The sequence below is a fragment of the Chryseobacterium sp. C2(2020) genome, assembly GCF_014218915.1.
Taxonomy (GTDB): Bacteria; Bacteroidota; Bacteroidia; order Flavobacteriales; family Weeksellaceae; genus Chryseobacterium; species Chryseobacterium mucoviscidosis.
In genome coordinates this window covers 1-55,464 of record NZ_JACLCT010000029.1, presented here as the reverse complement: position 1 = coordinate 55,464, position 55,464 = coordinate 1, and the positions used below count along the sequence as shown (strand labels likewise).

The window sequence follows — 55,464 nt, the reverse complement described above, 5'->3', positions numbered from 1 at the left end:
GAACTGGATAAATGCATAGATGGCAAGGAAAACTAAATATAATTCAATATTTTAGCGTCGAGTTCACGTTAAATAAAGCCCTTTGTATCTTTTGTGGTTAAATTTAAAATTAGTACAGCAGAAATTATTTCCCGGTCTCCATGTTTTTTAAATCTGTTATGGATTTTATTTTGAGCTGATTTGCCTGTTTTCTTCGCATAACGAGCGCATACGCATTGTTAAATCCAATCGGTTTCAGCCAACGGACCTTGTATTTTTTGATGAATTCATTTTGTACAAACTGATAGGTAAGATCAGGGCTTTTGGTCACATTTTCAATCGTTTTATGATCCGGAGTGAGCAGAACCAGCAATCCGGTACCTGTATATTCCGGATAAAAATCCACAGCATCATTCATTAAAGCATCAAAACAGATTTTTGTTCCGCCTAATCCTGTTTTGGTTTCAACTTTATAGTTTGTGTTTCCTTCGATGAGCATTCGGTAGATTTCGGCAAGAATATATTGTTCTCCAAAAATTTTTGATCCGATCCGGACGGTTTGATTTCCCGCTTCTTTAGGTGCTTTGTACAGATTATTCCTGATTAAAAATTCTTTTGCTACTTTTTCAGGAACCTGATGAAGATAATCTGTCTGATAGTTCAGTTCGGTCATCACGGAATCATTGATTTTTCCTGAAAGAAGATTGAGCGTCTTTTCGAGATCAGGATATTTCTGCAACGTTTTTTCTTTAACAATAGGAGCGGCGAAGTAAGGCGGAAATATTTTTTTATCATCATTCAGAACCAAAAGATCATATGCTTTTATTCTTCCATCGGTAGAATATCCGCTGATAAGGTCTAGTTTGCCTTCATACAAAGCTTTGTACATGAGAGCGTCATTAACAACCGAAGGATTGACATCCAGCTGATAAATCTTTTTTAAGCCGATATCTCCATCTTTTCTTCCCATAAATTCAGGGGTAAAACCTGCTTTTAATCGGGTTGATGAGTTTTTATTCCAAAAATAAACTCCTCCTGCAACAATCAGCAGTAAAGGAATAATCCATATCATTTTTCTGATTGTACGGTATTCTGATTTCTGAACAAAAGCAATCATCTGATCTACAATAACTGCCAGTAAAGCGGCCGGAATTGCTCCTGCAAGAATCATATTGGAATTATTCAGGGAAATTCCGCCAAAGATAAATTCTCCCAAACCTCCCGCTGCAACAAAAGAAGCCAATGTTGCGACTCCAACGTTGATTACTGCGGCAGTTCTTATTCCGGCAACGATAACCGGCATTGCTAAAGGTAATTCTACTTTCAGAAGTAACTGGCTTTTTGTCATTCCCAAAGATTTTGCCGCTTCAATGATATTGTCATTTACTCCCGAAATTCCTGTATACGTATTTCGGATGATGGGTAATAAAGCGTAAATTAACAGTGCGACAATGGCGGGTTGCGGTCCGATCCCGAAAACGGGAATCATAAAACCTAGCAAGGCAATGCTTGGAATTGTTTGTAAAATTCCTGCAACCGTTAAAACCGGAGTGGCTAATTTCTTTTTCCGGCTGATGAGAATTCCCAACGGCAAACCGACAGCAATTGCCAACAACAGGGCTATAAAGGTTAATCCCAAATGCTGGATTACCTGAATATAAATCTTGTGTTGCTGCTCAACAAGAAACTGCCATAAACTTTGCTGCATCAGGTCAACTGTTTTTGTCGGTATTCATTAAAAGAAGCCGTAATTATATTGTAAAGTTCAGCATCTCCGGAATTTGTACTGAGATCCTGCAAAACATTCCAGATATTCTGATCTTCATTAAATCTTTTTTCTGAAACATTTTTAAATTGCAGATCTGAAATTTTCGTGATTTGATATTCTAATGTCAAACGGTTATTGGCAAAGAAATTTTTCACAAAATCATTTGCAGGACGGTAAATCATTTCTTTCGGGGTTCCGATCTTTATTATTTTTCCTTTATCCATAAGACATATTCTGTGTCCCAATTCGAAAGCTTCAGATACATCGTGGGTTACCAGAATGATGGTTTTATTTTTAAGCTCGTCCAGCGTTTTAAACTCATTATGAATCTCAGATTTCGTCATATTATCCAATGCTCCGAAAGGTTCGTCCATCAGTAAGACTGGAGTATTGGCGATTAAAGCTCTGGCTATTCCGACGCGTTGCTGTTGTCCGCCGCTTAATTCGTGGGGAAATCTGTTTAAAACATCACCGGATAAATGTAATTTCTGAATAAGCTCCTCCGTTCTGTCTTTAATCTGCTTTAAGTTCCATTTTTGAAGTTTCGGAACGACGGCGATATTTTCTGCAACCGTATAATGGGGAAAAAGCCCTGAATTCTGCATGACATAACCGATTCCCATTCTCAGTTGCTCAACGTTATGATCCTTGATATTTTTACCATCGATTAAAATTCTTCCCGAATCTGACTCGATAAGCCGGTTGATCATTTTTAAAGTTGTTGTTTTTCCGCAGCCGCTTGTTCCCAGCAATACCAGAATTTCCTTTTCATGAGCAGCAAAGGAAATATCGTCCACAGCGGGACGATTTTTAAAACTTTTGGAAACAGATTCTACCGTAATCATCAATGGGAATTATTTAGCCAGTCGGATTCCTGTAAACTGCCATTGCAGTGATGTGGGAAAGAAATTTCTGTATGTTTTCCGGCTGTGTCCTTTTGGTGTTGCTAATGAAGCGCCTCTTAACACCATTTGATTGACCATAAATTTTCCGTTATACTCTCCTACTGCTCCTTCTTCTTTTTTAAATCCCGGATACGGAAGATAAGCACTTCCTGTCCATTCCCAGCGTTTTCCCCAGTCAAATTTTCCGGAAGCGACTTCCCATTCCGCTTCGGTAGGTAAACGCATTCCTTTCCAAGAGGCAAAAGCCGATGCTTCAAAAAAGTTGATGTGACAAGCGGCTTCGTCGGGAGTGATTTCTTTTAAACCGTTCAACGTGTACTGCATCCATTTACCCTCAATAAAATGCCAGTATAAGGGAGCTTTTGCCTGATTTTCTTTCACCCATTCCCAACCTTCCGCATGCCAATGTCTGAAATTTTCATATCCTCCGTCATTCATAAATTCCAGATATTCTGAATTGGTTACTAATCGGTTTGAGATTTGGAAATCATTGAGATATACTTTATGTCTGTTCAGTTCATTATCAAAACAAAATCCTTCTCCTTCAAATCCTATTTCATAAATTCCTTCCTTAAAAGAAAGCATTTCAAAATTTTCAGGTTCTGATTTTTCTAACGGAAAATTTTCGTTGTAACCGGGAAATAAAGGATTGTGACCGAGAATATATTTGATATCGGTTAATAATAATTCCTGATGCTGCTGTTCGTGGTTTAAACCTAGTTCAAAGAGTTTTTTAAGATCATCGGATAAGTCGTTGTTTAAAAGAAAAGTTTCCATCTGTTCATCGACATATTTCCGATACTGAAAAATATCTGCAACCGAAGGCCGGCTTAAGTTTCCTCTGTCTGTCCGGATTACTCTTGCCCCAATGGTTTCGTAATAACTGTTGAAAACGAAATTATATTGGGGATTAAATACCTCATAACCATCAAGATTCGGGATCAAAATAAAGGTCTCAAAAAACCATGTGGTATGTCCTAAATGCCATTTTGGCGGACTTACATCTACAACAGGCTGAACTACAAAATCTTCTGTTTCAAGTGGTTCGCATATTTCAATGGATCGCGCTCTGATTCTACGGTAATTCTCAAGCAACTGTTTTTCTTTGACTAGTGTATTCTGTTCGATCATCGTTTTAGCTTTTAATTTAAATTAGACTTTCCAGATCGCATCTACAAACCAGCCTTTGGTGTCCGAAATCTGTTTTAACGGTTTAAAACCTGTTTTTCTTGCCATTATATCGACTTCTTTTTCAGAATATTTCTGAGAAATTTCCATGTAAATGGCTTCATTTGCCTTAAAGTTTATCTTTTCCTCTTCAATATGTACCGACTGATCTTCCAGACTGATCAGGTAACTTCTGCAGGCTCCGGAAAGCGGATCGTAGGTTTGGTAATGTTTGAACTGATTCGTTTTAAAATCTGCATCCAACTCTTCATTAATTCTGTCTAAAAGATTAAGGTTGAACGATGCCGTTATTCCCGCTTTATCGTTATAGGCAGCCAGAATGGTGTGTGGATTTTTCTTCAGATCAAAACCAATGAGAAGAATATCATCCGGATTGAGTCTCGATTTCAATGCATTACAGAACTGATAGGCTTCTTCAATTTCCATATTTCCAATATTTCCTCCTAAAAAAAGAATGACTTTTCTGCGGGAAGAAATTTTGTTTGCTTTATCGAGCATTTCAAAGTATTCTCCATTGAGCCCCGTCATTTTAAGCCCCGGAATTTCAGATGTAAGATTTTCCTCCAAAACAGAAATAATATTTGCCGAAATATCAATCGGCATATAGGTAAAATCTGCGTTTTGCTTTACAAGATATTCAAGCAGATGAGAGGATTTTGTAGCATCTCCTGCTCCGAGTTCCACCAAATCAAAAGGCTCGTCGAATGCTCGTATCGCGTTTGCGAGTTCCCTCTTTTTTCCGGTAAAGATTTCAAGTTCGCAATCGGTGAGATAATATTCCGGCATATTCATGATCTGCTGAAAAAGATCGTCGCCTTTTTTATCGTAGAAATATTTGGATAATAAATGTTTAGGCTCCTCTTTCAGTCCGTCTAAAATTTCACTTTTAAATTTATGATGGGGATCGTAATCAGCCAATGAAGTTGTTGCCGTAGTCGTATTTCGGTTCATATTAATCTGGATTTCGTACGCAGATTACAGCAATTATTTTGCCATTGCCTAAAATACAAAGATTAATATTCGGGCTGTTTATGAAGGGATTTTTGAGTTCAAAACACAAAAATTTTAGTTTTAATTTTTATAAAATTGTATATTTACCATTCAAAATAGACTATATGGATTTAAAAGACAGGATGATTCTCAGTATTATTCAGGAAGATTCTACACTTTCGGTGAAAGAAATTTCAGAAAAAATTGGTCTTACTTTCACTCCGACGTACGAACGCATCAAGCAACTGGAGAAACAGGGAATTATTGAGAAATATGTGGGTCTTTTAAACCGCGAAAAACTGGGCTTAAATATTGTGGTTTACTGCAATGTGCGTCTTAAAGAACAGTCTAAAAAAGTTCTGGAAACATTTGAGAAAAACATCATGCAGCATGATGAAGTTCAGGAAATCATCAGTCTTTCCGGTGAATATGATTACATGCTGAAAATTATTGCAAAAGACATTAATTCTTATAATGATTTTACGGTGAATGTGATTTCAAACATACCTAATATCGGGCAATATCACAGTTCTATTGTCTTGCACGAGGTGAAAAAGTCTACGAAGTTTAAGATTGATCTGGGTTAAATTGAACCATTAAGATTTTAATTAAGAAGTTAAGCGAATTTAAGATTTTGAAGCGAATTATATTAAAAAATCCTATATCTCTTAATTTTGTTTAACTCCTTAAATGAATCTTAATGGTTTAAAATAAATCAACCCAATAATTTATTTTTCAGTTTATTAAACTGATATTCTATTTTATCCAAACACAAATTTCCGATACTTCCCTGATGCGTATGGTTTAAATTTCCAATTTCAAAATCGAACGCATTATTTTCAATCTCCTGCCCTACTTTTACGTAAGCATCCCGGAAGGAACTTCCGTTTTTCACTTCTTCATTGATTTTCTCTACGCTGAAAAGATATTTGTATTTTTCATCTCCCAAAATGCCGTCTTTTACCTGAATGTTAGGCAACGTATAATTTAAAATTTCCAGACATTCCTTTAAGGAATCAATCGCAGGAAAAAGGATTTCTTTCGTAAGCTGCATATCTCTGTGATAGCCTGAAGGAAGGTTATTCGTCAGTAAAATAAATTCATTTGGCAAAGACTGTATTCTGTTGCAGCGCGCACGAACCAACTCAAAAATATCAGGATTTTTTTTGTGAGGCATAATGCTGCTTCCTGTAGTAAATTCCTTCGGAAAGCTTATGAAATCGAAATTCTGGCTTAAATACAGACAAACATCGTAAGAAAATTTCCCTAAAGTTCCGGCTAAAGTCGCCATTGCCATCGACAGCATTTTCTCAGACTTTCCACGCGTCATCTGAGCATACACGGAATTGTAATTCATCGACTGGAAACCTAAATTGTAGGTCGTACTTTCACGGTCAATCGGGAACGATGAACCGTAACCTGCCGCAGAACCCAATGGATTTTTATTGATGATATTTTTAACTGAAAACAACATTTCTATGTCATCCAACAATGCTTCTGCATAAGCTCCAAACCACAATCCAAACGACGAAGGCATCGCAATCTGCAAATGGGTATATCCCGGAAGCAAAACATTTTTATGCTGTTCCGCCAATTTAATTAATATCTGAAAGAATTCGTCTGTTAATGTGGTAATTTCACGGATTTCATCTAATAAATACAATTTGATATCCAGTAAAACCTGATCGTTTCTGGATCGCGCCGTGTGAATTTTCTTTCCGGTATCACCTAATTTTTCAATTAAAATTGATTCAATCTGGGAATGAATATCTTCAGCATTCTTATCGATTTCAAAGATTCCGTTTTCAATATCTTCTAAAATTTCTGCTAAAACAAACAACATTTGCTCTGATTCTTCATTGGAAATAATTCCCACTTCTGCTAACATTTTGCAATGCACCATTGAACCTTTGACATCGTATTTTGCCAAACGTTCATCAAAATCAAGATCTTTCCCGACTGTGAATGTATTGACTAATATATTGGTGGCGTTATTGTCTTTCTGCCATATTTTTTTCATAAAATTTCTTTTTTGTTGGAAGATGAAAGCTGATGACGTATGTTTATAACCAACTGTTTTATCTTCCTTTATTAATTGATTTTGTCATTCCGACGAAGGAGGAATCTATCTAAAATTAAAGATTCTTCAATCCACTTCGTTTTTTTCAGAATGACATAACTGAATATATTTCTTTTATGTTTTCTTTTGTCTTGAAATCGAAGATTCGACGTAGTCAAACAAAAGAAACAAAAATTCAAGACTGGAAACTCCGGCTAAAAATTATTTCTGTTCTCTAAAAATTCTAAACTTGCGCGAATTCAAAATTTGTTCTTCGGTTCAATATTTATCTCGCGCTTCGAACAGTAGAATTTTCTTAACGTTCACAGAATTAATTTTCTTAACGCCTCCGATTCCTAAGTCGTTACTTACAAGCCGCCCATCATCCATCCCTCTTCCTGCTTCCTACTTCCAGCCTATAAAACTTTCTCCAAAATCTTGATGTAAATCTCAATTCCTTCTGCGATTTCTTCAATGAAAATAAATTCATCTGCGGTGTGAGAGCGCCTGCTGTCTCCGGGTCCCAACTTTACGGAAGTGCACGGAATGATCGCCTGATCCGATGATGTTGGTGAACCATATGTTGTCCTTCCAATCGCTAATCCCGCCTGTACAAAAGGATGATCTATTTCGATTTTTGAAGAATTCAGCCTGAAAGATCTTGCGGTTAAAGTGGATTTCATCTGAGACTGTATGATTTCAAATGCTTCTTTATTAGAATATTCATCCGTAACTCTTACATCTAAAAGTGAAAGTACAGGATTCCGGAACGACATTATGCTGAACTCCCGCGTGGATTCCTGATAAAGTAATTTTAACTTCACCCAAATAATCCGAAACTTTTGGAAATTTGAAATTTAAAATACGCTGCAAATCTTCCATACATTTTACAATCGAATTATCATCGTTCGGATGAGCGGCGTGAGAAGGAGTGCCTTTCATTTCACCGTCAATTACCAAAAGTCCTTTTTCTGCAATCGCCAGATTCATCTGCGTGGGTTCTCCTACAATGGCGAGTTCAATATTCGGTAATTGGGGGAAAAGCGCTTCAATACCGTCAAAACCTGAAATCTCCTCCTCTGCCGTCAAAGCTATAATTAAGTTATATTGTAAATTTTCTTTTTCATAAAAATGTAGAAAAACCTGCGCCATAGAAACCAATGAGGCTCCCGCATCATTACTTCCCAATCCGAATAATTTTCCGTCTTTTTCAATAGGAACAAACGGATCCAAAGTATACGCTTTGTTCGGTTTTACGGTATCATGATGGGTATTCAGCAAAATAGATGGCTTGAAAACATCAAAATTTTTGTTAACCGCCCAAATGTTATTTTTAAAACGTTTTGTCGGAATCTGATGTTTTTTGAAAAAATTTTCAATTTCCACCGAAGTATTAAATTCATCTTTGCTGAATGACGGAATCTCAATCAGCTTTTTTAATAATTCAACAGCGTTATCCCGCAATTCTTCTTTGCTATAAACAGATTTCAGTTCCTGCATGATGGTTTTCTATATGGTTTTTTAGTTCGGTTTCTTTAATTAAGAATACCTTATTGACATTATTTTTCACTGCTCCTAAAGCATTTTCCAGTTTGGGAAGAATTCCTTTGTGAAGTTTTCCGTCCTCTTTTAAGGTTGAAAATTCGTCTTCGGAGATATTTTTAATAACCGATTCCGGATTGTTCACATCTTCTAAAACGCCTTCTTTATCAAAACAGTATAACAATTCCACATCATATTTTACAGATAAAGCCTGTGCAATTACCGAAGCGATCGTATCTGCATTGGTATTGAAAAGGTGTCCTTTTTTATCGTGGGTAATTGCCGAAAATACCGGAACCAGTTCCAGTTTCAGCAATTTTGAAATTAATTTTCTGTTCACGCTTTTCTCGGTGATATCTCCCACAAATCCAAAATCTATTTCGGCGTGTTCTCTTTTTTTGGCTTTAATTAAATTCGCATCCGCTCCCGAAAAACCAATGGCTTTACACTTTTTCTGCTGAAGTTTTGCGACGATATTTTTATTGATTCCTCCCGCGTAAACCATTGCGACAATATCCAACGTATCTTTATCGGTTATTCTCCTTCCGTTTACAAGTTTTTGCTCAATTCCGAGCTTATCTGCCAAAGTCGTTGCCAGTTTTCCTCCTCCATGCACCAAAATTTTCTTTTCCTGAATTTCTGCAAACTGCTCTAAAAACTGTTCTAACAATTCCTCGTCATCAATTAACGCTCCGCCAATTTTAATGATGTATAATTTTTCTTTCATTGTATATACTTTTTGGAAAGCCCTGTCAAAGTTTGCAAGGGGAAACCTAACAGGTTTTAAAAACCTGTTAGGTTTGATTGTATTAAGCATTCAACTCATCCAAAATTTCCGAAAACACTGCCTGCGCAGAGAAAATTCGGTTTTTTGCCTGCTGATAAATGATTGAATTTTCACCATCCATCACCTCATCACTCAACTCTACATTTCGGCGAACCGGAAGACAGTGCATTACCTTTGCCTGATTGGTATTTTCCAGTTTTTCATTCGTCAGCATCCAATTGTCTTTTACTTCAGGCATTTTAGCATAATCATCAAAAGACGACCAGTTTTTAACATAGATAAAATCGGCATCTTTCAATGCTTCTTCCTGATTATGAATAATTTTCACATCTTTTGTAAAGTTTTTATCTAAATCATACCTTTCCGGATTGGCGATAACAAAATCTACATCCATTTCCTGCATCCATTCTGCGAAAGAGTTTCCGACAGCATGAGCAATGGGCTTGATGTGAGGCGCCCAGGTTAAAACCACTTTCGGTTTACGGTTTACACTGAGCTTGTCGAAGTGCCAATTTTCGGTAATAGTGATGCAATCTGCCAGACTTTGCAAAGGATGACGTGTCGCAGATTCCAGAGAAATAACCGGAACTTTTGCATGCTGCTCAAACTGGCTTAAAATGCTTTCATTCACATCATCTTCCTTGCTTTTCATTCCTGCAAAGCAACGAACGGCGATAATATCGCAATATTGATTCAATACTTCAATAGCATCTTTGATATGTTCAACAGTATCGCCATTCATGATAGCTCCGTCTGCGAATTCCAGATTCCAGGCCTCTTGAGCTGCGTTTAACGTTAATACATTTAAGCCTAAATTCTGAGCCGCAATCTGACTGCTTAAACGGGTTCTCAAACTTGAATTTAAAAAGACAAGTCCTATTGTTTTTCCTTTTCCTTTTTCGGGTTCTGAAAGAGGATTTTCTTTAATTTGTAGAGCTTTTTTTATGATTTGCTGTAAGTTTTCAACATCGCTTACAGAGGTGAATTTTTTCATTTTGAATTGATTTTTTTACCACAAAAGTTTTAACACATAAGTCACATTAGATTTAAGTTCAAAAACTTTGAAATATTAGAACACATAAGTTGAAAATCTTTGATTTTCCCCATGCTCTTTAAATCTTTAGACTTATAGTTAGTTAATTTTAAAAATTTTATCTCCATATCATTGGAGCTTTAACGCTATGAATCGCTACGTTTTTTTTATTTAATTTGAAAATATTTTCGTTCGCAAGGGCGTTCTACTCAGCTAATGATAGTTGTGTTTGTCATTCTGAACGAAACAAAGTGTAGTGAAGAATCTCTTTTTGATAATTAATAGATTCTTCCTTCGTCAGAATGACAGACCACATAATTTTCACAGGTTAAATATTCTCCAATACTTCTTTCAAAGCATTAATGAATAGATCCGTTTCTTCTTTCTTAATGTTAAGCGCCGGAAGAATCCTCAAGACTGCTTTATCATTAGAGTTTCCTGTGAAAATATGATGATTATACAAGAGACTGTTCCTCACTTCCGAGCAATCTCTGTCGAGTTCAATCCCAATCATCAAGCCTTTCCTTCGGATGTTTTTGATATGTGGAAAATCTTTAATTTCATTTTCAATATATTTGCCCATTTTCTGAGCATTTTCGATGAGATTTTCATCTTTCATAACGTCTAAAACCGCAATTGCCGCTACACAAGCCAAATGATTCCCTCCGAAAGTCGTTCCCAATAAACCGTTGCTTGCCTGAAACTTTGGATGAATTAAAACACCACCAATCGGGAAACCATTTCCCATTCCTTTTGCAGTGGTGATGATATCTGCTTCAATCCCAAATTCCTGATATGCAAAGAAATAGCCGCTTCTTCCATATCCCGACTGAACTTCATCCAAAATCAAGACAGCATTGTATTTTTCGCACAGTTCTTTAATTTTAGTTAAAAATTCAACTGTTGGAATCATGATTCCGCCCACTCCCTGAATTCCTTCAATGATGACGGATGAAATTCCATTTCCTTGTTTTTCAAAAACTTCTTCAAGTTGTTCGATATTGTTCCATTCAGACTTAATGAATCTTTCATCATAATTTACCGGAGCTACAATTTTAGGATTGTCCGTCACCGAAACGGCCGCCGAAGTTCTTCCGTGAAATGAGCCTGAAAAATATAGCACCTTATTTTTTCCATTGTGGAAAGAAGCCAGTTTTAAAGCATTTTCGTTCGCTTCTGCTCCTGAATTGCACAAGAATAAATTGTACTCTTCCAAACCTGAAAGTTTCCCTAATTTTTCAGCCAGTTCAGTCTGCAGTTCATTATGAACCGAATTTGAATAGAAAGATATTTTATCTAATTGATTTTTTAACTGAGCTTGATAATGGGGATGGTTGTGACCGATGGAAATCACCGCATGACCTCCGTAAAAATCAAGATATTTTTCTCCCTTATCATCCCAGAGAGATGATCCCTGTGCTTTTACCGGATTGATGTTGAATAATGGATATACGTTGAATAAATTCATGTCTATTTATAAATGATAATTGATGTTTGATGAATGATTCATCTTTTTTTATCTTTTTCTTTTGCCTTGAAATCGAAGATTATCTCCTTTCAGTCGATGAATACTATTTCGACGTAGTCAAACAAAAGAAACAAAAATTCAAGCCTGGAAACTTCCGCTAAAAAACATTTTTGTTCTCTAAAAATTCTAAAACTTACGCGAAATCAGCATTTGTTCTTCAGTTCTACATTTGTTTCGCGCTTCAAACAGTAGAATTTTCTTAACACTACATTCTCCTAAGTCGGTTTTAAGGTCAATCCTAAATTTTTTCCTTTTTTTTAATTAATTTCTTTTGTCTTGAAACAAAAGAAACAAAAATTCAAGACTGGAAAATTCTGCTAAAAATTAAAACTTAATCCTAAAATTTCCAAAACTTGCGCGAATTGAAGATTTGTTTTCATTTCAAAATTTATCTCGCGCTTCGAACACTGGAAATTTTTTAACGGATTAATTTTTAATTTTCTTAACGCTCCATTTTCCTAGGTCGGTTTTGATTGAGTTGTAAAAATTCACGAGTGACCTATTGACTATTCACGTTTAAAACGCTGTCGCTTTCAAGTTTAATCCTAAATTTTCTTCCCAACCCATGGCAACATTCATATTTTGAACCGCCTGTCCAGAAGCTCCTTTCAACAAATTGTCAATCGCTGAGTGAATGACCGCAACATTCCCACATTTTTCAATCTGTATCACACAGCGATTGGTATTGACAACTTGCTTTAAATCAATTGCTTTTCCGCTTACCTGTACAAAAGGTTCATCTGCATAAAAATCTTCAAACAACTGATAAATCTCTGAAAGTTCTAAATCTGTTTTCACGGTAGAACTTGTAAAAATTCCTCTGGCAAAATCTCCTCTCCATGGAACAAAATTCAGACTGATTTCATTGGTATTAAAAGAAACTAATTGGTGTAAAATCTCATCCACATGTTGGTGTGTTAAAGTTTTATACGCCGAAATATTATCGTTCCTCCAGGTAAAATGCGTGGTTACCTGTAAAGACTGACCTGCACCTGTGGAACCCGTGATTCCTGTTGTATATACTTCATTCAACCAACCTTTTTGAGCTAAAGGAAGCAGAGCGAGTTGAATTGCTGTTGCAAAACATCCCGGATTGGCTATGCTTCTGGCTCCGAAAAGTTGCTTTTTATTGATTTCGGGCAATCCGTAGATAAAATTTCTGTTTCCGAAATTTCCATCGAGGCGAAAATCGTTCCCTAAATCAATCACCAATGTTTCATCTTTTACGGGATTCTGAATCAGCCAATTCATACTTTCTTTGTGAGGAAGACATAAAAACAAAATATCTACATCTTCATGCTGATCCGTTAAAACCATTTCACAAACCGTCGTTAAATCCGGGTACAAATCTGAAATTTTTGTTCCCGAATTTGAACGGCTGTACAAAAAACTCAATGATACATTGGGATGAAAAACCAACAGACGAACCAGTTCGCTTCCTGTGTAACCGTTGGCTCCGATGATTCCTATTTTCTTTTTCATTTTATTATTTCCATGGTTTCATCATGGATATTATTATTGAACCCTTTCGGGTTCGCTTATTTTATTGATTTTATCATCCATAGGTTTTACCTACGGCTATTCGTATTGAACCCTTCGGGTTCATTGATCTTCAAATCTCTCGCAGTCCGATTTGAGCGGAAATCCTTTTATGAGGAGGAACGACGAATAAAAGATTGGGATCCTTCGACAAACTCAGGATAAATTACAGGCGGATAAAGCTGCCCAAATTTTATTTATTAATCTGATGATATATGTTTAAAGAATTGCTAACAATCTTTGTGTATCCTTTTACATCTTCGCCTGTCCATGCCCTGTTTGCTTCTCCGTAGCTTCCGAATTTGTCTGACATCAGATCATGCTCAGATTCAATTCCATTCAAAATAAATCGGTAAGGATGAAGGGTTACAAATACTTTTCCGCTGACTGTTTTTTGAGAATCAACAAAAAAAGACTCAATATTTCTCATCACAGGATCTAAGAAAAGTGCTTCGTGAAGCCAGTTTCCGTACCAGTCGGATAATTGGGACTTCATCATCTGCTGATATTTTGAAAGCGTATGTTTTTCTAATAAATGATGCGCTTTGATAATCACTGAAGCTGCTGCCGCCTCGAAACCTACTCTTCCTTTGATTCCGACAATGGTATCTCCTACGTGAATATCACGACCGACTCCGTAAGCCGAAGCCAATTCTTCGATTTTCTGAATCGCGTAAACCGGATGTTCAAAACTTTCTCCGTTTACAGAGATAATTTCGCCATTTTTAAATTCAATTTCCAGTTCAGAGGGTTGATTTTCTTTAATTTGTGACGGAAAAGCTTCTTCAGGAAGGTAATTTCTTGAAGTCAGCGTTTCCTTTCCGCCAACTGAAGTTCCCCAAAGTCCTTTATTGACAGAATATTGCGCTTTCTGAAATTCCATTTCATAACCGTGACTTTTCAAGAATTCAATTTCTTCTTCACGAGAAAGAGCCATATCACGAATCGGCGTAATGATCTCTACATTCGGACACATTACCTGAAAAATAAGATCAAAACGAACCTGATCGTTTCCCGCTCCCGTACTTCCGTGCGCAATTGCATCCGCGCCAATTTCAATCGCATATTTTGCAATTTCCTGCGCCTGAATGGTACGCTCCGCACTTACAGACAGAGGATAGGTATTGTTTTTCAGAACATTACCGAAAATCAGATATTTTACACAAGAATTGTAATAATCTTCCTGAGCATCAACGCACCTGTATTCTTTTACCCCAAGATTCAGGGCTTTTTTATCCAGTTCTTTTTCTTCATCTTTGGAAAAACCTCCGGTGTTTACAGTAACTGCATACACATCATATCCCAGTATTTCGCTGAGATATTTGGCGCAGTAAGAGGTATCGAGACCTCCGCTAAATGCTAAAACTACTTTCTTGCTCATTATTGTATCTGTTTTCAGACTGATTATTTTCAGTGTTGTTTTTTGTATTATCGGGAACGAAAAGCATTGCTGTGCAAAGGCAGTTTTTCCGTTCTTTTTTCATTAAAATATCATAATTCACGCAGCTTTTGCAGCCGTTCCAGAATTCTTCATCCTGAGTAAGTTCAGAATAAATAACGGGTTTATATCCTAAATCGCTGTTGATCTTCATGACTGCCAAACCGGTAGTTAATCCGAAAATTTTAGCGTTTGGGTATTTTTTTCGGGATAAAGCGAATACTTTGTCCTTGATTAAGGTTGCCACTCCCAAATGCCTGAATTCGGGAGAGACAATAAGCCCGGAATTGGCAACAAACTGACCGTGAGACCATGTTTCTATATAACAGAAACCTACCCACTTTCCTTTATCGGTGGCGACTACAGCGTTTCCATCAGTAATTTTTTTACTGAGGTATTCTATGGAACGTTTGGCAATCCCCGTTCCTCTGCGCTGTGCAGAATCGTACATTTCCTGCTGTATTTCACTCACATACATCAGATGTATGGATGAGGAAATTTCTATTTCCATTTATTTATCTAAATTTTTTGGCAAATTTAAAATATAATTTCTTTTAAAACCAAATAAAAAAGATAATTTTATTGAATTAAATTAATATACAGGTAATTTTATCTTTACATGAAATTAATATTTTGCTAAATTATTATATATTTGCTAAAAAGATATAGTTATGGAAAATCGATGCCCGAAATGCAACACAGACAAAGTGGTTAAAAGCGGAATTGTAAACAACAAACAACGCTTTCTATGCAAAGACTGTAACTATTATTTCACGGTAAAAAAACTGGGAAAACAAATAGACGATTACTACGTAACCAAAGCTTTACAGCTCTATCTCGAGGGATTGAGTTTTCGTGAAATTGAAAGAATTATTGGCGTTTCTCATGTGACAATCAGTTCATGGATCAAGAAATACAATATTACACGACCTCCTCATTCTGAGTTTCATCCGGTATATAAAATCCTAAAACAAAATGAGCTGATTGAATATATGAGTAAAGAAGAAAATCTGAAAAATTCAGGATTAATTATCACTCAGTTTGCAGACAAATATATGCTGATAAAATGGGAAAGATTTAAGAAATAATTTTAAAATCAATTGAAAATAAATGAATTGAAAATTTAAAATCCTGCTCAATATCAATAAATCTTAAACTCAAAACTTAGAACTTTAAGATATATCTATATACTTACCATTAATATATATTAAATTTCTTTAAATAAATTTTTAATTACAATTTGGCTTTCACAAAAAACAACGCCAAAAATTGATAATTTATGAAGAAATTAATCACTTTTATTGGATTGGCTTTAATTAGCAATTCTTTACACGCTCAAGGTTCGCCGGATTACGGAAGCGGATTAAAAATTAATCTCAATCAGCAGGGCGATAAATATGTCAGGTTCATTTTATGGGATCAGTTCTGGTTGAGGAACACACAGATGAATCCGGGAAGTATGGTTGGCGGAGAACCCACAGACAATTCATGGAGTCTGGGAAACAGGAGATTACGTACTTTGGCGTACGCTCAGATTTCCAAAAGATATATGATCTTAGCGCATTTTGGAATTAACAATCAGACATTTATCAATGGAGGCGGTTCGGGAACTTCAGGAACAGGAGGTTATGGAAATGGTAAAAAACCGCAGCTTTTTTTTCATGATGCATGGAACGAATACGCTGTATTTTTACCCGGAGAAGCTGGAAAATTTACCTTGTCTTTAGGGGCGGGATTGCATTACTACATGGGACTTTCCCGAATGACGATGGCTTCAACTTTGAATTTCCTTACGGTTGACTCCCCTATTTTCACATGGCCATTAATCGATAATTCTGATCAGTTTGCGAGACAACTGGGAATGTTTGCTAAAGGCAAATACGGAAAACTGGAATATCGTTTCAGCTTAAACAAACCTTTTGCAACGGATTTAACTCCGGTAAATGTTACCGATCCTGCTAAAGCGGTTGCCGTGGACAACAACGGAAACCCGAATTTTTCAAAAGCCGGATATGTAGAGTATCAGTTTTTAGATGAAGAATCCAATGTATTGCCTTTCAAAGTGGGCTCTTATCTGGGAACCAAAAAAGTTTTTAATCTTGGCGCAGGATTTTACCATCAAAAAGACGGAACCCGAACTTCTGTAAATTCCACTGTTGAAAAGCACGACATCACCCTTGTTGCAGTAGATGCTTTTGCAGATATTCCTTTGGGAAATGCTAAAAATAAAATGGCAGTTTCCGCGTATGCAGGCTATTACAACTATCAGTTTGGTCCGAATTACGTGAGAAATTTAGGAATTATGAATATTGCTGCTTCTGATCCGAATTTTACGGGAAGCAAAGCGATTGCAGGAGTAGGAAACCTGCAGCCAACCATCGGAACAGGGAATATTATCTACGCACAAGCCGGATTGCTTTTACCAAGTCAGGCTGAAAAACCGAAAATCAGAATCCAGCCTTTCGCAGCGTATACTCACAAGAATTTTGAAGCGTTTGACAAATCTTCGTCACAGTTTGATGTGGGCGCAAACTGGTTCATAGACGGTCATCATGCGAAGATCACTACGCAGTATTCAACAAGACCGGTTTATACAAGTCCTACGGAAAGCCCTTCTTCAAAAGGGGAATTCATTGTACAGTTCCAGATTTACTTGTAAAAAAAATAGATTTTAAACATTAAGATTATTTAAGGAGTTAAGATAAATATCAAAGACGTTTTTAAGCGTAATTTATTTGACCTTATCAAATCTTTATTAATTTTTTAAGCAAAGTTTCCCAACTTTTTAATATAAAAATCAAAAAGAGTTAAAAAACTCAATATCAATTTAAACTAACATCAAAAATTAAAGCATATGAGCGATAACAATGAAATAAGCTACGAGAATATGACTGATAAGCAAAAGAATCGTACGATCTGGAGCGTCATTACAGCATCATCTCTCGGAACACTGATCGAATGGTATGATTTCTATATTTTCGGAAGTCTCGCCGTTGTACTGGCTACTAAATTTTTCCCGGCAGATAATCCTACCGCAGCGTTTTTATCTACACTTGCTACTTTCGCAGCAGGATTTGTCGTGAGACCTTTCGGAGCTCTGTTTTTCGGAAGATTAGGAGATCTTATCGGGAGAAAATACACCTTTTTGGTCACTTTACTGATTATGGGATTTTCTACATTCCTTATCGGATGTATTCCCAGTTATGAAACCATAGGATTTATGGCTCCTGTTTTGGTATTAATTTTAAGATTATTACAGGGATTGGCTTTAGGAGGAGAATATGGAGGAGCTGCGACCTATGTGGCAGAATACGCACAACCCGGAAGAAGAGGTTACTGGACTTCGTGGATCCAGACTACCGCAACTGCCGGACTTTTCATTTCACTTATTGTAATTATGGTGACAAAAACCACTCTTTCTACTGAAGAATTTGACGGTTGGGGATGGAGGGTTCCGTTCTGGATTTCAATTTTAATGGTTGGCGTTTCTTACATCATCAGAAAAAACATGAAAGAATCTCCGCTTTTTGCCAAAGCTAAAAGTGAAGGAAAGACTTCCAAAAATCCGTTAAAGGAAAGTTTCGGAAATAAACTGAACTTCAAATTTGTTCTTCTTGCATTGTTCGGAGCGGCGATGGGACAAGGGGTAATCTGGTACACAGGACAATTTTATGCGATGAGCTTCCTTCAGAAAGTGATGAATATTGAATCGATTCAGGTGGATTATTTAATGGCAACTGCTTTGTTTTTAGGAACTCCTTTTTTCGTTTTCTTCGGATGGCTGTCTGATAAAGTTGGAAGAAAAGCAATCATGATGACCGGAATGCTGATCGCTATTTTCGCGTACAGACCGATTTATGACAATATGTTTAAAAGCGTTGATTTAAAATCCAAAACCGTTGCAGAAAGCGGCTTGGTTGAAAAAAGAACGTCAAAAATTCATGACAAAATTGCGACGGACAGTTTAATCACTTTCCACAAAGAAACGCTTTTCACGGACGGAACTTTGGCTAAAAAAGACAGCATTGTACACTGGTCTCCAACCGGACCTGTAATGAAAGACGGAAAAGCAGAAGAAGCAAAAGTAACTCAGTCGATAAAGATCAACGACAGCACAAAATGGTATCTTGTATTTTTAGTTTTTATTCAGGTGATTTTTGTAACGATGGTTTACGGCCCTATTGCGGCATTTTTAGTTGAAATGTTCCCGGTAAGAATTCGCTACACCTCGATGTCACTGCCTTATCATATCGGAAACGGAGTTTTTGGAGGACTGCTTCCTGCTGTTGCCACTTATCTCGTAACCACAGGAAAAGACGGAGGACATCCTGAATGGTATCTGGAAGGGCTTTGGTATCCGATAGGCGTTGCCGCTGTCTGTCTTTTAGTCGGATTAATTTATCTAAAAAATAAGAACAATAATATTCACGATTAAGCCCGGAATCACTTAAAAATTTATTAATTTTAAAACTACTAAAATGAACGGACTAAAAAAAATATTAGGCGTACTCTGGATCGCCATTGCACTGGTGGTAGGATATTTCGGAATTACAGTAATGGGAATTCCCAAAATCACCTCAGGAAAACAGGAAGATCTGGTTTTCGGGATCATTATCCTTTGTGTACTGATGCCGATTATTTCAGGCGGAATGGCAATTTTTGGCTACTATGCACTGATCGGGGAATATTCTGACGATAAAGTTTAATCTATTGATGATGAATGATAATTGATTGATGATACAAAAATGTCAGATCATCAATTATCATTCATTTAATTATCATATATGAAAAAAAGACACGAACAAAAACTGATCATTCTGAGCATCGGACTTCTGATAGCCTTCAGCATTCCTGTTTCGTTGCTGTTCAACAGTGACCGGGAAGTTTTCGGTTACCCGATGATTCTGGTTTATATTTTCGCTGTCTGGATGGTTTCCATCATTATTTCTTTTGTAATCGTAAAAAAGTATGATGAGTAGTTTCGCTTTATTCACCGTAGTTTTGTTTTATCTGGCACTTTTATTCTTAGTCGCTCATCTGGCGGAGAAGAAAAAGAGCAAGCTCTGGATCAACAATCCTTACATCTACGCACTTTCTCTCGCCGTGTATTGTACCGCATGGACGTACTACGGAAGCATTGGTGTGGCAGCGACAAGCGGACTTAATTATCTTCCGATTTATGTGGGACCGATTATGGTAATTCCGGCATGGATCTACATCAACACAAGAATTGTAAGAATTTCAAGGGTGAATAAGATCAGCAGTTTAGCCGATTTTATTTCTTTACGATATGGGAACAGCAGAAGTTTCAGCGCGATTATTACGGTGGTTTGTCTTTTGGCAATTGTTCCGTACATTGGTTTGCAGATCAAGGCTATTTCTGAAACTTTTCATTTGGTAACCAAAACAGCAATTTCTAAAAACATTCTAACGGACAATGCAACTTTCGTTGTTGTTTTAATTGCTTTATTTTCATCTTATTACGGAACACGTTATGTTGATGCTTCCGAGAAACGTTTGGGAATAATTTCCGCCATTGCACTGGAAAGTTTTCTTAAACTGTTCTTTATTATTATTTTAGGATTATTCGTTATTTACTTTGCATTTGACGGATTCTCGGATATTTATCAAAAGGCAAGTCTTTTTAAAGATTTTAAAGAAAAAAATACATTCAATAGTATTGAAGGTGCGATGAACTGGATGGTGCTCTGCATGATTTCCGGAACAGCAATCTGTATTCTTCCAAGACAGTTTCATACCGCAATCGTAGAAAACCGACAGGAAAAACACATCAAAACAGCCATCTGGTTTTTTCCGCTTTATTTATTGATTTTTACGATCTTCATTTTTCCAATTGCATGGGCGGGAAGATTGATTTTTGACGGACAAAACGTCAATCCGGAGTTCTACTCTATCCTGATTCCTCAGTATTTTGACAATACTTTAATTACGGTTTTGGTTTTTCTGGGAGGATTAAGCTCCTCTATTTCGATGATCATCATTTCAGCTATTACCTTATCCATCATGCTTTCCAATAATCTTATCATTCCTTACGGATTATTAGGAAAGTTCAAATCTGAAAACGAAGTTCAGAATACCAGAAATATCACCAACATCAGGAAATTCAGCATTTTCGCACTGATTATCATGGCTTTTGGTTTTTATAAATATTTTATTTTAAAAACTTCGCTGGATTCTGTCGGACTCATTTCTTTCGTTGTCATTGCTCAATTGGCACCTGCTTTTTTCGGAGCTATTTTCTGGAGAAGAGGAAGTTATAAAGGGGCTGTTATCGGTTTATTGGCAGGATTGGCAATCTGCTATTTCGGATTGATTATTCCACAATATTACTTCTCTTACAATCAGGAATTTAAAGGCATTTTAAGAGATTTATACGATGCTTTTGATTTTTTCAAGATTTCCTTTTTAGGAAGAATTCCACAGATTTTCTTCTGGTCTCTTTTAGTGAATACTGCTTTATTTTCTATCATTTCGGTGAGCATCAAAGGAAATTACCGTGAAAGAAATTTCGCTGAATTGTATGTAGACATTGATAAGTACATTCAAAACCACGAAAATGCTTTTATCTGGCGCGGAACAGCCTACGTTTCCGACATTAAAAATATTCTGGAACGATTTTTAGGCAAAAACAAAACCGAACAGGCATTAAGAATTTTTAATTTAAAATATAATATTGATTCGCAGACAGAAACCGCCGATTCCAGATTTATTAAATTCTCGGAAAACCTTCTTGCCGGAAGAATAGGAACGGCTTCTGCCAAAATCCTTATCGAAGGGGTAACCAAAGAAGATAAAATTTCTTTAAAGGAAGTTTTAAACATTCTTGAAGAATCAAAAGAAACTATCACGCTTAATAAAAAGCTTACCGAACAATCGGAAGAGCTACAGAAATTATCCGATGATCTGAGAAATGCCAATGAAAACCTCATCATTAAAGACCGTCAGAAAGATGATTTTCTGGATTCTGTTGCCCATGAATTAAGAACTCCGATTACCGCCATACGTTCCGCAGGAGAAATTTTAGCCGATGATGACGATATTCCTTTGGAAATTAAAAAGGAATTTTTAAATAACATCATCACAGAATCCGACAGACTGAGTGAGATCATCAACGATATTCTGTATCTGGACAAATTGCAGCATGGAGAAATCGTACTGCACATTCAGGAAAATAATATTCTTGAAACGTACAAAAAAGCAGTTAATCCTCTTATGCATCTTATTCAGCAGAAAAATATTCATCTCAGTGAAGTCAATCTTCTCAATCAGTTTTTATTTAAATATGATGAAGCGAGAATGATTCAGCTTTTTCAGAATATTTTAGGAAATGCTTTGAAATTTACGGATGAACAGGGAACTATTCAGACCAAATTATCAGAAATAGAAGATGGGTTAATCATTAAAATTTTCAATACCGGAAAACATATTCCAGAAGAGGATCTGGAAATGATTTTTGATAAATTTTACCAGTCGAAAAATCAAAATATTTTGAAACCAACGGGAAGCGGACTGGGACTTGCCATTTCAAAAAAAATCACAGAAGCGCAGGGAGGAACCATAAAAGCAGAAAACAGCGGATTGGGCGTGACTTTTACAATCGCTCTGCCAAAAGAATAAGAAGGAGGAGGGGAACCCGAAGGGTTCAATTTAAATAGCCGTAGGTAAAACCTATGGAAATAAAAAAACACAAATGAAAAAAAATGGGAACATATCGACAAATATTTTATCATATTGTTTTCGGAACAAAGCATCGGGAACAAACAATTAATGAAGAAAATGAATCAGAGCTATACAAATATATTTGGGGAATTTTAAAAAATAAAAAGTGTAAATTATATAGAATTAACGGAATGCCGGATCATATTCATATTTTTTGTGACCTGCACCCCAATATCAACCTCAGTAATCTTGTAAAAGATATAAAAGTTGCAACCAATTTGTGGATGAAAGAATCAGGATTATTTCCTGAATTCTCAGGGTGGCAGGAAGGATATGGAGCGTTTACCTATTCATTAAAAGATAAAGAAACAATAATAAATTATATAAAAAATCAAAAAGAACATCATAAGACAGAGAGTTTTGATGAAGAATTTAAAAAGCTTTTAGCAGAACATGGAATCGAGCCGGAATTAAATTAATAAAATTCAACCCTTGCGGGTTGATTTGATGCGAATCATTATTCCATAGGTTTCACCTACGGCTATTTAAATTGAACCCTTCGGGTTCCCCAAAAGAAACAAATAAAAAACAATGCAGTCGAACAAAAAGACAACCACAATATGAAGAAGATAATCATTGCCGATGACGAGCACAAAATATTAATGTCGCTGGAATACAGCTTCAAGAAAAACGGATACGATGTATTTATTGCAAGAGACGGAACAGAAGTTCTGGAATTCCTGAAAACAATGACGCCCGATATCATTTTACTGGATATTATGATGCCGAATCTCGATGGATACAGTACTCTGGAACTAATAAAACAGAATGAAAAACTGAAAGATACGAAAGTAATTTTCCTGAGTGCGAAAAACAATCCGAAAGATATTGAAAAAGGTCTGGAAATGGGAGCCAATGCTTACGTTACAAAGCCTTATTCAATCAAAAAACTCATGCAGCAGATAGAAGAAATGTTTTGATACATTTTACAAACCGTCATTGCGAACGAAGTGAAGCAATCTCAACAAAATATTAAAAGATTGCTTCGTCACTACGCTCCTCGCAATGACAAAAACACAAAAATTAATATGAATACAGATATTTTATTTAAGCAAAGCATAGAAGACAAAGAGAACTTCTGGAAAGAACAGGCTCAGGAAATCAGTTGGTTTGAATTCCCAAAAACCATTACTTCTAATGACGAAAACCACTACAATCAGTGGTTTCCGGACGGAAAACTCAACATCTGCTATTTATGTATTGATAAACATATTGAAGATGGTTTTGGAGATCAGGTTGCGGTTATTTACGATTCTCCGGTAACAAACCAAAAGAAAACCTATACCTTCAATGAAGCCAAAAAGGAAATTTCAAAATTGGCGGGAGGATTAATTTCTTTAGGTTTAAAAAAAGGTGATACCGCCGTTATTTATATGCCGATGATTCCGCAGACTTTGTTCTCCATGCTTGCCTGCGCGAGAATCGGAGTGATCCATAATGTGGTTTTCGGAGGTTTTGCGCCACACGAACTGGTGGTGAGAATTGACGACTGTAAACCAAAAGCATTAATTACGGCAACCGCAGGAGTTGAAATTGCAAAGAGAATTCCTTATCTGCCTTTGGTTGAAAAAGCGATCGAACTGGCACAAGATAAGGTAGATCACATCATTGTATACAACAGAAAACTGATTGATAATCAACATGAAATGTTTGGTGGGTTAATTGATTACGAAGAATTGGTACAGGATTCAGAACCTGCGGATTGCGTTTCGGTGGAATCCACTCATCCACTCTATTTGCTGTATACTTCCGGAACAACCGGAAAGCCAAAAGGTGTTGCAAGAGATACAGGAGGTTACGCGACCGCATTGAAGTTTTCGATGAAATATATTTATGGAATCGAACCGGGAGAAACTTTTTGGGCAGCCTCCGATTTCGGATGGGCAGTTGGTCACAGTTATACCGTTTACGGTCCTTTAATCAACAGAAATTCAACGATTATTTTTGAAGGAAAACCGATTATGACGCCCGATTCCGGAACATTCTGGAGAATTATTTCCGAATATAAAGTAGCAGCCATGTTTACCGCTCCTACCGCAATCAGAGCCATCAAAAAAGAAGATCCGAACGGAGAATTGGTGAAAAAGTATGATTTAAGCCGCTTCAAAAAGCAGTTTTTAGCAGGAGAAAGATGCGATGTCGCCACTCTGGACTGGTTTGCAGAACACATCGGCGTTCCGGCAATCGATCATTGGTGGCAGACAGAATCAGGTTCGCCAATGCTGGGTTTAATGACTTTTAATGAAAACTACAAAATCAAAAGAGCCTCTGCAGGAAAACCAATTCCCGGCTATGATATTAAAATTTTTGATGAAAACGGTTATGAACTGGATGCGCATCATGAAGGTTATTTAGTTATAAAATTACCGCTTCCTCCCGGAGCTTTGCTGGGTATCTGGAAAGATTATGACCGTTTTGAGAAAAGTTATCTCTCGCAGTACAAAGGCTATTATTTTTCCGGAGACGGAGCCATAAAAGATGAGGACGGCTATATTTTCATCACAGGAAGAGTGGATGATGTAATTAATGTTGCAGGACACCGCCTTTCCACTTCCGAAATGGAAGAAATCGTTTCCTCTCATCCCGATGTTGTAGAATGCGCTGTTGTAGGAATTGATGATGAACTGAAAGGGCAGATTCCTTTTGCAACTGTCGTTTTAAAAAACGGATCATCTGTTTCTGAAGATCAGGTAGAAAAAGACATCGTAAAAACAGTCCGTGAAAAAATAGGCGCTGTTGCCTGTCTTAAAAATGTGATGGTTGTAAAACGCTTACCTAAAACCCGTTCAGGAAAAATTTTAAGAAAGCTGATCCGAACTCTACTGGACGGAAAAGAATTCCAGATTCCTTCAACGATTGATGACGAAAAGATTATTGAAGAGATTCAGGAAAAAATTGGAGATTACAGAAGATAAAATATAAAATTGTTTAAACTATTTCAGGTTTAACCACAAAAGTCGCAAAAGACAGTATTAAAGTGAATTTCTATAATAATTAAAGCGCTCAAAAGGATAAAAATCAAAGATTTTTAAAAACTATTGTTATATTTTTGATTTATAATAATCAACTTTAAATAAAAGTTTAGTTCATCTTTATGACTTTTGCGGTTAAATAAAAGTTTAAACAGACTTTAAAGGAGACTAAAAATTTAAACAATAAAATAAATTTAAAAAGAAAGAATATGAGAAACTATCAGATAGAAAACCTACCGCAATATTTTGAAGAGTATAAAAAATCGATCAAAAATCCTAAAAAATTCTGGGACAAAATTGCAGATGAAAACTTTGTGTGGTATCAAAGATGGAGCAAAGTCGTAAAATACGATATGAATGAAGCCAAAATTTCGTGGTTTAAAAATGCTAAATTAAATATTACCAAAAACTGCATCGACAGACATTTAGCGGTAAGAGGCGATAAAACGGCAATCATCTGGGAACCCAACGATCCAAAAGAAGAAGCACAGCATATTTCTTACAACGAACTCTACAAAAGAGTGAACAAAACTGCCAATGTTCTTCGTGAAATGGGCATCGAAAAGGGCGACAGAGTCTGCATTTATCTTCCCATGATCCCTGAATTAGCCATCACAATGTTGGCTTGTGCAAAACTGGGAGCCGTTCATTCCGTTATTTTCGCAGGATTTTCAGCTTCAGCGGTTTCTTCAAGAGTAAATGACTGCGGTGCAAAAATGGTCATCACCTCAGACGGAAGTTACAGAGGAAACAAAGTTTTAGATCTTAAAAGCATTGTAGACGAAGCTCTGGAAAAAACACCGAGCGTAGAAAAAGTTTTGGTGGTAAAAAGAACCAACAATGAAGTAAAAATGAAGGAGCACAGAGATTTCTGGATGGAAGATCTTTACGAAAACGCCTCTCCGGATTTCGTTACCGTAATTATGGATGCGGAAGATCCGCTGTTCATTCTGTATACTTCCGGTTCTACGGGAAAACCTAAAGGAATGCTTCATACCTGCGCCGGATATATGGTGTACACCGCGTATACTTTTAAAAATGTATTCAATTATAAAGAAAATGACATTTACTGGTGTACCGCAGATATAGGCTGGATTACAGGACATTCCTACATCCTTTACGGTCCGCTTTTAAACGGTGCAACCACTGTTATTTTCGAAGGCGTTCCTACATATCCTGAACCGGACAGATTCTGGGAAGTGATTGAAAAACATAAAATTACACAGTTTTACACAGCTCCGACTGCAATCCGTTCTCTGGCTAAAGAAAGTTCAGAATGGGTAGACAAACACGATTTAAGCTCGTTAAAAGTGATCGGTTCTGTTGGAGAACCTATTAACGATGAAGCTTGGCATTGGTTCAACGATCATGTAGGTAACAAGAAATGTCCGATTGTAGATACTTGGTGGCAGACAGAAACCGGAGGAATTATGATCTCACCGCTCCCTTTCGTTACCCCTACAAAACCAACGTACGCTACTCTTCCTTTACCGGGAATTCAGCCTGTTCTTATGGACGATAAACGCAACGAAATTACCGGAAATCAGGTGACGGGAAATCTCTGCATCCGTTTTCCATGGCCGGGAATTGCCAGAACGATTTGGGGAGATCATCAAAGATACAAGGAAACTTATTTTACTGCTTTTCCCGGGAAATATTTCACGGGAGACGGAGCCTTAAGAGATGAAGTCGGCTATTACAGAATTACTGGTCGTGTAGACGATGTAATTATTGTTTCCGGACACAATTTAGGAACTGCCCCAATTGAAGACAGCATCAATGAACATCCTGCTGTAGCAGAATCTGCAATCGTAGGTTATCCTCACGACATCAAAGGAAATGCGCTGTACGGTTTCGTGATCCTGAAAGAATCTGGAGAAAGCAGAGATAAGGACAATCTGAAAAAAGAAATTAATCAGTTGATTTCAGACCAGATCGGTCCGATTGCGAAGCTAGATAAAATCCAGTTTGTTTCAGGACTTCCAAAAACGCGTTCCGGAAAGATTATGCGTAGAATCCTGAGAAAAATTGCAGAAGGAGATTTCAGCAACTTCGGAGACATCACTACCCTTTTGAATCCTGAAATTGTTGAAGAAATCAAGAACGAAAGAATTTAATATTTTCACTGAAACCTATATATAACCTCGCAGAAATGTGAGGTTTTTTTGTTATTTTTAACCTGAGTTCGGGATAAGTCTTCTTAAACGCAAGGTTAAACAAAGAAATTCAATTATCAGGAATTCAGCTTTTAAGATATACAAAGGCGTAAAACTTATCAAAGTAATACCATTTTCGTCTTTTTTAAATAAACGAAGTGCCTTTGTTTAGCTTACAAACTTTCAATAAGTATAAAAAATCTTTTGTTTTTCTTTGCGATAAAACAATACAACACTATAAATCAATTATTTAAATTTATTTCTTATCCCGAACTGAGGTTATTTTTAAATTCAATTTATCATCATGAAAAAGCTTATTCTTCTTACATTTTCAACTGTTTTTCTGAACGCTCAAAACTATAAAATATCAGATTTTTCTAAAGATTATTATGCTATAGTTACTAAAAATTCAAGAGACAAAACATCACAGATCCTCAAAGTTTTTAGTCTGAAAAATAAAAAACCGCTTATCACGCAAACGGTAAATTTAAGCGAGTATGATTTTAAAAATACCCAATCCAATATTGCAGAAATTCCATATGGTCATCAAAGTATTATTATCTATGATGATTTTAATTTTGACGGTAAAAAAGATATCGCAATAAAATATGGTAATGAAAGCTGCTACGGTGGTCCGTCGTTCGTGGTTTATCTTTATGAAAATAACACATTTGTTGAAAATGCAGATTTTTCAGATCTAGCCCAAAACTATTGTGGCTTTTTTGATGTCGATAAGGCTAAAAAGCAGATTCATGTGATGACTAAGTCTGGCTGCTGTTGGCATCAATATTCTGATTTCATTATAAAAAATGGCTCACCTTTTCTTCTGAAACAATCTGAAGAAGAGCTCGATGCTTCCGGTCTTTATTTTGAAACAGAAGTTAAAGAATGGAAAAACAGATACATCAATTATAAATACAAAACCATTGATACTGATATTGTAAGTAAATACATTCTTCTCTCCTACACACTGGAAAATAACAAAAAAATGTACCTTATTAAAACAGAAAGTAACCAACTGTATTATTTTTTCACCAAAAAAAACGGAGATATTGAACTTCTTTACCGTAATATCTTTTTCTATTCAAAAAAAGAAAATTCGCTTTCTTTCGAAAGTGGCAATGTGCGTTATACGATTTTTAATAATAAGATCGAAGTTAACGTGAATAAGGCAAAAACCGTCATCAATGCAAAAACCGAAACGAGGAGAAACAATATCTCAAATGTTTACAATTCTTTTAAAAATGAAAATATAGAAAATCTGGAAATTATCAATTAGTAAAATCAAACGGTTTTCAATAGATACTTTCAAAGAAATTATTGTTTTTTATAGATTTTACATTAAAACGATTATTAAATTAAAATTTTATTAAAATACATGGATTAATATCACTAAATTTATAATCAACTTAAAAACTATTGCTTATGTCAAATATATTAGCTGGATTATTTGGACATCACAGCGATTATAAAAAAATAGAAGCAGACCTTGAAAACTCAGGTTTCACAGATTCAGAATATATTGTCTATCTTCATGATGATGAGTTACATTCCCAATATCTGGTAAGTGTAGCAGTAAAAGACCACCATCAGACAGATAATGCTTCCTCTATTTTCAGCCGGAATAATGTGCTAAAAACCTATCTTTTTGAAAACATAGAAATTGAGCAGGCAAATTATATGAACATCAAAAAGTTTATCGATGCCAGAAATAAAGCGGAAATCCACGACAGTCCGGATATAAGAATAAAAACCTCTACTGCCGGAATGGACTCTGAAGTAAAATTTTAACCATTCAAGATAAAAATTAATAACCGAAATCCGCAGAGCGTTCTGCGGATCTTTTAATGCTGAAAACTGCAAAAAATTTCGTATTTTCGTGTAAATATAGGCTTTTACACAAATGAGTTACGACTTAGAACAGGAAAACAAGGAGATCCTTGCAAGGTATAAGGATCTGATTTCGAATACATACAGAACTTTAGATGAGGAAAATAACAAGCTCATCCGAAAGGCATTCGATATAGCGCTCGATGCGCACAAAGATCAGCGAAGAAAATCTGGTGAACCCTACATTTACCATCCTATTGCTGTTGCCAAAATTGTAGCAACGGAAATCGGTTTGGGAGCCACTTCCATTGCGTGTGCCTTGCTGCATGATGTGATCGAAGATTCTGACTACACTTATGAAGACCTGAAGAAAATTTTTGGTGAAAAAATAGCCAATATCGTGAACGGACTCACGAAAATCTCCATCATGAATCATCAGAATATTTCTGTGCAGTCTGAAAACTACAGAAAACTTCTGTTGACACTGTCTGAAGATTTCAGGGTGATTCTTATTAAGATTGCAGACCGTCTTCACAATATGCGTACTCTGGAAAGCATGGCTCCGGACAAGCAGAAGAAAATTGCTTCCGAAACCGTTTATATTTACGCTCCGATGGCGCATCGTCTCGGATTATACAACATCAAATCTGAACTTGAAGACCTTTCTTTAAAGTATAACAATCCGGATGTTTACAAAGAAATTACCGAGAAATTAGAACTTGCCAAAGAAAGCCGCGAAAGATATATTGAGGAATTTAAAAAAGAAGTTTCTGAGAAATTAAATGAAGAAGGATTAAATTTCAAAATTAAAGGACGCGCGAAAGCCATTTCCTCAATTTACAGGAAAATGCTGAAACAGGGTGTTTCCTTTGAAGAGGTTTTCGACAATTACGCCATCAGAATCATTTATAAATCGGATGCCAAAAACGAAAAATTCCTGGCTTGGAAAATTTACTCCATTGTAACGGATGTTTATCACAGTAATCCATCCAGAATGCGGGACTGGATTACGCAGCCGCGTTCTACAGGATACGAAAGTTTACACTTAACGGTTCTCGGTCCTGATAAAAAATGGATTGAAGTACAGATCCGTTCCGAAAGAATGGACGAAATTGCTGAAAAAGGCGTTGCAGCACATTACAAATACAAAGAAGGCTACAAACAAAGCTCCGAAGACCGGAATTTTGAAAACTGGGTAACCGAAATCCGTGAAGTTCTGGAACAGCAGCAGGATCTTTCCACTTCGGAACTACTGGATAATATTAAGCTGAATTTGTATTCGAAAGAAGTCTTTGTGTTCACGCCAAAAGGTGAAATTAAAATTTTACCGACCAATGCAACCGCTCTGGATTTTGCCTTTTCCGTTCACTCCGATCTGGGAATGAAATGTTTAGGTGCGAAAATCAACGGAAAACTGGTTCCGATTTCATATGTTTTGCAAAATGGGGATCAGATCGATATTTTATCTTCCCAAAACCAGAAACCAAAATCCGACTGGCTTGAATTTGTTGTTACTTCAAAAGCTAAATCCAAGATCAAGAGTTATTTAAACTCACAAAAAAATCAACTGGTTGAAGACGGAAAAGAAATCCTACAGCGAAAACTTCGTCATGCGAAAATTAATTTTAATGATGAGGAAATCAATAAGCTTCAAAAATTCTTTAATCTTAAAAGTTCACAGGAATTATTTTTAAAATTCCAAAGCAATGAACTGGATGCAAGCAGTTTAAGAAAATACATTGAAAGTAAAAACGTATTTAACAACCTGCTTTCAAGATTCAGAAAATCTCCGACGAAAAATACAACTTATGTAGAGCCGAAAGAGCAGAATCTCGACATGATTGTCTTTGGAAAAGATGAAGAAAAACTGAATTACAGCTATGCAAAATGCTGTACGGTAATTCCGGGAGACAAAATTTTCGGATTCATCACGATTTCAGACGGGATCAAAGTACACAGCGACAATTGTCCGAACGCGATCAACCTTCGCGCACAGTACGATTACAGGGTAATTCCTGCGAAATGGGTGAATGCGGAAAGCTTCAAAAACAGAGTAAAAATAGAAATTGAAGGACTCGACAGAATGGGAATGATTAATGACATCACCACCGTCATCAGTGGCGCAATGGGAATGGATATGAAAAGTATGTCCATCGAATCCAACGACGGGATTTTTACAGGAACGATCATTCTTGAGGTAAAAAATAAAAGTCAGCTCGAGCAGACCTTCACCAAACTGAATGATATTAACGGCGTCTCCAGAGTGAGACGACTACAATCTTAGATATGAATTTAACGGTATATTTTAAAAAATTTTTCGAAAGCAGTCAGGCTTCAGGAATTATTCTGATTTTCTGCGTTTTAGTTTCCTTACTTATTGCCAATTCCTCTTTTGCGGAAAGCTTTCAGCACTTTTTGGACAGAGAAGCAGGAACAGAAATTTTTCATCTGAAATATCCCGTTAGTATCTGGATTAACGACGGTTTGATGGCGATTTTCTTCCTTTTGGTAGGATTGGAAATTAAAAGGGAAATGGTGGAAGGTGAACTTTCTTCATTTAAGAATGCTTCTCTGCCTATATTTGCGGCAATCGGCGGAATGCTTGTTCCTGCGATTATTTATACTTTTTTCAACTTCGGAACTTCATACGGAAACGGTTGGGGAATTCCGATGGCAACGGATATTGCTTTTTCACTGGCAATTATTTCCATGCTGGGAAAAAGAATTCCGAATTCCATTAAAATTTTCCTTGCTGCTTTAGCAATTGTGGACGATCTGGGAGCTATTCTCGTCATCGCAATATTTTATACAGAACAGATTCACTGGATGTATTTATTTCTATCTTTAGGAATTACAGTGCTTTTATTTTTACTGAATTTCCTAAAAGTTACCCGAATTATTTTCTATCTTATTCCGGGATTATTTTTGTGGTATTTCCTTCATCATTCGGGAATTCATGCTACTATTGCGGGGGTTTTACTGGCATTTACCATTCCTACCAATGTTTCAACCGTTGAGATTTCTCCTTTGGAAAAACTCGAACATCAGCTTCATTTTCCGGTAAGTTTTCTCATTATGCCTGTTTTTGCTTTAACCAATACCAACATCACTTTCAATAACGAAATGATCGGAGGTCTTACAAGCACTTTAGGTTTGGGAATTATTATCGGATTAGTTGCCGGAAAATTAATAGGAATCAATCTTTTTTCCTTACTAGCCATAAAACTGAAACTCAGCTCTCTCCCTCAAAAGAGCACATGGATGCACATGATTGGCGTAGGATTGCTTGCCGGAATTGGTTTTACGATGTCTATTTTCATCGCACTGTTGTCCTTCAAGGATGAAATTCCGATTCAGGATGAGGCTAAATTTGCCATTTTAATTGCTTCTTTTATAGCAGCGGTTTCAGGTTTTTTAATTTTGAAAGTAAGCTCTAAAAATGATATTATTGAAGACGAGGAAAATTAATTTTCTTCGTTTTTTTTATCGTTAAATTTCCACTTGTGATTTTCATCGCCTTCTAAATCCGGCTCAGAATTTTTTGCGTGATAGCCTTTTGCTTCTTTCTTCAGTTCATCGGAAAGCAGTTTTTCAATTCTCACTTTTCTCAGTGCCATGTTTAATTCGTTGCCAAAAAGCAGAAGATATACATTTACATTTACCCAGACCATCAGAAGAATCATACTTCCGATAGAACCGTAAAGAACGTTGTAACGGGCGATATTCTTCACATAAAGCGCGAATCCGTACGTGGTTACCACAAATAGAACCGTGGTTAAAATAGCTCCCGGAACCGCCTGTCTGAATCTCGCAATTCTTACCGTTCCCAACCAGTAAAATAGAGTAAGCAGAATAAAATAAAAGATAGGAAACGATACAAATCCGATGATTTTTGAAAGGTTATCCACGAGCCATGAAATATCCTGAACCGGCGTAAAAAGTTTAAGAACAAACTCCGAATAATAGACTCCGAAAAGCGCTAAAAACACAATCGTAATAAACCCGATGGTGATGAAAAAAGACAGAATAAATTCTTTAACATCAGACATTTTTTCATCGGTATTTTCATTAAATCCATTAATGAGTGAAAACGTTCCGTTTGTTGCAAAAATCAAAGCAAAAACAATGGTTAAATTACTGATTCCCTTCATATTGGGAACAATACTCGTTTCTATATAATTTCGTACGTCACCTTCTATATTGGATGGGAATACATTGTGAAGCAACACTTCAAAAATATAAAACTGAAGCTTGTCATAATGAGGCATATACGGCAAAACGGAAAGTAGGAACAGAATAAACGGAAAAAGACTGATGGTAAAACTCCAGGAAATAGCCGCAGCTTTTCTTCCGATTTTATCTTTAAAAATACCGCTGATGTAGATCTGAAACATCTGCCAAAGCGATATTCCCAGAAAAGGAATATGTATATCGTCAAAAAATTCTTGAATTTTCAAGATGAATTTAGGAAGTTTTATGCCCATACTTATTTTGCTTCATCATAAAGGTGCCATACAAAAATAATGATTTTTTTAAACTTGAAAATCTGATGCCAATTTTTCAGATAAGAGATTAATCACCTGAGTTCGGGATAAGTCTTCTTAAACGCCAGGTTAAACAAAGAAATTCAATTATCAGGAATTCAGCTTTTAAGATATACGAAGGCGTAAAATTGATCAAAGTAATACCATTTTCGTCTTTTTTAAATAAACGAAGTGCCTTTGTTTAGCTTATCAACTTTTAATAATTAAAAAAAATCTTTTGTTTTTCTTTGCGATAAAATAATACAACACTATAAATCAATTATTTAAATTTATTTCTTATCCCGAACTGAGGTTAGTTAATTATGAATATCTTTGCTGTCTAAATTTAAACTAAAAAATGCAGATTAATTTGCTTTGCATCGGCAAAACTGACGATAAGGAAATCTCTTCTTTAATCAATTATTATCTGAAACGTCTTCCCAAACACTGGAATTTTGAAATTATTGAAATTCCCGACGTAAAAAACGCAAAAAATCTTTCTCCTGATCTTCTTAAAAAGGAGGAAGCTAAGCTTTTTATGAACCACATCGACAGAACAGATTCTGTGATTATTCTTGATGAAAAAGGAAAACAGTTTACCAGCAGAGAATTTGCCCAAAAAATTGACAACTGGATGAATTCTTCCGTGAAAAAAATTCACATTCTGATTGGCGGAGCCTATGGTTTTTCAGAAGAAATCTACAGCAGAGCGAATGAAAAAATGTCGTTATCCAAAATGACTTTTACGCACCAGATGATCCGATTATTCATTGTGGAACAATTGTATCGAGCAGACCAGATTTTACAGGGAAAACCTTATCATAATGATTAAATATGATAAGGTTTTAAAAATAATATTAAACTTTTAAGCCAATCTGTCTTTTTGCTTCGCCCAATACAAAAGCAACGGAGTTGGCAATATTAAAACTTCGAATCAATTTAGACATCGGAATGGTAAGATGATTTTCAAAACGATCAAGCACATCTTTACTTAAACCCACACTTTCTTTTCCGAAAACCAGCCAGTCACCATCCTGAAATTCTGTTTCCAGATAGGATTTTTCGGCATGAGAACTCATCAGGAAAACGCGCGACAAATCCGGAATATTCCGGATCCATTCGTCGACATTCTGATATTCCGTAACATCAAGATGAACCCAGTAATCCAATCCTGAACGTTTCAGATTTTTATCATTAATGACAAATCCAAAAGGATGAATTAAATGTAATCTGCTTTCGGTTCCTACACATAATCTCCCGATATTGCCTGTGTTATTGGGTATTTCCGGTTCTATTAGAACGATGTTTAACATTGAATGACTTAAATTATTTTGAAGTTTGAAAAGGATATAAAATTAACTTTTTGTGGTGATCATCACAATTTGTGTAATTCCTTTTTCTTTAAATTTTTTCCTGATCTTATCGTCTTTAAGAACCATTACATATTTTATATCTTCAGCCGGAATTTTTTTTACAGTCTCAATATCTGTTTCTTTTTTATTGATGTAAAAGAGAGAATTTTCAGACTTTGCATCAGCTTTTTTCAAAGAAGCTTCCAAAAGTGAATTTTCCCTCGTCTTTACTTCAGTTTGCTGAGCATTTGCAACAGTCATTACTCCAAAAGTAAAAACTGCCGTTATCAATAATTTGAAATTTGGTATTTTCATATAGTATCGTAACTTATTTTTTAACCTCACATTTAGCATACTGATCCATCAGCAAAGGCTTTTCATATCCCATACTTACTGCTTTATCCAGACTTGCACATGCTTCTTTCGGTTTTCCGGTTTCAAATAAAATCAAAGCTTTATTTACATGAGCCTGAGCAAATTTCGGATCGATAGAGATTGCCTTATTAACGTCCGCAAGCGCTTCTTTGTTTTTTTTCAGCCTAAAATAAACGTCTCCTCTTCCACTGTACAGCAAAGATTCAGGTTTCTCAGAAATAAGCTGATTGTAGTCTTTTAAAGCACCTTCAAGATCTCCGCTGTTCTTTTTCAGATTTGCGAGTCCGGTTCTTGCATAAATATTATCGGGAGCAAAAGTAAGAATCTGGTTAAGATCTTTCATGGCAAGATCTTTTTTGCCTAAACTTTCATAGACTTTGGAACGGGTAAGGTAAATATCTGCGTTTTCAGGCTCAATCTGAAGCCCTTTGTTGAGATAATCTATTGCCGCCTGTTTATTTCCTTTCTGCCCGTGAATGGAGCCTAAATTGGCATATACAGCAGCAGACATAGGATTGGCTTTTAAGGCAGATTCGTAAGATTTAAAAGCCAATGAAGTTTTGCCAAGTCTTCTCTGGGCAGTTCCTAAATTGTTGTAATATTCCGACTGTAATTTCTGAATTCTTTCACTCTGAGCTAGTTTGGAATACTGTTCTTCCGCACACTTATAGTCTGCTTTCTGAAAGCAGTCTTCAGCTATTTTTTTGTCCTGTGCGTTAAGATTGAATGAAGCAAATACTGCTGCTAAAAGGAATAAAGATTTTTTCATGAAGTTATTTTTTGTTTGTTGATTACTTTTTTTGCGAGCGCACTGAAAACTACTCCCAATAAAGATCCAACAAACGCCCCCACCAAAATATCTATTGGGAAATGCACTCCTAAATAAATGCGGCTGTACGCAACCACTGCCGCCCATACAAATATAACATAAGGAAACCATTTAAGATTCTTTTTTAATAAAATACTTAAATAAGTTGCCAGAAAAAATGTATTAGAAGCATGAGCAGAGTAAAAACCGTACTGTCCGCCACATTTCACAATTCTCATATGATGTTCCAATGTAGGATCGTGGCACGGTCTGAGTCTCGCGACCCCATATTTGAAAATACCGGCAAGCTGATCTGAAACCGTAACGCCAATACCGACAAAGATTAATATAAAAACTAAAGATCTTAGTTTATAATTCTTAAATAAAAAATAACAGAAAATAATGTAAAGCGGAATCCAGATCCATGTACTGGAAATGAGCTGCCAAAACTGATCAAAAGATTGGTCTCCCAAGTTATTGAGAAACAAAAAGACTTTTTTATCTTCCTGAATGATCTCCTCCATCCTATCTGCTTACAGGACCTTCGTAGGTTTCGTCTTCAGAAGGTTTTGGTTTTGGAGGTTCATTTTCATTGGATGCCTGAGCTGTCTGAGGTTCTGTTAAGATATCTTTCTGAATATCATTCATCGGATTGAAATCTTTTGCAGCATCTTTTACTTTCTCAATTTCACGTTTGATCTCAGAAACAGGATTGTCTGTTTCTTTCATGATCTCGGTTTTGATGTCTTCCACTGCGCCACGCATTTTTCTTACACCCGAACCCAAGTCGCGTGCAATCTGAGGAAGTTTATCCGGTCCGAATAATACTACGATTGCTATGGCAATCAGTGCCATTTCTCCAATGCTTAATTCCATATTGTAAAATTACGAAAGATATACGAAATTGGATGTTAAATATTAACTTTTAATAAAATATTAAGCTGTATTAAAAATCATTCAAATAATCAACTTTATGTAAAGATAAGATAATCAAATGATTAAATTAAGAAAACTTTGTTTTCTATTATTGTAACTATGCAATAATTCTTTCTTTAAATGCAGTCTACACTTCTTCTTTTTTGATATTTTTTTTCCTGAAATTAATATAGGTAATAACTACGCTGATCGTCATTAAAATGAAAGCTAAGAAAAAAGGCGCACCCGAAAATTTAAAAGGAGCTTCGTCGTGGGTGAAAAAGTAAAATAAATTCGTCATCATCGGAGGACCGATAATGGAAGTGGCGCTCATTAAACTTGTTAACGAACCCTGTAATTCGCCTTGTTCATTAGCGGGAACACTTTTAGTAATCACCGATTGTAATGCGGGTCCGCAAATTCCTCCTAAACAATAAGGGACTAAAAATGCAAACATCATCCAGCCCTGTGTAGCAAATGCAAAAAGAAGCATCCCGACGGCATACAAAGCAAGACCGTAATAAATGCTTTTTTCTTCTCCCAATTTAGGCGTTGTCCATCGGATCAAGCCTCCCTGAACCAATCCTACGAGCAAACCGACCACTCCCAAAGAAATTCCGACCATTCTTTCATTCCAGTTGAATTTATACATGGTGAAGAAGCTCCAGTTGCTTTGTACGGCGTGTCCGGCAATGTAAATTAAGATCAAAGAAACTATTAAACCTGAGATTTCGGGATGTTTTCCTAAAAATTTAAAAGACCCGACAGGATTTGCTCTTTTCCAGTTGAATTCTCTTCTTTTATCTTTATCTAAACTTTCGGGAAGGATGAAATATCCGTAAAGGAAATTAAGCAGACATAATCCTGCAGCTGCGTAAAAAGGAACTCTGGAACCATAATGTCCCAAAAGACCACCTAAAACGGGACCAATGATGAATCCCAGTCCAAAAGCAGCTCCGATTAAACCAAAGTTTTTTGCACGGTCTTCATCTGTAGAAATATCCGCAATATAAGCACTCGCCGTAGTTACACTTGCGCCTGTAATTCCCGCAATAACGCGGCCTAAAAACAGCCAGACAATGGAAGGAGCCAAAGCAAGGAAAATATAATCTATTGAAAAACCGAAAAGCGAGATCAGAATAATGGGTCTCCGTCCGAATTTATCACTGAGATTACCGACAATCGGAGAGAAAATAAATTGCGTAAATGCATAGGCAAAACCAAGCCAGCCGCCATATTTTGCAGCCTCACTTATGTTACTATGAATAAGTTCTTCAATAAGTTTCGGAACCACCGGAATGATGATGCCCCATCCCGTAATATCAATCAGTAAGGTTATAAAAATGAAACCGATTGCGGCTTTTTTTCTCGAATTTTCCATACGTATACAAAATTATAAAAATATTGATTTCAAATAGTATTAATTATTTGTTGATTGATATTTGTTATTGTAACTGAATATTTGATGTTTTTGTTTAAAAGCAATTTTTCCGACTGCAACCCTAGTCCTGATTGCAGCATTTGTTTGAGCTCATTTTTTAGTTTTGGATTTCGGGCGCGGCGAAGCCGCGCCCGGAATCCAAAACTAAAAAATAGCGAGTGCGGAAAGCAGGAAATAACTCCTGATTAAATAAAGAATTTAAAAGAATAAAAATTAAGGAGAAGTTTTCAAAATCCACAAAAAAAGCCTCCCGAAACCGGAAGGCTTTTATTCTTATTTATTGTAGTATAAGTTATTTTGAAGCAAGTACTTCTTTATTGGTTGTTGATTTACCATGTACTTCATCTTCTTTTCCTGTTTTCAGGAAGTCGTAGGCAATTGCGGATGCCACGAAGATGGATGAATACGTACCGAAACCAATACCGATTAACATCGCAAACATAAATCCTCTAAGGTTATCTCCACCGAAAATGAAGATTGCCAGAATTACAAGAATTGTTGTAAATGAGGTGTTGAAGGTTCTACCCAAAGTACTTGAAATAGAATCATCAAACAATCCTGCCAATGTTAACGATTTCTTCTCTCTTAAATATTCTCTGATTCTGTCGAAGATAATTACGGTATCGTTAATTGAATAACCCAATACAGTAAGAATTGCAGCGATGAAGTCCTGATTGATCTCCATATTAAAAGGCATATACTTGTGAAGCAATGAATATGATCCCAAAATAATGATCGCATCGTGGAATAACGCAGCAACCGCACCCAAAGAGAACTGCCATTTTCTGAATCTTAATAAGATGTAGATAAAGATAATTCCTAAAGCTCCTAAAACGGCGTAGATCCCGTGAATTTTGATATCATCAGCAACCGAAGGTCCAACTTTCTCAGAAGAAATAATTCCTGCATGCTCTTTATCTGCAGATTTGAAATCTTTCAATGTGGTTCCTGCAGGTAAGTTTGATTTTAAACCTTCGTATAATTTTTGCTCAATTATCTGATCTGCTTTCAGAGATTCGTCTTCGATAAGGTAATCTGTAGAAATCTTTACCTGGTTGTTGCTTCCGAAAGTTTTAGCTTCAACAGAAGAGTTCTTTCCATCTTCCGTTTTGAATAAAGCGACTAATTTATCTTCAACATCTTCCGCTTTTACATCTTTATCAAATCTTACCACGTAGTTTCTACCACCTGTAAAGTCGATACCGTATTTGAAACCGTGTGTTGCGATTGAAATAATACAGATAACTGTTAAAACAGCCGAGAAAATGTATGCATATTTTCTTTTCCCGATAAAATCGATCCAAGTATTTCTGAATAGATTTTTTGTTGCCGGAGTCCATACAGAAAGTCCTTTTCCTTTAGACAATCTTGAGAAGATCATTACTCTTGAAAGCAATACGGACGTGAATAAGGTCATTGCAACCCCGATCATCAACGTCAATGCGAAACCTTTGATAGGTCCTGTTCCGAAGAAGAACAATACAACAGCCGTTAAGAATGTGGTTGTGTGACCATCGATAATCGCATTCAATGCGTGTTTGAAACCATCTTTATATGCTTCAAGAATACTTTTTCCTGCGAATAATTCTTCTTTTGTTCTTTCGTAAATGATAACGTTTGTATCGACCGCTACTGCCATCGTTAAAACGATACCCGCGATACCCGGAAGCGTAAGCGTAAAGTCGCCCGAATCCATAATACCGAAAATATAGAATAAGTTGATGATCATGGCAATTACTGCATAAACACCCGCTCCTCCATAGTAGAAAATGATGTAAACGATAATAATCGCAAAGGCAATCATGAATGACATCAATCCTGCATCAATCGATTCCTGACCTAAAGATGGCCCTACAACCGTAGCCTGAACTACTTTTGCACCTGCCGGTAATTTACCAGCTCCTAAAACGTCAACCAGTTCTTTTGCTTCCTCTTGAGAGAAGTTCCCAGAAATCTGAGTTCTACCGTTTGGAATAGCACCTACAACGTTCGGCGCAGTATACACTCTGCCATCAAGCGTTACAGCAACAGGTTTTCCAACGTTTTTCTCTGTTAATGTTTTCCATTCTTTAGCTCCTTTAGAATCCATCTGCATATCTACCACTACTCTGCTCAACTCATCATAGCTGATGTTTGCACTTTCTACAGCACCGTCTACCGGAGCTTTCTGGTTGATATTTCCTCTGATGGCATATAATACCAAGCTTTCAGCATCGGAAGCTTCCGGCTTGTATCCCCACATAAACTGTGTATATTTTATGTTTGCAGGACGTAAAGACTTTGCAACTTTGCTGTTTAAAATTTTGTTTACAACAGCGGTATCAGACAATTTTACGCTTCCTACAGCACTTTGGCTCATAGATTTTCCACCCTGCATGATATTCATGAAGTTTACATTTTTTGCAACTCCCATCGAATCTCCTTTTGCAGCGATCATAGTAGCTAATGTCTGGAAATAAGGATACACTTCAGGAGATTGCTGTACTTCCCAGAACTGAAGTTTTGCAGAAGTCTGAAGCATTTTCTTTACTTTATCGATATCCTTCATCCCCGGCATTTCAACAGAAATTCTTGCGGTTCCCGGAACTCTCTGAACGTTTGGCTGGATGGCTCCAAGCTTATCAATTCTGGTTCTGATTACCTCAAAAGCGGTTCCTACAGATGCATCGATCTTTCTTTTAACAATTGCTTTTACCTGATCATCAGGCGTGTTGTACTTTACTTCTGTAAGCGTTGTATTTCCGAAAAGTTCCGGATCTGCCAGCTTCAGATTTGTACCTTTTGCTTTGTTAATTGCATCGAACTGATCGAAGAAATTGTCGATGTAAGCTTTTGTAGAATTCTTCTGAACTTCATCTGTCTTGTTTAAAGCCTCAATAAGGATCGGGTTTGTAGAATACCCTGTAAGATCATTCACAAGATCTCTCTGGTTGATTTCCAAAAGAACGTTGATCCCTCCTTTAAGGTCAAGACCAAGCTTCATTTCCTTGTCTTTGGCTTTTGTGTAATAAAGTTTAGTGAATCCCAGATTCAGAGTATCCTTAGAAAGTTTTGCAATTTCTTTCTGATACTTCTCCGGATTGTCTCCTGCAATAGCAGTCGCCTGCTTTTCAATTTTGCTGGCGTACCATGTTGGTAATAGCTCATTTAAGCAAATTAACCCTAGTACAATAGCAACAATTGTAATAAGTCCTTTTCCTTGCATTTTGTTATAACTACGTTAAATTAAGTCGGCAAATATAATCATTTTCTTGAATTTTATGAATTTTTAACAACAGAAATCGTTTATTTTCAGATATATCGGCATTCTTATTTTCATTTAAGATTTAATAATTTTTTCGTGGTATTTTAATGAATTTTTCAATGTTTCATTGGTATGAAATTTTCATTCAGATTTAATACACTAAATATCAAAATATTATGAAAAAACTACTTTTTTGCGCAGGTATTTTTTCTTCCCTCCTCTTTAATGCCCAAAGCATTACTCTGGAAGAATTTGCGACCGGGTTTACGGCACCCGTAGAAATCACCAACGCCAACGACAGCCGGATGTTTGTTGTTCAGCAAAACGGAATCATTAAAATTTTACAATCGAATGGAACAGTAAACTCTACTAATTTTTTAAACATCAGCTCAAAAATCACTTACGGAGGAGAAAGAGGGCTTCTCGGACTGGCTTTTCACCCGCAATACCCGACAAACGGGTATTTTTTTGTGTATTACAATGACACCGGCGGAAATATTACTGTAGCCAGATACACCAGAAGTTCTGCCAATCCTGATATTGCCGATCCTGCAACTGAAAAAATTGTTCTGAATCTCCCTAAACCTTTTGATAATCATAATGGTGGAAGTATTCACTTTGCACCGGATGGTTATTTGTGGGTCGTTACAGGCGATGGCGGAAGCGGCGGCGATCCGAACAATAATGCCCAGAATAAGAATTCTCTTTTGGGTAAATTACTGAGGTTGGATATTAATTCCACAGGAGCCTACAATATCCCTCCCGGAAATCCTTTTGTGGGAGTTGACGGAGCCGATGAAGTCTGGGCTTACGGATTGAGAAATGCGTGGAAGTTTAATTTTGATACTGTTTCAGGTAACGTAATGATTGCCGATGTGGGACAGGGACAGATTGAAGAAATCAACAGGATGCCTTTAACACAAGCCGGAATTAACTACGGATGGCGCTGTTATGAAGGAAATAACACGTACAATACGGCAGGTTGCGCCGCACAATCAACGATGACTTTTCCTGTTGCAGCCTATGATCATTCCGGAGGAAAATGTTCGATAACGGGAGGTTATGTTTACAGAGGAACGCAGTTTCCTGCGTTGCAGGGAAGGTATTTTTTTGCAGATTACTGCTCTACGCAGATCGGAAGTCTGAATTCCGATGATTCGATCACGTGGACTTCTGCTTTTTCAGGCAATAATTTTTCAACGTTTGGAGTGAATAATCAAAATGAGCTTTTTGTAGCTGCCGTTAACAGCGGTAAAATTTTCAGAATAACCACGACAAGTCTGGGAACGAATGAGAACAGTATTTCAACCCAGATAAAAGTTTATCCGAATCCTGCTTCTAAAAAGGTTTTCATCGAGGGTGTAAAGGATAAAAACACAACGGTTGAGATCATCAGCTTTGAAGGAAGAAAGGTTTTGGAACAGGGAAAAATTGAAAATGACAACAGTATAAATATTTCAGGAATTCCTGCAGGAGTTTATTTTATTAATTTGAATTCAGGAAATGAAAAATCTTACAGCAAAAAAATAATAATTAAATAAATTTTCAAACAGTTTTTTAATAGGCTTCAGTCGGTTTTCTGATTGAAGCTTTTTAAAAAAAAAAAAAGAATTGAAAGAATCGGAAGGATTAAAATGAGTCTCATCCATAAAGAAAACCTTTCTGTTTCTTCATCAAATAAAAAATTCGGAATCAGGTTTACCAAAAGAAAAGCAGCCATAAAAAATACAATTTCGGGAACTGATATTGGCTTTGTCTCATGTTCATTCTTTTCAGATTTTGAGCTTAAAATCCAGAAAATTAAAAACAGAATCATAAAAGGGAAACTCCAGATTCTGTAAGTATCATAAGCGATGGCATGCAACAGTAACGGAATAAAAGAAACTGATGCCAAAAGTATGAACAACTGAATATTCTTCTGTAATTTGAATTCCTTAAACATCATCCATAAAGAAAAAAGAAGCGGAATTCCGTAAAATAATGTCGCTTTAGATATAAACAGCCTTTGGATAAAATGCACATACTGATCTTTAAGATAATACGAGAAGCTTTTTGTATAGGCTCCGGAAACAGAATCTGCAACTTTTGGTGAAATTGATGAGCTTTTCAGATAGCTGAAAATTTCAGAATAATAATTTCCTCCATAAATTTCCTGAAAAAAAGAAATTGAAAACACAGCAAAAAGAGGCAGAATAATAAATACACCAAATTTCTTTAAAAGATGTTTCGAAAAAATATCTCTGAATGAAAACTGCTGTATTGAAGTTTCATTCATAATAATGGAAAAACAACAGACAGGAAGCATCAGAAAAAGAGAAATCTCGTGAATAAAAATGCTGAAAACCGCCACCAACGAAGATAAAAATAACTTTCCCCGACCGATCAGGTACACTGATAAAATAGTCAGCAGGAAAATAACATGATCAAAATAGCCGATTAAATGAGCAGAAAAAACGATGTATTGGGAAAGCAGAAAAATGACAAAGAATAAAATCCTGTAAAAACTTTTCTGAAAACTTAAGGTGGATTTTAATGCAATTTTTAAAATTAAAAAGTACAGTAAACATAAGATCCCTGCTGAAAGAACGGTAATCGAAAACAGCCTCTTCTCACATAAAAAACCGAATAATTCTCCGGCTAAACCTCTTTTGATAAATCCAAATCTGTAATCCAGCAACCAATGAGATCTTGCCCATTCATTCGGAATCCTTATCGTTTTTGAAACGCTGAAAACCAGCGCATACAGATAAAGAAATATCAAAAGAAATTTTCTGTTCATGCCATTATATCGTCATCGAGAAAATTCTCGTTTCCGGTTTGTTTCTCATCATTCTGAGATCAAATACCATTGCTACATTTCTCGTAAAGGCTCTTCCTTTTTCTGTAATATGGATATGATGACCGGTAATTTCCACCAGTTCATCATTTTCCATTTCTTTCAGCATCTCAAATGCATTTTCAAGCTCCGGAAAAGAATTATTGATGTCAAAAGTGGTTTCCAACTGACACATCAGGTTCAGAATATGTCTTCTTACCGTAAGATCTTCATCATTCAGAATATGACCTTTCACGACAGGAATTTCTCCTTCTTCCACCATTTTCTGGTATTCTTCCACGGTTTTGATATTCTGGGCAAAAGCATACCAAGAATCTGAAATGGCAGACATTCCCAAACCAACCATCAACTGGGTTTTGCTTGAGGTATACCCCATGAAATTTCTGTGCAATTTCTTCTGAATCAAAGATTGATACAAATCGTCGTGTTCGAGAGAAAAATGATCCATTCCGACTTCGATGTAGCCTAATTCTTCTAATAATTTTTTACCGTCTTCGTACAAACGGCGTTTTTCTTCACCACTTGGCAAATCATTTTCATCAAAACCTCTTTGTCCGACACCTTTCACCCACGGAACGTGCGCGTAAGAATAAAAAGCCAATCGATCCGGTTTTAATTCCATCGTTTTGCGGATGGTGCTTTCCATCGCTTCCCAAGTCTGATGCGGAAGTCCGAAAACCAAATCGTGACTGATTCCTCTGTAACCGATTTCTTTCGCCCATTCCGTCACTTCTCTTACTTTTTCAAAAGACTGGATTCTGTTGATCGCTTTCTGCACTTTAGGATCGTAATCCTGAACTCCAAAGCTTACTCTTCTGAAACCTAAATCGTATAAAGTCTGAAGATGCTCTTTCGTGGTGTTATTCGGATGTCCTTCAAAAGAAAATTCCTGATGTTCGGCAATTTCTACCGTTTCAAAAATTCCTTCCAGTAGGGTTTTTAAGTTTTTCGGAGAGAAAAAAGTCGGAGTTCCGCCTCCCAAATGCAATTCTTTCAGTTTGGGCTTTTCGTTAAACAGTTTAAGGTAAAGCTGCCACTCTTTTAAAACACTTTCGAGATAAGGAATTTCAACGCTGTGTTGTTTTGTGATCCGTTTGTGACATGCGCAGAACGTACATAAAGCCTCACAAAAAGGAAGGTGAATGTATATAGAAATCCCCTCTTCCGCGTTACTTTCTTTGAATGTTCGGATCACACTCTGCTTCCACAATTCCGGAGTGAAAGAATTTTCATCCCAATAGGGAACGGTAGGATAAGAAGTGTAACGAGGTCCGGGAATGTTATATTTATCGATTAAAGAATTCATTTTCTGTTTACAATTTTAAGGTGAACCAATATCTGGTTTCACAATGCAAAATTAACTATATCTGATGAATTTTGTATCATGAAATATATTAGTCGTTTTTACGAAATTTATAATGAGTCTAAATATCCCGAATTTAAATATGTTTAATCTAATTTCGAAATTAACCACAAAAGGCACAAAAGACAATGTTAAAGCCAATTTTAATAATATTCAAAGTGCTCAAAAGAATAAAAATCAAAGATTTTAAAAACTATTGTGAACTTTTTCATTTATAATCATCAGGTTTAAATAAAAGGTTAGTTATCTTTTATATCTTTTGCGGTTAAATAAAAAGTTTAAACAGACTCAATATAAAAAAATCAAAGATAAGTTCAAAAAAATAATCGTTTTTGGAATTTATGAAGTTAAATTCTATTCTTTAGATTCAGAATTTCAATTTCATGACAGAAATTTTATCATTTCCTGCAAAAACAACGGTGTCTTGATTTACCCATTCACAAACAAAAAAGCCTTTCTCCTCCGAAATTTTCTTCCATGTTTTTCCGAAATCAGAAGAATAACTGATGTGTCGATCTCCGACAGAAATAATCTCTTTTCCTTTGGAATTTGGTTTTATTTTCACGCAGGTTGTGTATCCTGCATTTTGTCCGGAAGCCTGAATTTGCCAAGTTTCTCCGCCGTCATTGGTTGTGGCGATATTGTTGATATTAGCTTCCTGTTTTGTGTAATCTCCACCAACCGCAATCCCGAATGTATCGTCTAAGAAATCGATGGAATAGATTCCCTGAGAAGATTCTCCCTGAATAACCGGAGTATTGAAAATTTTAAACTGATTATTCTTAAAATTTAATTTTAAAATTCTTGATGCTTTCCCTCCTGTTGCAATCCATAAATAGTTTTTGGTGGATGAAATATTGGTATTGCTCGCCGCAAAAGCTGCTTCTCCTTCATTTAATACAACATCATTTTTAAGCATAGCCCACTTTCCGTTATCAAATTTGGCAAGTTTTAATTTGCTGTCCTTATCTGCATCACTGAAGGTATAAGCCAGTTTATCATTCACAAAATGAAGCGCATCATAAAAAGCTGTTTTCACAGTATCTCTAAATACTACTTCATATTTCAAGCTTTTTTTATCGATCTTAAAAAATTCAGCAGGACTTTCGATATTGATGGCATAAAAAGCCTTTTTATCCTGTCCCAAAGTACGGAACTGCAATTTCTTTTCCGATAATTTAATCTGTTTCTGATTGTCTGTATTTTTCAGATCAACAAAACCAAACCTAGAATCCGTTCCGCTGTACCAGACTTTGTTATCGTAGATTTCAATGGCTCTGATGCTGATTTTGTCGTTTAAAATTGTTTCTGAACTTTCAATCTGCTGAGAAAATGTAAAAATCCCGGAGAATGACAGTAAAAATGGTAAAAGCTTTTTCATATTCACAAAAATAAAAAATCCACAGAATTCTGTGGATTTTATTTGATCTATTTATAAAATTTTAATCTAAATCAGGTTTTTCTAACGGCTCCTGCTCTGCTTTGAACGTTTCGCCATAACCCACTTTGTGAAGTTTACTGTTTCTTAAACTGTAGGTAAAGTAAATGACCACACCAAGTGCTAACCAAGCCATGGAAAGGTATTTTGCCTCGTGACTTAAGTTCCAGATCAGATAAAGGTTGATGCAGATTCCTAATGTTGCGATTACAGGAAGTGCAGGAACTTTAAATGTTCTTGGCATATTCGGCTCTTTTTTTCTTAAGATCCAAACCGCTACACAAACCATTGTAAATGCGAATAAAGTACCGAAACTCGTCATATCTGCCAATTTACTAATTGGTGTAAACGCTGCAACAGTAGCGATAATGATTCCTAAAAGCATTAAACTTTTAGCCGGTGTTTTTCTTACCGGGTGAACATCGCTGAACATTTTAGGAATAAGACCGTCTTTAGACATTCCCAGGAAAATTCTCGATTGTCCCATGATCATTACCATCAATACAGAAATCAAACCTACAGTTGCTGCAATCGTGATGATGTATCCAGCCCAACCCTGTCCTGCAATTTCGAATGCATACGCTACAGGTGCTTTAATTGCATCCGGATATTTTCCTTGTGGATTGAAGTCTGAGTAATGCATCATCCCTGTTAAAACAAGAGATACCAAAATATATAATCCTGTACAAACCAAAAGTGAAACGATGATCGCAAACGGAACATCTTTTTTCGGGTTGATCGCTTCTCCAGCCTGTGTAGAAACGGCATCGAAACCTACATACGCAAAGAAAATTGCCGCCGCTCCGGAAATAATCCCCTGAATACCGTAAGCTTCTTTAAGATTTTCTCCTTCTTTTACCATTGTAGCAGCAGGAATGAAAGGATTCCAGTTATCTGCATTAATGAAGAATGCTCCTGCAATAATCACGAAAAGAACCGCAGAAACCTTCATGATTACGATAAGGTTATTTGCTTTAGCCGCTTCTTTAGTTCCTTTGATAAGGATAGAAATTACAAAAATTACGATAAGGAATGCCGGTAAATTCATTGAAAAACCTTCTCCTGAATAACTTGCAGGATCTGAGGTAAGGTAATCCGGAAGATGAAGACCGAACATTTTTAACAATTTATTAAAATATCCCGACCAGGAAACGGCTACTGTCATAGATCCCATCGCATACTCGAGGATGAGTCCCCAACCGATGATCCATGCAAATATTTCTCCCACAGTTCCGTACGCATACGCATACGCTGAACCTTCAACAGGCAGAATAGATGCAAATTCTGAGTAACACAACGCTGCAAATACACAAGCAATTCCGGCAATAATGAAGGAAAGAGCCAATGCAGGTCCCGCATGATAATACGCTCCGGTACCTGTAAGTACGAAAATTCCTCCACCAATAATAGCCCCGATTCCGATAGCTGTAAGACTCCATTTACCGAGTACTCTTTTGAGCTGACTGCTTTTCATATCATTTTCGAAAGCACTCATCGGTTTTTTGGTCCAAATTTTAGACATATTTTATTATTTATTAAAGATTTACGAAAATATAAAAAATTTAGAAACATTAACGTTTATTAATAATTTTTCCTTGTTAATTTTAAATTATGAAACTTAAAAATCTGATTTTCATAATATTTAAATCATTGCAAAGTAAGTGTTTTTTTATTTATTTTTGACCGCATGAATGTATACGATCTTTTCATAAAACCCTATGAAACCGCCTCTCTCACGCAGATTTTGCTGGAATTCTCGGCTACGGTATTCGGAATTTTAAGTGTTTATTTTTCAATTAAAAAAAATATCTGGGTTTATCCTACAGGAATTGTTTCAACTTTAATTTATGTGTATATTCTTTTTAATTTCGGGTTGCTCGGAGACTGTATGATTAATGTTTATTATACTGTAATGAGTGTTTACGGATGGATTCTTTGGGGAAAAAGTTCCCAAGATCACGTTCATGTGGAAGTAAGCTGGGCATCCAAAAAAGAATGGCTGTACGGAATTTTACTTTTCGTCTTAAGTTTAATTTTAGTAACGGTAGTGTATTATTTCAAGCCTTATATTGACAATAAGTTTTCCATGAAAGGTGTGGATTTAGGCTTGGATCATTTGGACTGGGGAAACTGGCTGGATGTGATTACAACTTCTATTTTTCTTGTAGGGATGTGGTTCATGGCGAAAAGACGCATCGAAAACTGGATTTTCTGGATCGTTGGAGATTTTATCTGTATTCCGATGATGATTTATAAGGAACTTGGAATCACTTCGGTTCAATATTTGGTATTTACATTTATGGCGATCCAGGGATACGCCAGTTGGAAAAAAAGTTATAAAGAAAAAAAGTACATTTAAAAACATGAAAAATTTATTTAAAATAGCATTCAGCTTAATTACAATGGCAAGTTTAACTTCCTGCGCGATATATTCGGATCCTTATGCCAATAATTACGGAGATCCTTATTATGACAACGGATATTATTATGCGCCTCAAGGATATTACGGAAACGGCGGATATTGGGGAAATGACGGATATTATTACAGAAACGACTACACGTATTATTATGATAACGGAATGCCTTATTATTACCAGAATTATAATAACTCCAGAAGAAAAGTATATGTTGAAAGAAGATCAGGATCGAACGGAACGACTTCGGCAAGACCTAATAACGGTTTCAGAGGCGGTGTAAACGACGGAAGTTCGAACGGAAGTTTCAGACCGAACAACGGACAGAATACCAACCAGAGACCGAATAACGGATTCAGAAACCCACAGCAGAATACAACAACTCCAAGACCTCAGAACAACGGAGGTTTCCGAAATAATTCGGGGAACAGCAATTCAAACAGTGGCTTTAGAAATAATTCCGGAAGCAATACGAACTCAAACAGCGGAGGATTCAGAAACAGTTCGGGAGCTTCAACTCCTCAACCGCAGACAACTTCTCCTCAACCAACCAGAAGCGGAGGCGGATTCAGATAAAACCATTATAAATAAGGAAACGGACAGCTAACACTGTTCGTTTTCGTTTTAATTATAGTAATTTTGCAATTTCAATTTTTAAAACAAACATTCTATTAAGAAATATGGAATTTTATAAATATCAGGGTACAGGAAACGATTTTGTAATGATAGACAATCGTTCCGGAGAATGGGATGATCTTTCCATTGAGAATATTCAGAAACTTTGTGACCGCCGTTTCGGGATCGGAGCAGACGGACTTATCAAAATAAACACCGCGAAAGGGTATGATTTTGAAGTCGATTATTACAACTCAGACGGTTCTAAGAGCTTTTGCGGAAACGGAGCGAGATGTTCCGTAGCTTTTGCTTTTTTCCTTGATATTTTTGAAGGCAACTGCAAATTCACTGCTATCGACGGGGAACATATTGCCGAAATCCACAATGGAATTGTAAAATTAAAAATGAGCGATGTTACTACCATTTCCAATGACGGAGAGGATACGGTGATGGATACGGGTTCGCCGCATTACGTGAAATATGTGGAAGATATCGTTAACTACAACGTTTTTGCGGAAGGAAACAGCATCAGAAATTCTGAAAATTATAAGGAAAAAGGCATCAATGTGAATTTTATGGAAAAAATTTCGAATGATGAGATTTTCGTAAGAACCTATGAACGAGGCGTTGAGGACGAAACCTACAGTTGCGGAACCGGAGTTACGGCTTCGGCTTTAACTTTTCTGCAAAATAACCATCTAATCTCTGTAAAAGTTAAAACTTTGGGCGGAAATCTGAAAGTATATGCTGAAAAAAACGGAGACACTTTTCAGAATATCTGGCTCGAAGGTCCTGCAAAGCAGGTTTTTAGAGGCAAAATAGACCTTATTTAAAAAAGTAAAACTTTTAATCATCATTTAAATGAAGAAAGCCATTCTTATCATCATCCTGCTTGTTTTTGTAGCAGGCGGATTTTTTGGATTTAAATTTTATAGAAAATATTACGGCAACAACATCAAAAAGGATGGATATGTTTTGATTCCTCATCAGGCAAATTTTAAACAAATCCTTGATTCTGCGGCGAAATATGTCGACAATAAAGAAGCTTTTGAAACCGTTGCGAAAGAAAAGGATCTCGACAAGTATTTCAAACCGGGACGTTATCATTTTCAGAAAGGTTTAGGGAACGCGAATTTGGTTAATATGATTAAAGCAGGAAATCAGAGTGAGAACAGCTTTAGAATTGGTGATTTTGGGGATGTTTATCAGATGATTGGTAAAGTAACCAAAAAAACAGAACTGGATTCTTTACAATTTGTGAATGATTTCAATTCGATTGCTGCCGAAAAAGGATATAACAATGCGGAAGATTTAAAAAAGTATTTCTTTATTGATACGTACAATTTTTTCTGGACGGTAACTCCGAAAGAATTTTTCAAAAAATTTGATGATCAGTACAATGAATTCTGGAACAGCGAAAGAAAGTCTAAAGAACAGCAATCCGGTTTAACGAGAGATCAGATTTATGCTCTGGCTTCTATTGTATACAAGGAATCGGGAGGAAAAAAGGACGAACAGAAAACGATTGCAGGATTGTATCTTAACCGTTATAAAAAAGGGATGAAGCTTCAGTCTGATCCAACGGTAATTTATGCGATCAATAAGCAGACAAATTTTAAGGAGCAGATCAAAAGGGTTTTTTATAAGCATCTGTCTACTCCATCGCCATACAATACCTATGCAAACAAAGGAATTCCTCCAGGACCTATTTGTGTGGTAGATAAAAATTCTGTGGATGCCGTGCTGAATGCAGAAAAGAACGATTATATTTTTATGTGTGCCGATCCTGCGAGATTCGGATACCACAAATTTACAGCGAGTGCAGAGCAACATGCTATTAATGCAAAAGCTTATCAGGACTGGCTGAATTCTAAAAATATAAAATAACAATCATATTAACTTTTTTTTAACAATTCTATAACTAACATTTGGCTTTTTAATTCGACATATACCTTACAAATAATAAATTAAACTTAGTATTCTGAAATTTAAACAGATTAACAATTTCACAATATTAAGTAAAATCTTTCACGATTTTACACAAAAAATACCTTATGAATCAGACGGAAATCATTAACATTTTTACAAAGAAAACCTTAGGGCTTACTTTTGTACTTTCGGCAGCGGCATTGGCTTTTGCACAGGAGAAGGTCGGTATTTCCGGGTCGGTGGTCAGCAAGAACAACCAGCCCGTTCCTTACGCTTCTGTTACCTTCAGTAACAAGGCAAACAAACAGTTCAGTGATGCTACGCTTACCGACGAAAAAGGTCAGTACAAGCTTGATCTTGCTCCGGGAGCTTACGATATTACTATTGAAGCAATCGATTACCAGAAAAGTGTAGTTAACAAACAAATTACTGTGGCAGGAAACATTGGTGCTTTATCAATCGACCCTGAAAAGAGTGCTACCAATCTGAAAACAGGAGACATTCAGGGAGTTGTGATCACAGCTCAGGCTACGAAGCCTTACAAGGTGGAACTGGATAAAAGAACATATGATCCGTCTCAGGATATTGTAAGTAAAGGTGGAAATCTTCAGGACGTCCTTTCCAACGTTCCTTCGGTTTCTGTAGACACAGACGGAACGGTTTCTATGAGAGGAAGTTCTAACGTAAAATTTTTAATCAACGGAAAACCTTCTGCCCTTCTTGGAATTGATGACGGAGCTAATGCTTTGCAGAGTATTCCGGCAGATCAGATTGAAAAAATTGAAGTAATTACCAACCCTTCATCAAAATTTGAAGCAAGCGGAACAGCAGGTATTCTGAATATTATTCTTAAGAAAAATAAGAAAACAGGCTTCAACGGAAGTGTTTTAGGTACTCTGGGATATTTACCTCAAACCAATTTAAATACAAATTTGAGCTGGAGAAAAGGAAGATTTACCTGGTTTCTTAATGGAGGTGGTGGCTACAGAGAATCTAAAAATACCCAAAGAAACAATGCTTATCTTTCTACAGGAGATTTCAGAGAAACACATAACGAATCGATTTCTAAAAGTAAAAACGATAACTACAATGCAACCGGAGGTCTTGTTGTAGATCTTACCGACAAAACTTCAATTAATGCTTCGGGAACAGTAAGAACTTTTGACGGAACCAATACCGGAAATATAGATTATAGCAATTATTCTTTCAGCAACGCGATTACAACAAGAAACAGAACAAGTGTCGGTACCAATGATAACCTTGCGTTTCAGGGAGATTTTGGATTAGATCATAAATTTAACGATAAAGGACATAATTTATCCTTATCATTGAGTTTACAGAGTAATCGCTCCAATAATGGAAGTTATATTTACCAGACTCAAAACAGCTTTTTTGATTTAGAAAATAATATTGATCAAAAAACAAAGAATAAAACATTAATCGGTAAAGCAGATTATGAACTTCCGATAGGTGAAAACTCAAAATTAGAAGCGGGTTACAGAATAGATGTTAACAACAACAACTATCAGAACCTTGTAATGCAGAAAACATCTACATTGCCATTCATGCTTTATCTTGATGATTACACATACAATGCAAAGTATGAAGAAATGTTCAATGCAGGGTATGTTCAGTTCAAAAGCAAAATTGGTAATTTAGGTTATCAGTTAGGTTTGAGAAATGAGTATTCTACTATTGATATTGATTATCTGAATATGTCGGGCGATACACAGAAAACAAAGAAGAACTACAATAATCTTTTCCCAAGTGTATTTTTGAGTTATGAAATCGCAAAAGACAATCAGTTTTTGTTAAACTATTCCCGCAGAATAGACAGACCGAGATCTTTCTTTTTAATTCCTAATCCAAGCTATAGCGATAATCAGAATATTTTTGACGGAAATATCGATCTGAATCCTTCTTATGTAGATTCTTACGAGTTAGGATACAGCATTTCAAAAAGTAAATTTACGATCAATCCAACATTGTATTTCAGACATCAGACTGATGATGTAAAGATTGTAACATACAACAAACAGGAATTAATTAATAATGTTCCGACAACAGTTTTCCATACCAAGCCTGTAAATATTGGAAGTGATGACAGATTCGGTTTAGATCTTAACTTCAACTGGGACACTACAAAATGGCTAAAATTCCTTGGAAACGTAGATATTTTCGGATATAACACGAAAGGTGTTTTCTTTGATCCGGCTTTAATAAGCGAACCTCTTTCTTTTGAAGGAAGCGGATTAGCCGTAAGAGCAAGACTTACTTCTACCATTAAAGTTGATAAAACATTAAGCTTTCAGCTTCAGGGTTTCTACAGAGGAGGACAAAAAACACAGAGTGTTGACAGAAAAGATATGTATGCTCTGAATTTTGGGGCTTCAAAAACCATCTGGAAAGGAGACGGAACGATTTCATTCAATATTCAGGATATTTTCAATACCAGAGCAATGCAATCTACATCTTACGGACCTGGATTCAGCAGAGATTCTTATATGCAGTGGCAGCCAAGACAGTTTGCAGTTTCGTTAACTTACAGATTCAAGCAAGGAAACGAAAAAGTAGAGCAGCCGAAACGTAAAAAAGACATCAACTCCAATGCAACCGGAGACGATCAGCAAGGACCAATGTAATCAATCCATATAACAACAAAAAATCCCGAAATTAAATTGAGGTCACTGAAAAACCTTTCATTTTACGACAGCCTATTTATTTAGGATGAAAAATAAGAGCTTATTACAAGATTTA

The 55,464-nt window shown here is 36.3% G+C and carries 45 protein-coding genes and 1 pseudogene; 22 read left to right on the top strand and 24 right to left on the bottom strand.

The annotated features are described in order from the left end of the window. Nucleotides 1–124: 124 nt before the first annotated feature. The 4 genes from H6W52_RS15520 to H6W52_RS15505 are packed head-to-tail and all read right to left on the bottom strand — an operon-like array spanning nucleotide 125 to nucleotide 4,791. On the bottom strand, nucleotides 125–1,687 hold the full coding sequence (locus tag H6W52_RS15520) for an ABC transporter permease/substrate-binding protein (RefSeq protein WP_116099861.1): 1,563 nt from the start codon (nucleotides 1,685–1,687) through the stop codon (nucleotides 125–127). Then, on the bottom strand, nucleotides 1,687–2,592 hold the full coding sequence (locus H6W52_RS15515; protein WP_116099862.1) for an ABC transporter ATP-binding protein: 906 nt from the start codon (nucleotides 2,590–2,592) through the stop codon (nucleotides 1,687–1,689). Before H6W52_RS15515 ends, H6W52_RS15520 begins: the two co-directional genes overlap by 1 nt. Before the next feature lie 9 nt (nucleotides 2,593–2,601). After that, complete coding sequence (gene egtB, locus H6W52_RS15510) at nucleotides 2,602–3,783, bottom strand: ergothioneine biosynthesis protein EgtB (RefSeq protein WP_116099863.1); 1,182 nt, start codon at nucleotides 3,781–3,783, stop codon at nucleotides 2,602–2,604. Between the two features lie 21 nt (nucleotides 3,784–3,804). Continuing rightward, nucleotides 3,805–4,791: an L-histidine N(alpha)-methyltransferase gene (locus H6W52_RS15505; protein WP_116099864.1), complete on the bottom strand. Its 987-nt coding sequence runs from the start codon at nucleotides 4,789–4,791 to the stop codon at nucleotides 3,805–3,807. 164 nt (nucleotides 4,792–4,955) lie between these two features. Here H6W52_RS15505 and H6W52_RS15500 point away from each other — a divergent pair, with 164 nt between their 5' ends. Further along, the gene (locus tag H6W52_RS15500; protein ID WP_076393695.1) at nucleotides 4,956–5,417 is read left to right on the top strand and encodes an Lrp/AsnC family transcriptional regulator; all 462 of its coding nucleotides are present in this window, start codon (nucleotides 4,956–4,958) and stop codon (nucleotides 5,415–5,417) included. Nucleotides 5,418–5,545: 128 nt separating this feature from the next. On the opposite strand, the gene argH is transcribed toward H6W52_RS15500, so the two are convergent. The 8 genes and pseudogenes from argH to H6W52_RS15460 all read right to left on the bottom strand — a co-directional run bounded on the left by argH (nucleotide 5,546) and on the right by H6W52_RS15460 (nucleotide 15,267). After that, on the bottom strand, nucleotides 5,546–6,850 hold the full coding sequence (argH, locus tag H6W52_RS15495) for an argininosuccinate lyase (protein WP_116099865.1): 1,305 nt from the start codon (nucleotides 6,848–6,850) through the stop codon (nucleotides 5,546–5,548). A 455-nt stretch (nucleotides 6,851–7,305) separates the two neighbouring features. Further along, nucleotides 7,306–8,389 (bottom strand): annotated as a pseudogene (locus H6W52_RS15490) (M20 family metallo-hydrolase). Next, entirely contained in the window at nucleotides 8,364–9,158 is a 795-nt protein-coding gene (argB, locus tag H6W52_RS15485) for an acetylglutamate kinase (protein ID WP_116099873.1), read from the bottom strand. Before argB ends, H6W52_RS15490 begins: the two are co-directional and overlap by 26 nt. A gap of 82 nt (nucleotides 9,159–9,240) precedes the next feature. Further along, nucleotides 9,241–10,212, bottom strand: coding sequence for an acetylornithine carbamoyltransferase (locus H6W52_RS15480; RefSeq protein WP_116099867.1), 972 nt, complete (start codon nucleotides 10,210–10,212; stop codon nucleotides 9,241–9,243). Between the two features lie 367 nt (nucleotides 10,213–10,579). After that, nucleotides 10,580–11,719, bottom strand: coding sequence for an aspartate aminotransferase family protein (locus H6W52_RS15475; RefSeq protein WP_116099868.1), 1,140 nt, complete (start codon nucleotides 11,717–11,719; stop codon nucleotides 10,580–10,582). A 576-nt stretch (nucleotides 11,720–12,295) separates the two neighbouring features. Next, a complete protein-coding gene (gene argC, locus H6W52_RS15470; protein ID WP_116099869.1) occupies nucleotides 12,296–13,261 on the bottom strand; it encodes an N-acetyl-gamma-glutamyl-phosphate reductase in 966 nt (321 codons plus the stop codon). Nucleotides 13,262–13,511: 250 nt separating this feature from the next. Then, nucleotides 13,512–14,699, bottom strand: coding sequence for an argininosuccinate synthase (gene argG, locus H6W52_RS15465; protein ID WP_116099870.1), 1,188 nt, complete (start codon nucleotides 14,697–14,699; stop codon nucleotides 13,512–13,514). Next, the gene (locus H6W52_RS15460; protein WP_116099871.1) at nucleotides 14,671–15,267 is read right to left on the bottom strand and encodes a GNAT family N-acetyltransferase; all 597 of its coding nucleotides are present in this window, start codon (nucleotides 15,265–15,267) and stop codon (nucleotides 14,671–14,673) included. The genes argG and H6W52_RS15460 overlap by 29 nt, the downstream gene beginning before the upstream one ends. Before the next feature lie 160 nt (nucleotides 15,268–15,427). Between H6W52_RS15460 and H6W52_RS15455 the strand changes: the two genes are divergently transcribed. The 14 genes from H6W52_RS15455 (at nucleotide 15,428) to nhaA (ending at nucleotide 32,922) form a co-directional block, all read left to right on the top strand. Continuing rightward, nucleotides 15,428–15,844: a terminase gpP N-terminus-related DNA-binding protein gene (locus H6W52_RS15455; RefSeq protein WP_050379900.1), complete on the top strand. Its 417-nt coding sequence runs from the start codon at nucleotides 15,428–15,430 to the stop codon at nucleotides 15,842–15,844. Between the two features lie 191 nt (nucleotides 15,845–16,035). Continuing rightward, nucleotides 16,036–17,415: a porin gene (locus H6W52_RS15450; RefSeq protein ID WP_087706424.1), complete on the top strand. Its 1,380-nt coding sequence runs from the start codon at nucleotides 16,036–16,038 to the stop codon at nucleotides 17,413–17,415. A gap of 195 nt (nucleotides 17,416–17,610) precedes the next feature. Continuing rightward, a complete protein-coding gene (locus H6W52_RS15445; RefSeq protein WP_116099540.1) occupies nucleotides 17,611–19,191 on the top strand; it encodes an MFS transporter in 1,581 nt (526 codons plus the stop codon). Nucleotides 19,192–19,234: 43 nt separating this feature from the next. After that, entirely contained in the window at nucleotides 19,235–19,462 is a 228-nt protein-coding gene (locus H6W52_RS15440) for a DUF6814 family protein (protein WP_116099539.1), read from the top strand. A gap of 78 nt (nucleotides 19,463–19,540) precedes the next feature. Next, complete coding sequence (locus H6W52_RS15435) at nucleotides 19,541–19,735, top strand: hypothetical protein (RefSeq protein WP_076393592.1); 195 nt, start codon at nucleotides 19,541–19,543, stop codon at nucleotides 19,733–19,735. Next, nucleotides 19,728–22,394 (top strand): ATP-binding protein, encoded by a 2,667-nt coding sequence (locus H6W52_RS15430; RefSeq protein ID WP_185144433.1) that lies wholly within the window; start codon nucleotides 19,728–19,730, stop codon nucleotides 22,392–22,394. Before H6W52_RS15435 ends, H6W52_RS15430 begins: the two co-directional genes overlap by 8 nt. A gap of 83 nt (nucleotides 22,395–22,477) precedes the next feature. Further along, the gene (gene tnpA, locus H6W52_RS15425) at nucleotides 22,478–22,915 is read left to right on the top strand and encodes an IS200/IS605 family transposase (RefSeq protein ID WP_116099537.1); all 438 of its coding nucleotides are present in this window, start codon (nucleotides 22,478–22,480) and stop codon (nucleotides 22,913–22,915) included. 141 nt (nucleotides 22,916–23,056) lie between these two features. Continuing rightward, on the top strand, nucleotides 23,057–23,416 hold the full coding sequence (locus tag H6W52_RS15420) for a response regulator transcription factor (protein ID WP_116099536.1): 360 nt from the start codon (nucleotides 23,057–23,059) through the stop codon (nucleotides 23,414–23,416). A gap of 108 nt (nucleotides 23,417–23,524) precedes the next feature. Further along, nucleotides 23,525–25,411, top strand: coding sequence for an AMP-binding protein (locus H6W52_RS15415; RefSeq protein WP_116099541.1), 1,887 nt, complete (start codon nucleotides 23,525–23,527; stop codon nucleotides 25,409–25,411). Between the two features lie 245 nt (nucleotides 25,412–25,656). Further along, nucleotides 25,657–27,585 (top strand): acetate--CoA ligase, encoded by a 1,929-nt coding sequence (gene acs / locus H6W52_RS15410; protein WP_308196695.1) that lies wholly within the window; start codon nucleotides 25,657–25,659, stop codon nucleotides 27,583–27,585. 343 nt (nucleotides 27,586–27,928) lie between these two features. Further along, the gene (locus tag H6W52_RS15405) at nucleotides 27,929–28,903 is read left to right on the top strand and encodes an XAC2610-related protein (protein WP_116099534.1); all 975 of its coding nucleotides are present in this window, start codon (nucleotides 27,929–27,931) and stop codon (nucleotides 28,901–28,903) included. A 146-nt stretch (nucleotides 28,904–29,049) separates the two neighbouring features. Beyond that, nucleotides 29,050–29,415: a hypothetical protein gene (locus tag H6W52_RS15400; RefSeq protein WP_076393576.1), complete on the top strand. Its 366-nt coding sequence runs from the start codon at nucleotides 29,050–29,052 to the stop codon at nucleotides 29,413–29,415. Nucleotides 29,416–29,527: 112 nt separating this feature from the next. Beyond that, complete coding sequence (locus H6W52_RS15395) at nucleotides 29,528–31,738, top strand: RelA/SpoT family protein (protein ID WP_087706407.1); 2,211 nt, start codon at nucleotides 29,528–29,530, stop codon at nucleotides 31,736–31,738. Between the two features lie 2 nt (nucleotides 31,739–31,740). Continuing rightward, entirely contained in the window at nucleotides 31,741–32,922 is a 1,182-nt protein-coding gene (gene nhaA / locus H6W52_RS15390) for a Na+/H+ antiporter NhaA (RefSeq protein WP_116099533.1), read from the top strand. Here nhaA and H6W52_RS15385 read toward each other — a convergent pair. Then, entirely contained in the window at nucleotides 32,919–33,938 is a 1,020-nt protein-coding gene (locus H6W52_RS15385; RefSeq protein ID WP_087706403.1) for a YihY/virulence factor BrkB family protein, read from the bottom strand. The two genes, nhaA and H6W52_RS15385, sit on opposite strands and share 4 nt — an antisense overlap. Before the next feature lie 397 nt (nucleotides 33,939–34,335). On the opposite strand from H6W52_RS15385, the gene H6W52_RS15380 reads away from it, so the two are divergent. After that, complete coding sequence (locus H6W52_RS15380; protein ID WP_116099532.1) at nucleotides 34,336–34,809, top strand: 23S rRNA (pseudouridine(1915)-N(3))-methyltransferase RlmH; 474 nt, start codon at nucleotides 34,336–34,338, stop codon at nucleotides 34,807–34,809. 25 nt (nucleotides 34,810–34,834) lie between these two features. Here the strand turns inward: H6W52_RS15380 and H6W52_RS15375 are convergent, their stop codons facing one another. From H6W52_RS15375 to secD, 7 genes are all read right to left on the bottom strand, one after another. Then, on the bottom strand, nucleotides 34,835–35,290 hold the full coding sequence (locus H6W52_RS15375; protein WP_116099531.1) for a tRNA (cytidine(34)-2'-O)-methyltransferase: 456 nt from the start codon (nucleotides 35,288–35,290) through the stop codon (nucleotides 34,835–34,837). A 42-nt stretch (nucleotides 35,291–35,332) separates the two neighbouring features. Next, the gene (locus H6W52_RS15370) at nucleotides 35,333–35,644 is read right to left on the bottom strand and encodes a hypothetical protein (RefSeq protein ID WP_123892009.1); all 312 of its coding nucleotides are present in this window, start codon (nucleotides 35,642–35,644) and stop codon (nucleotides 35,333–35,335) included. 13 nt (nucleotides 35,645–35,657) lie between these two features. Beyond that, nucleotides 35,658–36,473, bottom strand: coding sequence for a tetratricopeptide repeat protein (locus tag H6W52_RS15365; protein ID WP_116099530.1), 816 nt, complete (start codon nucleotides 36,471–36,473; stop codon nucleotides 35,658–35,660). Then, on the bottom strand, nucleotides 36,470–37,036 hold the full coding sequence (locus tag H6W52_RS15360; protein ID WP_076393560.1) for a phosphatase PAP2 family protein: 567 nt from the start codon (nucleotides 37,034–37,036) through the stop codon (nucleotides 36,470–36,472). Before H6W52_RS15360 ends, H6W52_RS15365 begins: the two co-directional genes overlap by 4 nt. Nucleotide 37,037: 1 nt before the next feature. Next, complete coding sequence (locus H6W52_RS15355) at nucleotides 37,038–37,388, bottom strand: twin-arginine translocase TatA/TatE family subunit (RefSeq protein ID WP_076393558.1); 351 nt, start codon at nucleotides 37,386–37,388, stop codon at nucleotides 37,038–37,040. A gap of 187 nt (nucleotides 37,389–37,575) precedes the next feature. Beyond that, a complete protein-coding gene (locus H6W52_RS15350) occupies nucleotides 37,576–38,808 on the bottom strand; it encodes a TCR/Tet family MFS transporter (protein ID WP_116099529.1) in 1,233 nt (410 codons plus the stop codon). Nucleotides 38,809–39,160: 352 nt separating this feature from the next. Next, nucleotides 39,161–42,073: a protein translocase subunit SecD gene (gene secD / locus H6W52_RS15345; RefSeq protein ID WP_116099528.1), complete on the bottom strand. Its 2,913-nt coding sequence runs from the start codon at nucleotides 42,071–42,073 to the stop codon at nucleotides 39,161–39,163. A 215-nt stretch (nucleotides 42,074–42,288) separates the two neighbouring features. On the opposite strand from secD, the gene H6W52_RS15340 reads away from it, so the two are divergent. Then, nucleotides 42,289–43,653: a PQQ-dependent sugar dehydrogenase gene (locus H6W52_RS15340; RefSeq protein WP_116099527.1), complete on the top strand. Its 1,365-nt coding sequence runs from the start codon at nucleotides 42,289–42,291 to the stop codon at nucleotides 43,651–43,653. Between the two features lie 26 nt (nucleotides 43,654–43,679). Here the strand turns inward: H6W52_RS15340 and H6W52_RS15335 are convergent, their stop codons facing one another. The 4 genes from H6W52_RS15335 to H6W52_RS15320 form a co-directional block, all read right to left on the bottom strand. Continuing rightward, nucleotides 43,680–44,891, bottom strand: coding sequence for a hypothetical protein (locus tag H6W52_RS15335; protein ID WP_116099526.1), 1,212 nt, complete (start codon nucleotides 44,889–44,891; stop codon nucleotides 43,680–43,682). 4 nt (nucleotides 44,892–44,895) lie between these two features. Then, nucleotides 44,896–46,254 (bottom strand): oxygen-independent coproporphyrinogen III oxidase, encoded by a 1,359-nt coding sequence (gene hemN / locus H6W52_RS15330; RefSeq protein ID WP_116099525.1) that lies wholly within the window; start codon nucleotides 46,252–46,254, stop codon nucleotides 44,896–44,898. Between the two features lie 424 nt (nucleotides 46,255–46,678). After that, entirely contained in the window at nucleotides 46,679–47,692 is a 1,014-nt protein-coding gene (locus tag H6W52_RS15325) for a WD40/YVTN/BNR-like repeat-containing protein (RefSeq protein ID WP_116099524.1), read from the bottom strand. A 61-nt stretch (nucleotides 47,693–47,753) separates the two neighbouring features. Then, entirely contained in the window at nucleotides 47,754–49,271 is a 1,518-nt protein-coding gene (locus tag H6W52_RS15320) for an APC family permease (RefSeq protein WP_084196433.1), read from the bottom strand. Between the two features lie 165 nt (nucleotides 49,272–49,436). Between H6W52_RS15320 and pnuC the strand changes: the two genes are divergently transcribed. From pnuC to H6W52_RS15295, 5 genes are all read left to right on the top strand, one after another. Then, entirely contained in the window at nucleotides 49,437–50,108 is a 672-nt protein-coding gene (gene pnuC, locus H6W52_RS15315; RefSeq protein WP_116099523.1) for a nicotinamide riboside transporter PnuC, read from the top strand. Between the two features lie 4 nt (nucleotides 50,109–50,112). Next, a complete protein-coding gene (locus H6W52_RS15310; RefSeq protein WP_116099522.1) occupies nucleotides 50,113–50,739 on the top strand; it encodes a hypothetical protein in 627 nt (208 codons plus the stop codon). 104 nt (nucleotides 50,740–50,843) lie between these two features. Then, nucleotides 50,844–51,611, top strand: coding sequence for a diaminopimelate epimerase (gene dapF / locus H6W52_RS15305; protein WP_116099521.1), 768 nt, complete (start codon nucleotides 50,844–50,846; stop codon nucleotides 51,609–51,611). A 28-nt stretch (nucleotides 51,612–51,639) separates the two neighbouring features. Beyond that, nucleotides 51,640–52,665 (top strand): endolytic transglycosylase MltG, encoded by a 1,026-nt coding sequence (gene mltG, locus H6W52_RS15300; protein ID WP_116099520.1) that lies wholly within the window; start codon nucleotides 51,640–51,642, stop codon nucleotides 52,663–52,665. Between the two features lie 167 nt (nucleotides 52,666–52,832). After that, nucleotides 52,833–55,349 carry a TonB-dependent receptor domain-containing protein gene (locus H6W52_RS15295; protein WP_116099519.1) on the top strand — a complete coding sequence of 839 codons (2,517 nt, stop codon included), beginning with the start codon at nucleotides 52,833–52,835 and terminating at the stop codon, nucleotides 55,347–55,349. Nucleotides 55,350–55,464 lie beyond the last annotated feature (115 nt).

Coding starts and splice junctions, on each gene's coding strand:
- H6W52_RS15520 (WP_116099861.1), bottom strand. CDS start 1,687: ATGCAGCAAAGTTTATGGCAGTTTCTTGTTGAGCAGCAACACAAGATT.
- H6W52_RS15515 (WP_116099862.1), bottom strand. CDS start 2,592: ATGATTACGGTAGAATCTGTTTCCAAAAGTTTTAAAAATCGTCCCGCT.
- egtB (WP_116099863.1), bottom strand. CDS start 3,783: ATGATCGAACAGAATACACTAGTCAAAGAAAAACAGTTGCTTGAGAAT.
- H6W52_RS15505 (WP_116099864.1), bottom strand. CDS start 4,791: ATGAACCGAAATACGACTACGGCAACAACTTCATTGGCTGATTACGAT.
- H6W52_RS15500 (WP_076393695.1), top strand. CDS start 4,956: ATGGATTTAAAAGACAGGATGATTCTCAGTATTATTCAGGAAGATTCT.
- argH (WP_116099865.1), bottom strand. CDS start 6,850: ATGAAAAAAATATGGCAGAAAGACAATAACGCCACCAATATATTAGTC.
- argB (WP_116099873.1), bottom strand. CDS start 9,158: ATGAAAGAAAAATTATACATCATTAAAATTGGCGGAGCGTTAATTGAT.
- H6W52_RS15480 (WP_116099867.1), bottom strand. CDS start 10,212: ATGAAAAAATTCACCTCTGTAAGCGATGTTGAAAACTTACAGCAAATC.
- H6W52_RS15475 (WP_116099868.1), bottom strand. CDS start 11,719: ATGAATTTATTCAACGTATATCCATTATTCAACATCAATCCGGTAAAA.
- argC (WP_116099869.1), bottom strand. CDS start 13,261: ATGAAAAAGAAAATAGGAATCATCGGAGCCAACGGTTACACAGGAAGC.
- argG (WP_116099870.1), bottom strand. CDS start 14,699: ATGAGCAAGAAAGTAGTTTTAGCATTTAGCGGAGGTCTCGATACCTCT.
- H6W52_RS15460 (WP_116099871.1), bottom strand. CDS start 15,267: ATGGAAATAGAAATTTCCTCATCCATACATCTGATGTATGTGAGTGAA.
- H6W52_RS15455 (WP_050379900.1), top strand. CDS start 15,428: ATGGAAAATCGATGCCCGAAATGCAACACAGACAAAGTGGTTAAAAGC.
- H6W52_RS15450 (WP_087706424.1), top strand. CDS start 16,036: ATGAAGAAATTAATCACTTTTATTGGATTGGCTTTAATTAGCAATTCT.
- H6W52_RS15445 (WP_116099540.1), top strand. CDS start 17,611: ATGAGCGATAACAATGAAATAAGCTACGAGAATATGACTGATAAGCAA.
- H6W52_RS15440 (WP_116099539.1), top strand. CDS start 19,235: ATGAACGGACTAAAAAAAATATTAGGCGTACTCTGGATCGCCATTGCA.
- H6W52_RS15435 (WP_076393592.1), top strand. CDS start 19,541: ATGAAAAAAAGACACGAACAAAAACTGATCATTCTGAGCATCGGACTT.
- H6W52_RS15430 (WP_185144433.1), top strand. CDS start 19,728: ATGAGTAGTTTCGCTTTATTCACCGTAGTTTTGTTTTATCTGGCACTT.
- tnpA (WP_116099537.1), top strand. CDS start 22,478: ATGGGAACATATCGACAAATATTTTATCATATTGTTTTCGGAACAAAG.
- H6W52_RS15420 (WP_116099536.1), top strand. CDS start 23,057: ATGAAGAAGATAATCATTGCCGATGACGAGCACAAAATATTAATGTCG.
- H6W52_RS15415 (WP_116099541.1), top strand. CDS start 23,525: ATGAATACAGATATTTTATTTAAGCAAAGCATAGAAGACAAAGAGAAC.
- H6W52_RS15405 (WP_116099534.1), top strand. CDS start 27,929: ATGAAAAAGCTTATTCTTCTTACATTTTCAACTGTTTTTCTGAACGCT.
- H6W52_RS15400 (WP_076393576.1), top strand. CDS start 29,050: ATGTCAAATATATTAGCTGGATTATTTGGACATCACAGCGATTATAAA.
- H6W52_RS15395 (WP_087706407.1), top strand. CDS start 29,528: ATGAGTTACGACTTAGAACAGGAAAACAAGGAGATCCTTGCAAGGTAT.
- nhaA (WP_116099533.1), top strand. CDS start 31,741: ATGAATTTAACGGTATATTTTAAAAAATTTTTCGAAAGCAGTCAGGCT.
- H6W52_RS15385 (WP_087706403.1), bottom strand. CDS start 33,938: ATGGGCATAAAACTTCCTAAATTCATCTTGAAAATTCAAGAATTTTTT.
- H6W52_RS15380 (WP_116099532.1), top strand. CDS start 34,336: ATGCAGATTAATTTGCTTTGCATCGGCAAAACTGACGATAAGGAAATC.
- H6W52_RS15375 (WP_116099531.1), bottom strand. CDS start 35,290: ATGTTAAACATCGTTCTAATAGAACCGGAAATACCCAATAACACAGGC.
- H6W52_RS15370 (WP_123892009.1), bottom strand. CDS start 35,644: ATGAAAATACCAAATTTCAAATTATTGATAACGGCAGTTTTTACTTTT.
- H6W52_RS15365 (WP_116099530.1), bottom strand. CDS start 36,473: ATGAAAAAATCTTTATTCCTTTTAGCAGCAGTATTTGCTTCATTCAAT.
- H6W52_RS15360 (WP_076393560.1), bottom strand. CDS start 37,036: ATGGAGGAGATCATTCAGGAAGATAAAAAAGTCTTTTTGTTTCTCAAT.
- H6W52_RS15355 (WP_076393558.1), bottom strand. CDS start 37,388: ATGGAATTAAGCATTGGAGAAATGGCACTGATTGCCATAGCAATCGTA.
- H6W52_RS15350 (WP_116099529.1), bottom strand. CDS start 38,808: ATGGAAAATTCGAGAAAAAAAGCCGCAATCGGTTTCATTTTTATAACC.
- secD (WP_116099528.1), bottom strand. CDS start 42,073: ATGCAAGGAAAAGGACTTATTACAATTGTTGCTATTGTACTAGGGTTA.
- H6W52_RS15340 (WP_116099527.1), top strand. CDS start 42,289: ATGAAAAAACTACTTTTTTGCGCAGGTATTTTTTCTTCCCTCCTCTTT.
- H6W52_RS15335 (WP_116099526.1), bottom strand. CDS start 44,891: ATGAACAGAAAATTTCTTTTGATATTTCTTTATCTGTATGCGCTGGTT.
- hemN (WP_116099525.1), bottom strand. CDS start 46,254: ATGAATTCTTTAATCGATAAATATAACATTCCCGGACCTCGTTACACT.
- H6W52_RS15325 (WP_116099524.1), bottom strand. CDS start 47,692: ATGAAAAAGCTTTTACCATTTTTACTGTCATTCTCCGGGATTTTTACA.
- H6W52_RS15320 (WP_084196433.1), bottom strand. CDS start 49,271: ATGTCTAAAATTTGGACCAAAAAACCGATGAGTGCTTTCGAAAATGAT.
- pnuC (WP_116099523.1), top strand. CDS start 49,437: ATGAATGTATACGATCTTTTCATAAAACCCTATGAAACCGCCTCTCTC.
- H6W52_RS15310 (WP_116099522.1), top strand. CDS start 50,113: ATGAAAAATTTATTTAAAATAGCATTCAGCTTAATTACAATGGCAAGT.
- dapF (WP_116099521.1), top strand. CDS start 50,844: ATGGAATTTTATAAATATCAGGGTACAGGAAACGATTTTGTAATGATA.
- mltG (WP_116099520.1), top strand. CDS start 51,640: ATGAAGAAAGCCATTCTTATCATCATCCTGCTTGTTTTTGTAGCAGGC.
- H6W52_RS15295 (WP_116099519.1), top strand. CDS start 52,833: ATGAATCAGACGGAAATCATTAACATTTTTACAAAGAAAACCTTAGGG.